Consider the following 57,671-nt stretch of genomic DNA (forward strand, 5'->3'; position numbering starts at 1 on the left):
CCAGACGACTTCACCAGACGCTTACGTACGCTCAAGCATGGGCTTTTGTAGGAACGAACTTGTTCGCGAAGGCGGTGTTTTGAACACCAAATCTTCTGCGGCTGTGCGGGCCCTTTCGCGAACACGTTCGCTCCTACATTTTGCCGTACGCTCAAGCATGGGCTTTTTTAGGAGCGAACTTGTTCGCGAAGGCGGTGTTTTGAACACCAAATCTTCTGCGGCTGTAAGGGCCCTTTCGCGAACACGTTAGCTCCTACATTTTTGCCCTACGCTCAAGCATGGGGACTTTTGTAGGAGCGAACTTGTTCGCGAAGGCGTTGCTTTGAACGCCAAATCTTCTGCGGCTGTGCGGGCCCTTTCGCGAACAAGTTCGCTCCTACATTTTTGCCGTACGCTCAAGCATGGAGGGCTTCTGTGGTAGCGAACTTGTTCGCTAAGGCGTCGTTTTGAACGCCGAATCTTCTGCGGCTGTGCGGGCCCTTTCGCGAACACGTTAGCTCCTACATTTTTGCCCTACGCTCAAGCATGGGGGCCCCTTGTGCGAGCAAACACGTTCGCGGCTACTCCAGAGGAACCAGCCGCTCACGGCTGTTGCTCAGGTGCGTCCACATCGCTGCACGCGCGGCATCCGGGTCCTTGCGGCGAATGGCGCTGAGCAGTGCTTCGTGTTCGAGGTTGGCCAGGTAGCCCTGATGCGCAAGGTTGTTGCCTGCCCGCTCGCTCGAGGCAATGCGGCTGCGCGGAATGACCGCGCTGCCCAAGTGTTGCATGATCTCCAGAAAATACGGGTTGCCGGTGGCTTCGGCGATCAACATGTGAAAGCGTTTGTCAGCCTCGACGCAGCTGTCGTCGTTGGCCAGCAGGTCCTGATAATCATCCAGCGCCTGACGCATGGCTGCCAGTTGCTCATCGGTACGGCGCACAGCCGCCAGCGCCACGGCCTGGGTTTCCAGGCCGATACGCAGTTCGATGATATCGCGCACTCTGGAAACGGTCTCGACCTTGAGGCGCAGCCCCGTCTGGTCACTGCGCTCGAGTACGAATGTGCCGATGCCGTGATGGGTCACCACCAGCCCGGACGCCTGCAACTTGGAAATCGCTTCACGCACCACGGTGCGGCTGACGCCATGCTCGCGGACGATCTGGTTCTCGGAAGGCAACTTCTGGCCGGGAGCGATCTTGCCAAGCAGGATGCGCTGGCTCAGTTCGGTGACCAGATCGGTGGCCAGGCTGTGCTGACGGCGTTTGGGCGCTGTGCTGGCAGGCTCTTGCATGATGAACGGATCCTGACTTGTCTGTTTATGCTGCCGTATCACGGCCGTGGCAGCGCGAATACGGGGCCGGGAGCGGCCAGAAGCCGGGTTTAACAGCCCTGCGTAGTTGTCTTACTTGTATTACAAGCATTCCCACCTGTCAAAGCGCCCGCTTCCGTCCACCCTGCCTTCCGTCAGCCGTTGCGCTCAATGGCACCCGCCACCCTCAACTGATGCACACAAGCGAAATCCCAGCATTTATTGGTCAAAACCTTAATTAACCGCGACCACATACGTCCCGCACACCTGCACGAAGGCGAGTGCCTCCGGTTTAATAATCTCGCAGATCATCACTGCGAAGGGATTGCACAACGGCTTTTTACTTGTATGATGACCGACAATGCGAAGGACACACTTCGCACATACCCGCATAAAAACAACGAGTGGGAGATTCAACTGTGAGCACATCCAATTCCAGGATGGCCGACGGCACAGGTTCGGTTCTGAATTCAGCCGTATCGAAGGTCAAACGTCACGTCCTGCCGCTTTTCGTCATCATGTTCATCGTCAACTACATCGACCGGGTCAACATCGGCTTCGTGCGTTCGCACATGGAGCATGACCTGGGTATCGGCGCTGCAGCCTATGGCCTGGGTGCCGGACTGTTCTTCATCGGCTACGCCCTTTTCGAAGTCCCTTCCAACATCCTGCTGCAGAAAGTCGGCGCGCGTATCTGGCTGACGCGAATCATGCTCACCTGGGGCATCGTCGCCGCCTGCATGGCCTTCATCCAGACCGAAACCCACTTCTACATCTTGCGCTTTCTGCTCGGTGTGGCCGAGGCCGGTTTCTTTCCAGGCGTGATCTACTACTTCACCCGCTGGCTGCCCGGCGTCGAGCGTGGCAAGGCGATTGCCATCTTCCTCAGCGGCTCGGCCATTGCCTCGCTGATCTCGGGCCCGTTGTCCGGCCTGCTGCTGCAAATCACCGGTTTCGGCCTGAAAGGCTGGCAGTGGATGTACTTCATCGAAGGCATGTTCTCGGTCGGTCTGTGCTTCTTCGTCTGGTTCTGGCTGGACTCCAAACCGCACGATGCCAAGTGGCTGACCCGCGAAGAACAGGATGCACTGGTCAACGCCATCGATGCCGAACAGGCTGCCCGTGAAGCGGCGACGCCGGTCAAGGCCTCCATCGGCAAGCTGCTCAAGGACAGTCAGATCATTCTGTTCTGCCTGATCTACTTCTTCATCCAGCTGACGATTTACGCAGCAACGTTCTGGCTGCCGAGCATTATCCGCAAAATGGGCAGCCTGACTGACTTCGAAGTCGGCATGTTCAACTCGATTCCGTGGCTACTGTCGATCATCGGCATGTACGTGTTCGCCACGCTGTCCGCCAAGTGGAAACGTCAGCAGGCCTGGGTAGCCATTGCGCTGCTGATTGCTGCTGCCGGGATGTTCATGTCGACCACCGGCAGTCCGATCTTCGCCTTCGTCGCCATCTGCTTTGCAGCACTGGGTTTCAAGTCGGCTTCTTCGTTGTTCTGGCCAATCCCGCAGGCCTATCTGGACGCGCGGATCGCCGCTGCGGTCATCGCGCTGATCAATTCGGTGGGCAACCTCGGCGGCTTCGTGGCACCCACCACATTCGGCCTGCTGGAAGAACACACCGGTTCGATCCAGGGCGGACTGTACGGCCTGACAGCCACTTCGATCATCGCCGCGATCATCGTTTTCGCCGCGCGCAATAACCCCAAGCCTGGCGCGACGCCGGTCGCCGCCATTCAGACGCCGGCAACCCACTGATGCACGTGCGCAGCCGCTTTTTCATCGGTCATATTTTCAAGGCCTTACGTTTAAAGGACCCGTCATGAACATTCAGCAATCCAATATCACCAGCAAGGCCCCCGTCATTACCGAGATGCAGGTTGTGCCCGTAGCGGGCCATGACGACATGCTGCTCAACCTGAGCGGCGCACATGGCCCCTACTTCACCCGCAACGTGGTCATTCTCAAGGACAATGCCGGGCATGTCGGTGTGGGCGAAGTGCCTGGCGGCGAGCTGATTCGCCAGACGCTGGAAGACGCGCGATCGCTGGTCGTCGGCAGCAGCATTGGCACTTACCAGAAGATTCTTAACGAGGCACGCAAGGCGTTTGCCGATCGGGACTCCGGTGGCCGTGGCTTGCAGACGTTCGACCTGCGCATTGCCATTCATGCGGTCACCGCGCTGGAAGCGGCGCTCCTCGACCTGCTCGGCCAGCATCTGGAAGTACCGGTTGCGGCGCTGTTGGGCGAAGGTCAGCAGCGCGATCAGGTCGAAATGCTCGGTTACCTGTTTTATGTTGGCGACCAGCGCAAGACCGATCTGGCCTACCGCAGCGAACCGGAGGCCGACAACGACTGGTTCCGTATCCGCCATGAAGAAGCACTGACTCCAGAGGCCGTGGTGCGCCTGGCCGAAGCCGCGCATCAGCGTTACGGCTTTCAGGACTTCAAGCTCAAGGGCGGCGTGTTGAGCGGCGACCAGGAAATCGAAGCAGTGACGGCGCTCGCCGAACGCTTCCCTGAGGCGCGCATTACGCTGGACCCCAATGGTGCCTGGTCGCTCAAGGAAGCGATCCGCCTGTGCCGCGATCAGCATCATGTGCTGGCCTACGCCGAAGATCCGTGCGGCGCAGAAAACGGTTATTCCGGTCGCGAAGTGATGGCCGAATTCCGCCGCGCTACCGGACTCAAGACAGCCACCAACATGATCGCCACCGACTGGCGGGAAATGGGTCACGCCATTCAGCTGCAGTCAGTGGACATTCCACTGGCCGACCCGCACTTCTGGACCATGCAGGGCTCGGTACGGGTGGCGCAGATGTGCAACGAGTGGGGCCTGACCTGGGGCTCGCACTCCAACAACCATTTTGATATTTCCCTGGCGATGTTCACCCACGTGGCCGCTGCAGCGCCGGGCACTATCACCGCGATCGATACGCACTGGATCTGGCAGGACGGCCAGCGTCTGACCAAGGCGCCGCTGCAAATCGTCGGTGGCAAGGTCGAGGTTCCGAAGAAACCAGGGCTCGGTGTCGAACTGGACATGGACCAGCTGGCCAAGGCTCACGAACTCTATAAAGGCATGGGCCTGGGCGCGCGTAACGACGCCGTGGCCATGCAGTTTCTGATCCCGGACTGGAAATTCAACAACAAGCAGCCTTGCCTGGTGCGTTGAATCGGTCTGACATTCGCAGTTGACTCGCCGCCTGTTCACTCTCTGGCTGGCACACGGCGCGCAACCCCCTTGCGCGCCGTTTTTTTAATCGAATTTGGCTGGCCGAAGCGGCATGCTACTGTCTGGTAATGTCCAGTAACGATTAGACCGCATGCGCCATCTCGCCCGCACCCGCCCTCGCCTCACCCTTGCCGCTCTGGTCGGCCTGACCGCAGGCATCGCCTGGTCCTGGCTCATCCCCCACTCGACACTGACCCAGAGCCTGCTGACTGGCTGGGACACGGGGGTATGGCTTTATCTGATCATGATTTTCATCCGCACGCTGCGCAGCGACGCCGACGATGTGCGGCGAGTCGCGATGAGGGAAGACGAAAACGCAGGCGTCATTCTGGTCACGGTCTGCGTCGCGGCGCTGGCCAGCCTGGCCGCGATCATTTTTGAAATCGCCAACAGCAAAGGCCTTTCCAACGACGCCAAGATGCTTCACCACGCCTTCACCGGCCTGACGGTCATCGGCTCCTGGCTGATGATCGGCGTGATCTTCAGCCTGCATTACGCACGCATGTTCTACACCTGGAAAGGCAAAGAGCCCGCACTGGCATTTGTGGGCGGTGAAAAGAACCCCGATTACTGGGACTTTCTGTACTTTTCGTTCACCCTCAGCGTCGCAGTGCAAACCTCCGATGTGGGCGTAGCGACGCGTGAAATGCGCAGGGTCGTGCTCGGCCAGTCATTGATCTGTTTTGTGTTCAACACCGCGATTCTGGGTTTTTCGATCAACATCGCCGCCAGCCTGTTCAATTAGCGCTGGCCTTGAAAAACAATCCCATCAAGAGGCCTTCAGACGATGACCCCATTGAAAATAGCGGTACTCGATGACTGGCAAAACGTCGCCAGCACTGTAGTGGACTGGTCCGTGCTCCATCCAGTGGGCAAGGTCAGTTTTCTGCATGACTACCCTGCCGATACATCGACCATGGCGCAGCGCCTGCGAGACTTCGACATCATTTGCGTGATGCGCGAGCGAACCCTATTCGATGCGGCGCTGCTCAGCCAGCTGCCGGCGCTGAAACTGCTGGTCACCGGCGGCATGCGCAATGCGGCGATCGATACGGCTGCGGCCAAGCGTCAGGGCATTGTGGTGTGCGGAACCGAAAGCTATAAGCATGCGGCACCGGAGCTGACCTGGGCGCTGATCATGGGCATCACTCGCAACCTGGTGGCCGAAGCCAACTCGCTGCGTGCCGGCAATTGGCAGGTCGGACTGGGCAGCGATCTGTATGGCAAAACCCTGGGCATTCTCGGTCTGGGCAGTATCGGTAAGTGGATCGCCCGCTACGGGCAGGCATTCGGCATGAAAGTCATTGCCTGGAGCCAGAACCTGACGCCAGAGGCTGCTGCCGAGTCCGGCGTCACCTATGTCAGCAAACAGCAACTGTTCGAACAGGCCGATGTGCTGTCGGTGCATCTGGTGCTCAGCGATCGCAGCCGCGGCCTGGTGGACGCAGAAGCACTGAACTGGATGAAGCCCGGCGCTTATCTGATCAACTCGTCACGCGGCCCGATCATCGATCAGGCCGCGCTGATCGAAACACTGCAACAGCGCAGAATCGCCGGCGCAGCGCTGGACGTCTTCGACATCGAACCACTGCCGGCCGATCACCCGTTCCGCACGCTGGACAACGTGCTGGCGACCCCGCACATCGGTTACGTCACCGAGAACAACTACCGGACTTTCTACGGGCAGATGATCGAAGATATCCAGGCGTGGCATGCAGGGTCGCCGATCCGGGTATTTGGCTGAAGAGTCATGCAGCATCACGCTGTAACCTATGGGTGCCACGCTGCGTCCGGGCGTTGCGTGTCGCCCCCTGTAAAGCCTCACCACCAGTCTCGCGGTCGGCCCCCATTTCCAGGCCAGTAAACGACCAGTACTTCGGACAAAAAAGACCAGAACCACATTAACCGTGAAGACTTTGCTGCACGGAAAATAAGTTCTATGCGAACCTGCTCGCCCGATGGACAATGCTCGGAATATAATTGCACCCTGATGAGCCCGAGTATCGATAAACAACAGAAACATGGAAACAGCTGCACAATCGTTATATTAAGTTTTCGACGTGCTCATATGAACATTGTCATTCCATACATTATCGCCTGCCTCGATATTCATTCTCCTGCTTTATCAGGCGCAGTCACTTTTCGCACAGACCACTGAGACATCCGATGAATATCCGCTCAGCCAGGCCACATGACAGCCTCATGGCAGCTAATGAGAAACCTGTCGTGGCAGACAGGCCCCCGGAACCGGCGAGCGCTGGCACGACGGGTGCAACTTCGGATACGCAGACGAAACTCGATACCTACACCCCTTCCGACAGGCGCTCCGCTGAAGCGGCGCAAACCTCTCCGGTCTATACCAGAGCAATGTTCAAGCGAAATGCTCAATCGCTGGAGAATGGAGCATCCTCGTCGGACACGGCGTTACTTGCCAGTCAAAAAACGCGCGTCAGTCAGGACGATACCAAGGCCGTGCTCAATGACGTGGCCACTGTCAAAGACAACACGACCTCTGCCGAGCCAGATACAAAAGTCAAAGACAAAGACAAGGTTTCCGCTTCCGAGCCCGTCAAAACCGCCGAGCCCGTCTTGCGCGGGGGAGCCAACGTCAATCCTGATGATATCGCCACACCTGCCGCTGCTACGAAGATGATTCAGGACCTGAAAGCGATTGGAGGCGGAACCTTGCGCTTTCAGATGACGCACGATCAGATCAAGGACAGCAGGCAGTTGGATAAGCTCAGGGCATTGCTCAGTGAAGGGGGCAAACAGGGTGTAAAAGTTCAGTTCACGTTCCGCGACGATGCGAACCAGGGTAGCGGAAACGTGCTGACGGGAGACAAATTGAAGCAGGCCTCGGCCGACATCAGTACCATTGTCAAAAGGTTTGGCAGTCGTACAGGCTTTGTACTGGATACCTTCCATCAGGGCGGTAAAAGCGCAAGTCAGGAATGGGCCGACATGCAGACCACGTTAATTAAATCCGCGCGCGATGCCGGTTATAAAGGAAGTATTGTTGTCGAGGACAGCAATTGGGGGGGTGGCCTGACCGCAGGTCCGCAAAGCGGCCTGGTCAAGTTTGCCGTTCAATTAAAGGCTGCCAATGGCGACGACAACCCAGCCTTGATTGGAAGTTTTCATGTGTATGCCAGAGAAAGCGAAGCCTCTTCGCGACTCGCCAGCCAGATCAAGGCATTGAAAGAGGCTGGCTATAAATTCCAGATTGGCGAAGTGGGTAATGCCAACCTGACAGCAGCCAATACCTTCCAGCAAAAGGACGCCGCCACTAATGCCTTGCGGGATAATATGAGCGCTCTCAAAGCAGCCGGAGCGGACATTTTACCCGGCAAGGAACAGTTCCAAGGGGGCAAACTTCGCCATCGTGCCGGTTTTTCAACGGCCGATCAGTACTGATGATGCACGGCTGCGTGTGCACAAGGGCCGGCGCCCATTACGCACGCTGCTGAACCTGCCCTTGAAAGGGTCAGGCTTTCTCCATCAGAACCCGATACCGGCACACGGCATCACAACGTATAGGCAATCCCCACCTGCACCGTCCGTGGTGCCCCCGGATAGGCATAGACATTGCCGAAAGAGCCCTCCTCATAGTCTGTGTCGAACACATTCTTCAGGTCCAGATTGAGCTTCACGTGCGGGTTGACCTTGTAATAGGCCAGCAGGTCAAACACCGTATAGCTGTCCATCGAGAAAGAAGTGTTGGCCGTACGCCCGGCGCGCTGGTCGACATAGCGACCGCCGCCGCCCAGGCCCAGGCCACGCAGGGCGCCGTCCTGAAACTCGTAGACGTTGAGCAGGCTGAACGTTTGCTCGGGGATGTTCATCAGCCGTGTACCGGACCGCAGCGTGTTGTCCTTGGTAACCTCGGCGTCCACGTAGGCGTAGCTGCCCATTACCCGCCACTCGGGCGTCAGGTTGCCGACCACGTTCAGGTCCAGGCCGCGACTGCGCACCTCGCCCGCCGCCACACTGAACGTTGAATCGACCGGGTCGGTGGTCAGCACGTTACGCTTTTCGATCTGATAGATCGCCGTGTCGACACTCAGTTGCCCGTCCAGCGCCTCCCACTTGGTTCCGATTTCATAGGATTTTCCCTCCTCCGGCTTGAACCCGCCGCCCAGTCGGCTGGCGCCGCTGTTGGGCTTGAACGAGCGAGCGGTGGTGGCGTAGACGGCAAGGTCGTCGGTCAGGTCGTAGCTCAGGCCAAGGCGCGGTGTGACGGCGTTATCGCTGGCAGTCCAGCTGCTGGTGCCGGGCAGGAAAGAATCGTAATCGTGTTCGAAACGCTCCAGACGCACACCGCCCAGCAGCTTCAGGCGCTCGGTCAGGGCCACCTGATCCTGCACGAAGGCAGCCCAGGTCTTGAGGTTCTCCTTGTCGTGGGTTGTCGTTCGGGTCAGTGCCGGACGAGCCTGGCCGTAAACCGGATTGAAGATGTCGATCGGGTAGGCACTGACTGCACCGCTGGAGCGTTGAATGATCGACTTGTAGTCATAATCTTCATACTCGACACCGGTCAGCAGCGTGTGCTCGAAACCGCCCGCAGAAAAATGCCCGGTCAGGTTCAATTGCACATCGCGATCGGTCCATTCCAGCTTGCGATAGTTGAAGTTGCGCCCGAGGGTGCGGCCGTCCGCCGCCAGCCCGTTGGCCTCGATGGCATCGCCTTGCAGGGAACCATCAAGGATCTGCACGCCACCGCCCAGCGTCCAGTCCGGGTTGAGGTCATGCTCGAAGCGCAGTTGTGCCATGTTGTTGTCGTTATGCAGCTTGCCCACACTCTTCTCGCCGAAGAACGTGTCGCGGGAAGCGGTACCCGTCTGATTGGCATACCGCGTCAGGCCACGATCCAGCGGCGCGTTGTTGCGCATGAAGTCGCCTTCGAAGGTGATGCGCGTGGCGTCGTTGACCTGCCAGCTCAATACCGGCGCCACGCCATAGCGCTCGGTTTCGACGTGGTCACGGAACGTATCGCCGCCCTCACCCACCACATTCAGGCGATAGGCGAAACGCCCTTCGTCATCCAGTGGCCCGGAGGCATCCAGCGTTCCGCGCTTCATGCCCTGATCATTGAGCTGACTGCCCAGCGTTACGGAAGGCTCGGCCAGCGGCTGTTTGGAAACCACATTGAAGGTGCCGCCCGGATCGCCGCGGCCGTAAAGCGTGGTGGCCGGACCACGCAGCACCTCAAGGCGCTCTATGGTGTTGGCGTCCGGCATGTTCGGATAACCGCGATTGATCGGGAAACCGTTGCGGTAGAACTCGCCGGTGGTGAAGCCGCGCACTGTAAATGTGGTCAGCCCCTGGCCGCCGAAGTTGTTGGCTCGACCGACGCCACCCGCGTAGTCGAGAGCATCCTGCAAACGTGTGGAGCCAATGTCCTCGACCGCCTCGCGGGTCACGACGCTGACCGATTGCGGGGTTTCGTGCAGCGAGGTATCGGTACGCGTGGCGCTGGCAGACCGTGTGGCCCGATAACCATCGACCGGCCCTTGTGCCGTTTCGGCATTGGCGGCGCCCTGGATATCGATGTTCTGCAACTCCATGGCAGGCTGGACGCCAGCCACCTGATCAGCCCAGGCCGCTTGAGAGATAGCCTGGATAACGCAAAGTGAAACGAGAGTACGACGCATCGACATGCAGCCCTTGGCAAGAAACCAGGCCTCTTGGGACCCGGCAGGATTTTTTGCGAATAGTACAGATTCGTATTAACGCCTGATACAAATTCCCAAAAAATACTCTCGCACAGGCCAGACATGATGCTTAGCCAATGTGGCGATAAACAGGCAAACTGCGCTCATTGCTCCTTACCAGAGAACCCACGATGCCCCTTTCCCACAAGCCTGCCGATCCTCGTTGCGCCTTGCTGGTAATCGACATGCAATACGACTTCATGCCCGGCGGGCAACTGGCGGTGGCTGACGGCGATGCGCTGCTGCCGCTGATCAATCGCCTGGGTGCGCGCTTTTCCCAAGTGGTCATCACACAGGACTGGCACCCTGCCGGGCACATTTCCTTTGCGTCCAGCCATGCGCAGCGCCTGCCGTTCGAGAGCATTACCCTGCCCTACGGTCCGCAGACGCTGTGGCCGGATCATTGCGTGCAAGGCAGCCACGGTGCGCAGTTGCATGCCGACCTCGATCTGCCTCACGCGCAACTGGTCCTGCGCAAGGGCTGCAATGCGCATATCGACAGTTACTCGGCATTTCTGGAGGCAGACCGCACGACCCGCACCGGGCTGGCCGGGTACCTGACAGAGCGCGGCATCGATACGCTGTTCGTGGTCGGGCTGGCGCTGGACTTCTGTGTCGCCTGGTCGGCGCAGGATGCACGCAGTGCCGGTTTCAACACCTTTGTGGTCGAAGACGCCTGTCGCGCCATCGATATGAACGGCTCGCTGGATCACGCCTGGAAGACCATGCTGGGCATGGGTATCGAGCGCGTGCAGAGCGCCGATCTGCTGGGCTAGACCGACACATTCTGCCAACTGGCTCAAACATTTCTCGATACGCCCCGCTGCTGGCGAACGACAGCGCGCGGCGCCTGTCTGAACCATCGGCTCGACATTGCCCCGGTCGGTCCATTTCATCACTGGCGCTGAGGACGTTGTATGGATCACGAAGTAGATGGCAAGACCCCCGGCCTGTCAGCCGAGGAAGAGCGCGAGATCGATGAGAACCAGCCGCCCCGCGCGGCGGTGTTGCACGAAACCATTCGCATGCAGGGCGACCACGAACTGGAGCGCAGCGTAGCCGCGCTGTGGTGGTCGGCACTGGCGGCAGGGCTGACCATGGGCCTGTCGCTGATGGCGATGGGGCTGTTGAACTCGCGCCTCGAAGGCATCCCCGGCAGTCATGTGATCAGCAGCCTCGGCTATTCGGCAGGGTTTCTGGCAGTGATTCTGGCACGCCAGCAATTGTTCACGGAAAACACCATCACGGCTGTACTGCCGGTCATGAGCAAGCTGAACCTGGCCAATATCGGGCGGCTGCTGCGCTTGTGGGGTGTGGTTCTGACCGGCAACCTGGTCGGTACGCTGACGGTGGCCTATGTCATGCTCAATCTGCCGATTTTCGATACCAGCACAGACAAGGCGTTTCTGGAAATTGGCCATAAGGTCATGGAAAACGACCTGGCCCAGATGTTTTCCAAGGGCATCGTCTCGGGCTGGATGATTGCGACCATGGTCTGGATGATCGCGTCGATGGAAAACGCCAAGATAGCGATCATTGTGCTTATCACTTACCTGATGGCGCTCGGCGACTTCACGCACATCGTGGTGGGTTCGGCCGAAGTGTCCTATCTTGTGTTCGCGGGTGAGCTGGGCTGGAAGGATTTCTGGTTTGCGTTCGCAGGCCCCACGCTGGCGGGCAACATTATCGGTGGCAGTTTTATTTTCGCTTTGATCAGCCATGCGCAGATCCGCAGTGAAAAAGACACCACAGAGAAAATGGAGCGCGATCGCAAAAACAAGGAAGAAAAACGTCGCCTGGAGAAAGCGCAGAAGCTCAAGGAAGAGGATTCCGCGGCAAAGCGAGAAATATGATCCCTATCATTAAACTTTCTTTCAGGAAACGCGGCGGATTTTAAAGGCAGAATGACTCTTTGAACGCATCTATTCAGGCAGGGACCATGACCCGAATTCTGGCAATCGAAGACGATGCCATCACTGCAAAGGAAATCGTGACCGAACTCAGCAGCCACGGGCTGGAAGTGGACTGGGTCGACAACGGCCGTGACGGCCTGGCGCGTGCAGTGAGTGGCGATTATGACCTTATTACTCTGGACCGCATGTTGCCGGAGATGGATGGTCTGACCATCGTCACCCACTTGCGCGCCCAGGGCATTTCCACGCCAATCCTGATGATCAGCGCCCTCTCCGACGTGGACGAGCGCGTTCGCGGCCTGCGTGCCGGAGGGGATGACTATCTGCCAAAACCCTTCGCGTCGGATGAGATGGCCGCACGCGTCGAGGTGTTGTTGCGACGCAGCAACCCGGTCAGCGCCGCCAAGACGGTCTTGCAGGTTGCCGACCTGGAACTGAACCTGATCACTCGGGAAGCGTGTCGCGGCGGCGAGCCGCTGATCCTGCTGCCCACCGAATTCAAGCTGCTTGAGTTTCTGATGCGCAACAGCGGACAGATCATCACCCGAATGATGATTTTTCAGGAAGTCTGGGGCTATCACTTCGATCCGGGCACCAACCTGATCGACGTTCACATCGGCCGTTTGCGCAAGAAGATCGACCAACCCGGCACCGCACAGCTCATTCAGACCGTGCGAGGATCCGGCTATGTCATTGCCGAACCCGTCTGACGGCTGGCGATCATCCACAAGTCGATTACTGGCGCTGTACAGCTCGCTGTTCGTAGCCTGGAGCGTGATTCTGCTTGGCGTCCTGTACTGGGAAGTGACGTCCTATCTGGACACACTCGCCCGCCAGTCGCTTACCCATCGCCAGCAACTGTTTTCACGCTTCGAGGGCCAGGGTCTGGTGGACGCCCTGGCCACCAGCATGACCTTCGATACCCGCTCGGTGGATGCCTACGGTCTGTTCGACGAGAACTTCGGCCCGGTTGCCGGGCCTATCACCAGCGTCCCGAAAAACCTGCCTATCGACGGCCAGATTCATGTACTGAACGATTGCATCGAATCGGACGATCCAGGCATGCCGCAAGGCAGTTGCGATGCGATCGTCAACCGCACCTCGGACGGCCGCTGGCTGGTGCTGGTTCGCGAGAACGGCTCGCTGTTTGCGGTAAGCACGCTGATCCTGCATGCCTTGCTGTGGGGCATCTCGCTGACCATTATTCCCGGTGTTGCCGGCTGGCACTTGCTACGCCGTCGGCCGTTGCGACGCATCCGTGCGATCCAGGCCAGCGCCGAATCGATCATCGCCGGCGACATGGCCGGCCGTCTGCCGGTCTCCAACAGGCGCGATGAGCTAGACATGCTGGCGGTGATCGTCAACGCCATGCTGGACCGCATCGAAAAACTCATGAACGAGGTCAAGGGCGTCTGCGACAACATCGCCCATGACCTGCGCACACCGCTGACGCGCTTACGTGCGCAGCTTTACCGTATTCAACAGCAGTCAGCCCACGATTCGACCCATGCCACGCAGATTGCCCAGGTCATCAGCGAAGCTGACACGCTGATGGCACGCTTTCGTGGACTGCTGCGCATCTCCGAGCTGGAAGACCGCCAGCGGCGCTCGGCATTCGTTGAAGTGGAACTGCGTCCACTGCTGCAGGAGCTGCATGACTTCTATCTGCCACTGGCCGAAGAAGACCAGATCACCCTGATACTCGACCTGCATGAAACGTTACCCACCCTGGTAGGCGACCGCGCCCTGCTGTTCGAGGCACTGACCAATCTGCTAGGCAACGCAATCAAGTTCACCCCCGGCGGCGGAATCGTCAAAGTCAGCGCCTACCCTGCCGCAGGCGGCACCACGCCGTGCATCGAGGTACAGGATTCCGGGCCTGGCATCCCCGTCGCCGAGCGCGCCGCTGTCTTCCAGCGCTTCTATCGCAGTGAGGCTGGCACCGAGCAAAGCGGCTTCGGCCTCGGTCTCTCGGTAGTGGCCGCAATCGTCAATCTGCACGGTTTTACACTGCAAATAGGCACCAGCGAATACGGCGGCGCAAGCTTGCTGCTGGAATGCCGCACAGTGAATACGCTGGCCTGAGATTCAGGCACCTTCCAAGCCCTTGATTGCACGATCGTGCCTGCTTTTTGACGAGATTAATGCGTCTGGCTCAAGGGTTTCAGCGATTTCGATATTAATCTGGCGCGTTCTGCCAAGCGTAAATTTGTAACTAGATGTTGCAAATTTGCACGCGGCTTGACCGTTTCAGCACTGACAAGTTCTTCCCAATAAATACGCTTTTCAGGCTCGATACGGCGTTTTTCCCCGATTAAATCCTTCTCTTGTGCAAAAGATGATGGCCAAACGCCAAGGTGAATTGTGAGCGACTAGACATTTTTATGACGTCAGTGACTTGTCGCAATGCTGGCACTGCGTTATCTATGTCCGGGCAAACACAGTTTCTGCGGTAACGTTTCCGCTGCACCCAGAATAATAACTCACCGGATTTCGCCACTTATCAGGCGAGGCTTTGGCATGGCTGCCGAAGCAGAGAACGCTGCATTAATTGCTGGATAAAATTTTAGCTGGGAGGCTGTTATGGGCGCACAATCGAAGATTCTAACCATCGGTAAGTACAAGGTTTACGCCGAGACTTACTGGAAAGGCAGCGACGCCAAGACCATTCTGCTGGTCAACGGTGCACTGTCGACCACTGGCTCATTCGGGCAGACGGTCAAGTACTTGCAACCGCACTACAACCTGGTGCTGTTCGATCTGCCGTTTTCAGGACAATCCCGAGCGCATAACCCGGACGACATGATTGTCAGCAAGGAAGATGAAGTAAACATTCTCCTGCAACTGATTGATCTCTATCAGGTAAACCACCTGCTGTCAGTCTCATGGGGCGGTGTCTCGGCCCTGCTGGCCCTCTCCGAATGCCCTCCATCCGTGGAAAAGGCCATCATCAGCTCGTTCTCGCCGGTCCTCAACGAGGCCATGCTCGACTATATCGATAACGCCCAGATCTACCTCGCCGCCCGCGAAAAACGCAAGATCGGCTCACTGCTCAACGACACCGTGGGCAAGTACCTGCCGCGCCTGTTCAAACTCTATAACTACAAGCACCTGATCAGCCTTGCCGAGCATGAATATCGCCAGATCGACTTTCACATCAGCCAGATTCGCCAACTAAGCGCCAGCAATTACGTCGAGCGTTTTTCCTCGATCAACATTCCGGTGCTGTTCATCAACGGTGAAAAAGATGAATACACCACTGTTGAAGATGCCCGCATGTTTTCCAACTACATCGCCAAAAGCAGTTTCAACGTAGTTCCGGACACCGGGCACTTTCTGGACCTGGAAAGCAAGGCGGCATGGCACCATTCGCAAAGAACCGCACTGACATTTCTGGGCACTGAAGCTACCCAAGAGGTATGGCCCAGCGTCACCGCGATGGCCTGAAGCTCGCTCGCCTGGCCCGGGAAGCCCTTGCGCTTTTCCGGCCTGACGCTGTGACTCATGGATGATGTTGGCTTCTCTGATCGGGCAGTGCTATTCGTTGATGACTTTTCCCTTTGCAACGCTCCGGCGTTCGTGCTGCCGTGTTTCCGGAAATATCCGGCCGTTGCACTCCCTGTACACTCAGCCCGGCGTGGTGCTGGGGTTCATCTCGCTACTCTCGCTCAGCGCTTGCTCTGCAGGAAAACCCGCAGAAAAGGCGCTGGTGCGAGTCGTCGCGCAACCGGTTGCCCTACTGAACGTTGCCAGCAGTGTGACGCTGACGGGCGATATTCAGGCACGCAAGGTGACCGAGCAATCGTTTCGCGTCTCCGGCAAGCTGATCAAGCGCTATGTGGATGTCGGGGATCGAGTGCGGGTCGGACAGGTTCTGGCCAGACTCGACGCACGCGAGCAAAACACCGAACTGGCGTCAGCCCGTGCCGAAGTCGCCGTACGACAGTCGCGACTGTACCTCGCCGAACAGAACTACCAGCGTCAGCAAGTGCTGCTGCCCAAGGGCTATACCAACCTCAGCGAATACCAGAAGGCCCGCTCCGGGCTCGACAGTGCGCGGGGGGATCTGGCCGCGCTGCAGGCACAGCTGGCCAACGCGCGTGATCAGGTCGGTTACACCGAGCTGTTCGCCGCAGCCGATGGCGTCGTGACGGCGCGCTATGCCGAAGAAGGTCAGGTGGTTCAGGCCGCCACTGCGATTTTCAGCGTCGCTCACAATGGCGAGCGCGAAGCGGTGTTTTCCGCGTACGAATCGCTGCTGCGCGCCGATCAGACCGGTGCTGCAGTGACTGTCAGCCCCTTGGGCCAGCCGGAGATGCAGCTGACCGGCATCATCAGGGAAATCACCCCTATCGTCTCCGCCGCGAACGGCACGTTGCGAGTGCGCGTTGCTCTGCAGGGTGCCGCTGCGTCGCTCGCACTGGGCTCCGTGGTCAGCGCTCGCTTGCAGACGCAGTCGCAATCGGCGTTCGCCCTGCCCTGGTCCGCCTTGAGCCGTACACAAGGAGAACCGGCAGTCTGGCGGGTGGACGCTCAGGCCAAGGTCAGGCTGACGCCTGTGAAAGTGCTGCGTTACGAACAGGGCCAGGTCATCGTTTCAGAGGGCTTGTCCGAAGGTGATCGGGTGGTTTCCCGGGGGCTGCAGTTTCTCTACCCGGGACAACGGGTAGAGGTCGCAGGGCAAGCGCAAGCCGAACAAAGCGTCTCGCTGGCGTCATCGGGAGCTGCGCAATGAGCACCTCGTGCGTAGAACCACGAACGAGATCCCGCTGCTGGCTGATCTGCATTCTGATCGTGGCACTGCCGGGCTGCCGCGACAAACCGCTTCGCGAGGTTGTCGAACGCCCGGTGCTGTTCACCGAAATAGTCGATCAGCGCAGCGCCTCTTATGGCCGCTTCGCCGGCGTCATCCAGCCGCAGTATGAAGTGGCATTGGGGTTTCGTGTCGCCGGGCGACTGGCAACCCGGCACGCGGAGATCGGCGATCAAGTGCGCAAGGGCGATCTGCTCGCCACCCTGGAACCCGGCGACCAGCAACACCGTTTGCACTCCCGCCAGGCCGAACTCGGCAAAGCCCAATCCGCCTGGCAACAGGCACGCGATGAGTTGACGCGCTACCAGCAACTCTATGAGCGCGGTATCGGCTCGCGGGCGCGAATGGATCAACTGGACAGCGACCTGCGCACTCAGGACGCGCTGCGCAATCAGGCACGCGTCGCCGTGCAGCAGGCCACTGATCACGTGTCCTACACACGCTTGTCAGCCGAGTTCGATGGCCTGATTACTGGATGGCAAGCCGAGGTCGGCCAGGTCATGGCGACCGGTCAGGCAGTGGTCAACCTTGCGCGCCCGGACAGCCGTGAAGCGCTCGTCGACTTGCCACTCGGTTCGCTGAATGAGAGGCACCGCATCAGAGTGATTTCGCAACTGAACGAACAGCTTTCAGTGGCCGCGAATGTCCGCCAGCTTGCACCGCAAATCAATGCCGAGACCCGCACTCAGCGCGTCCGCCTGGCCTTGCAGAATCCTCCGGACAGCTTTCGCCTGGGCTCGACCGTCACCGTAGAGATCAGTGGCGACGCACCGGCGTTTCATGACCTGCCCGGCAGCGCAGTGCTGCAGCGTGACGGCACGTCTCAGGTGTGGGTGATCGACCCGACGACATCGACACTGGTCCCGCGCGCGGTGCAGGTACTGGCGCGATCGGGGTCAACGGTAAGGGTCAGCGGCGCGCTGCACAAGGGCGAAAAAGTAGTGACTGCCGGCGTCAACGGCATGCAGTCCGGTCAGAAGGTCCGTGTGCAGCGAGAGGTCAGTTTGTGAAGGAGCGCTTCAATCTGTCGGCCTGGGGGCTCAGGCATCGCACACTGGTCTGGTACATGATGTTCGTTTCATTGTTGATGGGCAGTTGGTCATTCCTGAATCTGGGGCGTGAAGAAGACCCTTCATTCGCCATCAAGACCATGGTCATTCAGGCGCGTTGGCCGGGTGCAACGCTGCCCGACACCCTGCAGCAGGTGACTGATCGGCTGGAAAAGAAGCTCGAAGAAATCGACGCGCTGGATTACGTAAAAAGCTACACGCTGGCTGGCGAATCGACGCTTTTCGTCTTCCTCAAGAGTGAAACCCGAAGCGCCGACATCCCTGCGGCCTGGTATCAGGTGCGCAAGAAGATCAGCGATGTGCGCAGTGAGTTGCCCAGTGGCATCCAGGGCCCTGCGTTCAACGACGAGTTTGGCGATGTGTTCGGCAGCATCTATGCGTTCACCGCCGACGGCCTGTCTTTCCGCCAACTGCGTGATTACGTCGAGCAAGTGCGCGCCGACATCCGCAGCGTGCCTAATCTGGGCAAGATCGAGTTGCTCGGCGCCCAGCGCGAAGTCATTTATCTGAATTTCTCGATCCGCAAGCTCGCAGCGCTGGGCATTGATCAGCGCCAGGTGCTGCAAAGCCTGCAAGCGCAAAACTCGGTCACGCCTGCCGGGGTGATGGAGGCCGGTCCCGAACGCATTGCGGTGCGGGCCAGCGGGCAGTTCAGCAATGAACAAGACCTCGAGGCGGTCAATCTGCGCTTCGGCGACCGGTTCTTTCGCCTCAGCGATCTGGCGACCATCGAGCGCCGTTATGCCGATCCGCCCTCCTCACTGTTCCGCTTCAATGGGCAGCCAGCCATTGGCCTTGCGGTGGCCATGAAGCAAGGTGGCAACATCCAGGCATTCGGCAACCAGTTGCAGCAACGCATCGACGATCTGACCACTGAATTGCCGTTGGGCATCGACGTGCACCTGGTTTCCAGTCAGGCCGATGTGGTCGAAAAAGCCATCGGCGGCTTCACCCATGCACTCTTTGAAGCGATCCTGATTGTGCTGGTCGTCAGCTTCATCAGCCTCGGCATTCGTGCCGGTCTGGTGGTGGCCTGTTCGATCCCGCTGGTGCTGGCGCTGGTCTTCGTGTTCATGGAGTACAGCGGCATCACCATGCAACGTATCTCGCTGGGCGCATTGATTATCGCTCTGGGGCTGTTGGTGGATGACGCAATGATCACCGTCGAGATGATGGTCACCCGCCTTGAAAGCGGCGATTCGTTACCGCAGGCCGCCACTTTCGCGTACACCTCGACCGCGTTCCCGATGCTGACCGGCACATTGGTGACGGTCGCCGGTTTCGTGCCCATCGGCCTGAACTCCAGTTCCGCAGGCGAATACGTGTTCACCATGTTCGCCGTCATTGCCGTGGCGTTGCTGCTGTCCTGGCTGGTGGCGGTACTGTTCGCGCCACTGATTGGCGTGCACATCCTCAAGGCGTCGGCGCAACACGCCGCGCCGGGGCGCTGGATGCGTGGTTTCAGCCGCCTGCTGGTCAAGGCACTCGAGCACCGCGGGTGGGTCATAGGCATCACGTTGCTGATGTTCATCGGGTCGCTGTTTGCAGGCACGTTGCTGCAGAACCAGTTCTTCCCGGACTCCGACCGGCCGGAAATTCTGGTGGATATCTACATGCCGCAAAACGGCTCCATCGAAGGTACCCGCCAAACCATGGACCGCTTTGAAGCAGCGCTCAAAGGGGATGCCGATGTGCTGCGCTGGAGCTCTTACGTGGGCAAGGGCGCGGTGCGTTTTTACCTGCCGCTGGATCAGCAATTGAGCAATCCGTTCTACGGACAGCTGGTGATCGTCAGCCAGGGTGGCGAAGCGCGTGACCGGCTGATCGAACGCTTGCGTCAGCGCTTTCGCGACGATTACGTCGGCGTGGGTGGCTACGTTCAGCCGCTGAACATGGGGCCGCCGGTGGGCTGGCCGGTGCAATACCGGGTCAGCGGGCCGGACATCGAACAGGTGCGCAGCCAGGCCATGGCGCTGGCGGCGATTCTCGATGCCAACCCCAATATCGGTCAGGTCATCTATGACTGGAACGAACCGGGCAAGGTGCTGAAGATCGACATCGCGCAGGACAAGGTGCGCCAGTTCGGTCTGTCCTCCGAGGACGTGGCGCAAATCCTCAACAGCCTGGTCAGCGGCACCACCATCACTCAGGTGCGTGACAGCACCTATCTGATCGACCTGGTCGGACGCGCCGACAGCGACGAACGCAGCTCGGTGCAGACCCTCGCCAACCTGCAGATCCCGACACCAGGCGGTGCGAGCGTACCGCTGCTGGCGTTCGCCACACTCAGTTACGAGCAGGAACAGCCACTGGTCTGGCGCCGCGACAGGCTGCCGACCATCACCCTGAAAGCCAATGTGCTCGGCACCTTGCAGCCGGCAGCGCTGGTCAGGCAATTGAAGCCCGACGTCGATGCCTTCAGCGCCCGCCTGCCGTTACGCTACTCGGTCGCCACCGGCGGCGCAGTCGAGGCCAGCGCGCGCTCACAGGGTCCGATCCTGAAGGTTGTGCCGTTGATGCTGCTGTTGGTGGTCAGCTTTTTGATGATCCAGTTGCACAGCGTGAAAAAACTGCTGCTGGTGGTCAGCGTGGTGCCGCTGGGCCTGATCGGCGTGGTCGCAGCCTTGTTGATTTCCGGCTATCCGCTGGGGTTCGTGGCGATTCTGGGCGTGCTGGCGCTGATCGGCATCATCATCCGCAACTCGGTGATTCTGGTCACGCAGATCGATGAATTCATTGCCGCCGGGGAAAGCGCCTGGACATCAGTGGTCAAGGCCACCGAACATCGCTGCCGACCGATTATGCTCACCGCAGCGGCCGCAAGCCTGGGCATGATCCCGATTGCCCGCGAGGTGTTCTGGGGGCCGATGGCCATTGCGATGATCGGCGGCATCGCCATCGCCACCCTGCTGACCCTGTTTTTCCTGCCGGCGCTGTATATGGTCAGCTATCGGATCAGGCCACCTGCTGTTTAGCAGGTCAGATTTCCACCGGCAGGAAATCGAACAGCGCCTGCGGGGCTTCGACCAACATAATGCGCTTGAGCGGGTCCGGGCATTCGAGCGCGACGAACTGCTCGATCACATGGGTATAGCTGACCACGTGCTCATGCTGGGTGTGCGGCCAGTCGCTGCCCCATACCAGTCGTCGCGGGCCAAAGCTTTGCAGCAGCAACGGCCATGCGGCGCGAGCAAACGTCGCGTTCTGCTCGACACTGCCGCCCAGACGATAGATCGCCGAAATCTTCATCCACATCTGCCCGCTCAGGCCCAACTCCAGCAGGGCCTGGAGCGCCGGATCATCAACACCAAGGCGCGCATCGGGCCGCCCGAAATGGTCAATCACCAGCTTGCAACCGAACGGCAGCAACTGCCGGATCAGCCCCGGCAGGTCAGCGATCTCGCGGTGCAGTTCGACATGCCAGCCGAGCGTCCAGACGTGTTTGAACAGTGTCTTCCATTCCGGCGCAGCGAAGTCCGGCAGCGGCTTGCCGATCAGGTTCAGGCGGATGCCGACGATGCCCAGCCCGGCCATGCGCTGCAACGCACCGCGACTTATGTCCGTGTCGACCACCGCCACGCCACGCAAGCGGTCCGGAGCCTGCGCCAGGGCATTGAGCAGAAACCGGTTATCAGTGCCTAGAAAACTGGGCTGGATCAAAACACCGTGGCTCAGGCCATGTTCGCTCAGGTTGGCCAGATAGGCCTGCACCGTTGCGTCGTAGTCCGGGCTGTAACGCCGTCCTGACGCCAGGCTCAAATCCTTGCTGAAGACATGTGCGTGGGCATCGATGCCCAGTATTGGCGTGGTACAGGAATCAGTCATGGGTTCGTCTATAAGAAGTCAGCGCGGCGCCGCAACACCGCGAATGAAAGGTTTTCAAGCCCGCTGCGCTGCGCCCTTGTCCAGTGGTTTGGCAACCGGCAGCGTAGCCTCGAGGTTGCGTCCACGGGTTTCCGGCAGACAGAAAGCGGCGATCATTGCCACGCCGTAGGCGATGCCGGCGTCGATTCCGATGGCGCTGCCGAGCGACATTGACTGGCTCATATGCCCCACCAGAAACGGGAACACCGCCGACAGCACGCGCCCGAAGTTGTAGCAGAAGCCCACCCCGGCACCCCGCACCTCTGCCGGATAAAGCTCGTTGAAAAACGAGCCGAGGCTGGCCGGAATGCCGGCAGCGAAGAAGCCCAGCGGAAAGCCGAGAAACAGCATCTGTGTGTTGCTCAACGGCAGCATCAGGTAACACTGCACGGTGACCACGCAGCACAAGGCGAACAGCATGATGTTCTTGCGTCGACCAATGCGGTCGATCAACAGACCGCTGCACACGCAACCGCACCAGAACGCAACGATAATGACCGCCAGATAGCCGCCGGAACTGAGCACGGACAGGTTGCGCTCGGTTTTGAGAAAGGTCGGCAACCAGGTCATGACTGCGTGATAACCGCCGTGCGCACCGAGCCCCAGCAAGCCACCGAGCAAGGTAACGCGCAGCAGCTCGGGGCGAAAAATCCCGGCCATCGACTTGAAGAAGTTGACCTTCGGCGCGGCGCTTTTCTGCCTGCGCAGGAAGCTCTCCGGTTCTTCGACATTGCGTCGCACCCAGATGATCATCAGGGCAGGCAGCAGGCCGACAAAGAACATCACCCGCCAGGCAATATCCTCCGGCACAAACGAATAAATCAGAGTAAACAGCACCACTGCCAGGCCCCAGCCGACGGCCCACGCACCTTGCACGGTAGCCATGACCTTGCCGCGGTAGCGGGACTGAATCGTCTCGGCCATCAGCACCGCGCCTGCTGCCCACTCACCACCGATGCCAAAGCCCTGCAGCGCCTTGACGATCAGCAACTGGTTGAAACCGGTCACGAACGCAGACAAAAAGGTAAAGAAGGAAAACCACAGAATCATCCACTGCAGCGTGCGCACCCGGCCATAGCGGTCGGACAGCGTTCCGCCCACCCAGCCACCCAACGCCGACGTTACCAGCGTCACCGCGCTGATCAGCCCGGCATCGCCCTTGGTCAGGGCAAACGCAGCAATCAGGGCCGGAATGGCCAGACCGAACATCTGCACTTCCAGAGCGTCCAGCGACCAGCCGCCAAAACAGGCCCAGAAGGTCTTGCGCTCTTTGGGAGTGACATCGCGATACCAGTTGAACATGGCGTTTATCCTGATGGGCGTTGCACGGCTCGGGCAGACTGCAGCGCTGTCAGCGAATGTCCACGCTGTAGCGGAAATGGCTGGCATGCCCTCGCGAACGACGCCATTCCAGTGGTTCACCTGCGTAATTACGCGCCACACGCTCGATGACCACCACCGCACTGCCGACCGGAATCTGCAGCAACCGGCCGTACACGTCGTTGACCGTCTCGGCCGTCAGGCTTTCTTGCGCACAGGCGACCACCTGACCGCAGACGTCTTCGTAGATCGGATAAAGCAGTGGCCCCTGCGTATCGAGGTCAAGCTCCAGCAATGCCTGAAACCGCGCACGTGGCAGCCAGATTTCTTCGGCCAGCACCGGCTGGCCATCCAGCAACCGCAAGCGGACCATACGAATCACCGGCGCACCTGAGCCCATCCCCAGCGCCTGAGCGACCGACGACGGCGCATCCACAGGCTCGACGGACAAGATCCGGCTTTCCGGCACCCGGCGTTCACCCGCTTCGGTTTGAAAACGGAAAAAACGAAACAGCGAGGACTGAAACTGCGCGCGACGAATGAACGTGCCACGCCCCTGCTGGCGCTCCAGAATGTTGTCGCTGACCAGCAGATCAATGGCCTTGCGCACCGTACCGGTGGACAGGCCATACTCTGCAGACAACGCCGCTTCGGTAGGAATCGCCTCACCCGGACGCCAGCGATTATTGGCAATCTGCTCCGCCAGGCTGTCGCGCAGGCGTTGATAAAGCGGTAGGCGTTCGTCGCTGGAAAGCTTGTTCATTGTTTTATTCATCCAGTCATCTATATGAATTTCTGAAAAGAGTATTCATCCGTGGCAAGCGAAGGTCAATAGTTCGCGAGCGTGCGTGACTATACCGACACATCGCTGCGCTTCGCTGATCATCATTCCCGGAAATATCCTGTATCAACTCGCCGCACCTACTTAATGACCGATAAAACCGTTAGCCTGCGCTGCATCGATCAAAAACCGTCTGACAGACACGCGTCCAGCGTCTGACAGTCCATGCTCAAGCGAGACTTTCATGCCCCACTCGTCCCAATCCGCGCATAACGCTGTGACCATGACCCCGGCCATGGTCATGCTGTTTGCCTTCTGCTGTGGCGCGATCGTCGCCAACATCTACTACGCCCAGCCGATCATCGAGCTGATTGCGCCGGACATCGGGCTGTCGAGCACGGCGGCCAGTCTGATCGTTTCATTGACGCAGATCGGTTATGCGCTGGGGCTGTTTTTTCTGGTGCCACTGGGCGATTTGCTGGAGAACCGCAGGCTGATGCTGGTGACGACTGTCGTCGCGATTCTCAGCCTGCTGGGTGCCGCCTTCTCCGAGCAGCCGAATGTGTTTTTGCTGGTCTCGTTGCTGGTGGGCTTCAGTTCAGTATCGGTGCAGATGCTCATTCCGTTGGCGGCGCATCTGGCTCCGGAGGAGTCGCGTGGGCGGGTCGTTGGCGGGATCATGGGCGGACTGCTGCTGGGGATTCTGCTGGCGCGGCCGATTGCCAGTCTGGTGGCCGACCATTTCGGCTGGCGGGCGGTGTTCGGCTCGGCGGCTGTGGTCATGATCGGCATCAGCGTGGTACTGGCGACTACCATGCCAAAACGCCTCCCGGATCATCGTGCGTCCTACGGCCAGTTGCTGTTCTCGCTATGGACTCTCCTTCGTACCCAGCCGGTGCTGCGCCAGCGTGCCTTTTATCAGGCCTGCATGTTCGCGACCTTCAGCCTGTTCTGGACCGCCGTGCCGCTGGAGCTGTCGCGCAACCACGGGCTGTCGCAAAGCCAGATCGCGATCTTCGCCCTGATCGGCGCGATCGGTGCCATTGCGGCGCCCATCAGCGGCCGCCTGGCAGACGCTGGCTACACCCGCATCGCATCACTGGGCGCACTGCTGTTCGGCGCACTCAGCTTTCTTCCAGGCCTGGTTCATCCAGCGTACAGCGTGATTGGCCTGGCCATAACCGGCGTGGTGCTGGATTTCTGTGTGCAGACCAGCATGGTCCTGGGCCAGCGCACGGTCTACGCGCTGGATGCCGCCAGCCGCAGCCGGCTCAACGCGCTGTACATGACCAGTATTTTCATCGGTGGCGCCATTGGCTCGGCAGTCGCCAGCCCGCTGTTTGATCACGGTGGCTGGACCTGGGTGCTGATCGCTGGCACGGCACTCCCACTGATTGCATTGCTGGCGCTGCTCAGGGACCGATCCAGGCAGAATGCGTAAACCCTGCACTTTGTAACTGAATTGCAGGATAATGCCGCGGCGATGGCATAGCCCATCGCCCTTCTGGCTCTCTCTCGCACCTAAAGGCTCGCGTATCCGGCACCTCTGGATCTGCGCGATTGAACACGGATTGTACAGACGCCTCATCCCAAGGCCCCGAATCCGTCGATACTGCTTTTCAAGCGCATCGGCACGCACTTGCGCAACCCGAACAAGGCATAACAGCAATGGACGCAGCACCACGAACAAGCAAGATTTCCGCGATTTTCGCCAAGATATCGCTCGGCATCAGCGGTATGATCGGGGCTATCTGGAGCATCTTCACCTACCTTTTCCCGGACCCGGCCGTTCTTGGCCTCAGTATTGACTTCATAAACTGGAAGACACTGGTCATTATCGTCGGCACCGGCATGGTGATAAGCGGGCTGTACATCGCAATCATGGCCAGAAAGCTTCCATCGCCGCTCAAGCTCGGCGTCTGGCTGGCACTGTCACTGTTTCTCTGCGCGGTGTTCTTCAAACTGGGCGGCGAATACGCTAAACCTTCGGTCGATTTCGCCCGCGCTCAGACACTGTTCACCGAGAACGAAAGCGCCAACCTGTTCGGCAAGCGCTCCGAGACCGTCGACAACGTAAGTATGGAGTTGCTGGGTTGTGACCAGAACGGCCAGTCGCCTACCTGCATGCTGGAGCTGATCAATAAAAGTGCCGATCGCGACTTCAGGTTTCTCAACCCGATCAGCCTGTTCGAAGAAACCGGCGGCGCGCTGGGGCTTTCGCAACTGCGTGTCGGCGATGCAAAGTTCGATCGCTGGGACAGCTTCCAGTTGATCCGCAACGTGCCTACCCGCGTGACACTGATCTTTGAAGCGACCAAGGGCCGTGTGAAGCAGTCACCTGCCTTGAAGCTGACCTTCCGCGATCGCGAGAACAAGGACAACGTGCTCAAGTTCAACGAGGTCAAGGTCAACTAGTTGACCGAAGATTGTGCGTCGCCCCTCGGACGACGCACGTATTCACTGGCGGTTTGACTGTTTCAACCAGGCCGCCAGATCCATCACTTCAGCCTCGTTGATGCTGTGCCCCATGCCTTCATACGCATGCAACTGCGGCGTCAGACCGAGCGATTTCAGCGTCGCTTCGGCTTGCGGAGCGCTGGCATAGGCCACCTGGCGATCCTGCGTGCCGTGACCGATGAATACGCTCAGTGCCTTGAGGTCTTCGGAGGCCTTGACCTCGGACTTCAAGACCGGCAACAGCCGTCCGCTCAATGCCGCAAAACCGCCGACCAGTTTTGGCTGTCGCAGGGCGACTTCGTAACTCATCATGGCGCCCTGGCTGAAACCGATCAGGAAGACCTTGCCTGGCTGGGTATGAAACTTCTCAGTGGCTTTGCCGATGAACGCAGCCAACCGGGTACCGCTGCTTTTCAGGTCTTCAGTCACACCGTCGTAATCCGCGACGCCGGGCTTCTGGGTGAACCATTTGTAGCTGTCAGCGCGCAACTCCATCGGCGCCTGTACCGACACGTAGTTGTAGTCGGCCGGAAGCTCTTCCTTGAGCCCGAACAGGTCGGCCGCATTGCTGCCGTAACCGTGGATGAAAATCACCAGCGGCTGGTCAGGCTTGTCGACATTGGTCTGCGCCAGGTAATCAAGTGGCAGATCGGTGTGCAAGGTGTCCTGGGCCTGTGCCATTGCGGTGAAGGCAAACAGCAAGGCAGCTAAGAATTTCAGCATGTTCATCACCTCTGTTTGACGCTGCCAACGGGCAGCGTCGTGAGTGGGCGTGGTAGCAGAAACCAGCACAGTGTCAGTTCTGCATGCTGGTCCGCGAAACTTCCGGCTTGATCAGCTGCATCTGCTGACGGTAATCATCCGTCACCTGACGCGCCTGGCTGCTGCTGGTAATGACCCGCGGCGTGATCAGCACGATCAGTTCGGTACGGTTCTTGGACTTGCTGGTATTGCCGAACAGCCATCTCAAGCCAGGGATGCGTCCCAGATAAGGTACGGCACTGACCGACTCGGCGTTATCCTGCTTGATCAAACCGCCCAGCAGTACGGTCTGACCACTCTGCGCAGCCACCTGCGTGGCAACCGAGCGGGTGGAGATACGCGGATTGCCGTTGGCGTCGTTGCCAGTGGTATCGGTGTCAGCACTGCTGACCTGCTGCTGAATGTCCATATACACCAGCCCGCCCGGGTTGATGCGCGGCACGACGTCGAGAATCACGCCGGTCTGCACATATTCGACGCTGCTTAATGTAGTGTCGGTGGAAGAGTTGGTGTTGATCGAGGTCTGGCTGATCGGGATATTGTCGCCAACCTGAATCTGCGCCTGCTGGTTGTTCATCACCACCAGCGACGGTGCCGACAGGACCTGGGTGCGGCCGTTGGTTTCCAGCGCCCGCAAGGCGACTTGCAGGTTGTTGCTGACGAAGGAGTAGAAGAACGCGTCAGTAGAGGCCAGCGCCGCCCCGCCAGTACCAATCGCGCCCTGACTGCCTGAGGTGTTGGTGACGTTGCCGGTCGTACCCGAGTTGCCCGCCAGACGCCCGAGGTACCACTGCACGCCCATATCCAGCTCGCCCGTGAGCTGGACTTCCAGAATGCGCGTCTCGATCTGCACTTGCAGCGGCGGATTATCGAGGCGCTTGATGGCCGACTCGATCTCCTTCCACTGCGCCGGGCGGGTGCGCACCAGTAACTGGTTGCTGCTCTTCTGCGCAGTGATGCGCGTGCTGGCGTCCAGAGACTTGTTGTTGCCGCCAGACCCGCTGCCGTCCTGGCTGGCCGAATCCGAATCGCCGCTGCTCTGATCGTCACCTTCCGATTCGCTGTCGCCATTGGTCTGGCTGTTGTTCATGCCCTGACTGTTGCCAAAACCTCCGCCATTGCTCAGGCCGCTGCCGGTACCGCCCAGCCCGTTGGAGCTGCTCATGCCGCCCACACCGCTGCCGCCACTGGAGTTGAGCGATGACAAGGTGGTGGTGCGCAGGCCCGGTGCAACCTTGGCCGCAGCGTCTTCCTTGATGGCGCCGGTGCCGTAAATCTGCCGCAGGTATTTGGCCAGATCGGTGGCCTTCATGTTGCGCACGTCATACACGTACATCTGCGGCTCGTTACCACCACCTTCATCGATGGTGTGAATCCACTCGCCGACCTCGTGCAGGTATTCAGGCTGCGAGGAAATCGCCACCACCGAGTTGGTCCGCTCGATCGGCAGGAAACGCACCATGCCCGCCAGCGGCATACCGCTTTCCGGGCCGAACATTTTCTGCAGCTCGGGCATCAGTTCGCCGACCGAAGCGCGCTGCAGGCCGAAGACTCCGACCGACATACCTTTGAGCCAGTCCACATCGAAGGTGTCGATGGTGTCCTGATAGTTGGCCAGCTCTTCGGGCGTACCCGCCAGGCTGAGCACGTTGCGCGCCGGGTCGACCAGCAGGAAAGCGTTTTCGCGAGCGAACGGCTTGAGCAGCTTCTGCATCTCGGTCGCCGAGATGTAGCGCAGCGGGAACAGCCGCGCCGACATGCCCGCCGAAGGTTGCGCAACGCGCATTTCCGGGACCAGCTTGCCCGCCACCGCCTGGTTCGACGGCAGGATCACGTAGCGGTTGCCCTGCTTGATCATCGCGTTGTCGGTCCAGGACAGCAGCGTCTCGAGAATCGACAGCGCCTGTTGCTTGTTGACCGGCTTGGACGTCGAGAAGCTCACATCGCCCTTCACACCCTGGGCAATGCTGTAATTCTCGTGCAGCAGATCGCCCATGATGCTGTTGATCACCGCCTGAATCGGCTGATTGGTGAAGTTGAAGACGATGTCACCGGTCTCGGCCTGACGCGCTGCGGGAGCAGCGGCGGGCTGACGGATGAAACGCTGGTTGCCTTTGATGATCTGCCGCTGCGGCGAGCTGGTCGTCTGTTGGGAAGGTGGCTCGACGGGCGGTCTTTCGCTGCGCGGGTCTACCGGCGGGCGTTGTGAACCGGTTCCCTGGAGCGCTTCCTGCAGCATGCCATTGTCGGGATCGAGTGTGTCTGACTGTGACGCGCAGCCGCCAAGGGCGACGGCGGTGGCCAGGCAAAGCAAGGGTGTGCGCAAGGTAGCGATGGCAGGAACTCCAGAAAAGGTACCCATCACAGGGTGGAATCGTTGGTTAAGGTAATCGGCGGTGTATTCGACGGCGGCGGCAGACGCAGCGCGGGCAGGCGCAGGACTTGCGTGCGGTCATCGAGTTTGAACGTGGCCTGAGTGGGCTCCAGACGGTCCAGCGTCCAGCCGTTGGGCAAGCGATCGCCCTGACGGACTTTCAATGCCGGACCGCTGGCCTGCTTGAGCAATGCCACACGCAGCGAGCCGTCCATGATCACCCCGGTCAGGGTCAGGCCAGCCAGATTGGTGGCTTGCGCATCGGCTTTGCGAACGGCCACGTCAGGGCTGCGATCAGGACTGAACAGCGGGGTTTTCCAGGTATTGGCGAGGCTGTCGAGTGTCGCCGACGGCGCGCTGTGGACCTGCGCCCTCTGATCGACCGGGTTGCGCGGCGCCTGCTCGGGCAGCCAGTCCGGTGAATGCGCAGCGCCGCTGAAGACCAGTGCGATCAAGGCTGCCAGCACTGCGGCGAAAGCCAGCAGTGCCCACTCCAGCGGACGCAGTGAACCGATCATTGCTCGCCCTCCCCGGCACTGGCCGGTTGCAGGTAGCCGCGCACCAGCAGGTGCACCACCAGTTTGCCGGCAGCACCGCTGGCCGGAGCGTTGGCGTCGCGACGCATACTCATCTCGTCAATGAACAGAAACGGGCGCTGATACTCCAGCGCATGCAGGATGGCAGTCAGTGGTTCGATGGCGCAGTTCAGGGTCAGGCTGACCTTGACCTGCCGATACGGCTCGGCACTGTCCTGCTCCGGGGTGATCGGCATGCGCTGGGTCAACTCGCAGCCGCCGCCGGTGCTGGCCTGACTGCTGATCAGGTCGGCAATGCGCTGCATCAGATCAGCAGCCACGGCACTGGGATCTTCGCCCGGCAGCAGGCTGGTGCTGCTGGCCGGATCACGGCGGGCCTGCTCCAGTTGCTCGCGCAACGAATCACCCTGCTGCAAAAGGCCAGCGTAGCGCTGCTGCTGTTCGCGCAACTGGTCGGTCTGCTCGTTGATGTCGCGCAGCGGCCCGGCGAACCAGCTGTCGATCAACAACCAGTAAGCCAGGCACAGCACCAGGGCCAGAATCATCAGGGCAGCGCCCCGCCGCTCACGGCTTGTCAGTGGACGGCGCATCGGCGTTCTCCTGCTGCTGGTTCTGGTGCAAATGCGCGCGCAGGGAATACTGATCCTTGCCGGTTTTGGTGTCGGGCTGGATCACCCCCTGAAACTGCGCATTATCCAGACTTCGGCAGTCCTTGACGCGGCCGATCAGCGCACTGGCCTTGGCGCTCTGCCCGGAAAAGGCCACCTCGGCACTGTCGCTGATTTCCAGATGCTCGATCCAGGTGTCCGAAGGCAGGCAGGCGGTCAGTTCGCTGAGCAGCGCCGAGAGCGGCGGCTGCGCAGCCTTACGGCGCAGCAGGTAATTGGCGGCGCCCAAGGTGTTGGTCAATTGCTGGCGCAGTTGTTGGACCTCGCCAACCTGAGCCTTCTGCGCCTTGACGCTGGCCTGCATGTCCTCGAGCAGGCTCTGCCGATCGTTCAGCCACAGCAACATGGCGCTCAGCAGCAGACCGGCACACAGCCAGATCAGCCCGCGCTGCAAGCGATGGCCGGAGCGCGATTGCTGCGGACGCAGTGGCATCGGCAGCAGATCAATCCCCATGCGCTGCCCTGCAGCCAGATTGTCAGCACCCACGTGAGTGCCCACATCGACAGCATCGGGACGCAAGCCACGCTCGGCGCACTCACTGAGTATCGCGTCCAGCCGCTCGCGCAGGATTGCCACCAGCGTGACCTGCACAAAGCTGGCGCTACGACTGTCCTGACGGGCGACGAAGTACAACTGGCCCGCGTCAAATGGCGTGAAACGATCCAGCTCGTAGCCGACCACGGTCGACAGATTGCGTGCCGCAGCCGCAGGAAGCTGCAAGGTCTGCAACAGCACAGCCGAGGGCGGCAGCAGCAACACCCGCCGCACCTGAGGCGATGCATCGGGCAGCGGCTCGACCAACGGCCAGACAAGCGTCTGCTCCACGGTCTCGCGGCCCAGCCATCGACGCACACGCGGCGGCAGGCAGGCGCGAAGCTCCGTCACCCACCACTGCCAGGCGTGTTGCGCCGGACTGCCACGCCACTGCCGGGCGACCTGTTCGCGTAACGCGTAAACAGGCGCCAGACGTGCAGAAACTGATGAATTCATTCTTGCCAACGCAACACCCTGTAGGGTTGTGCGCCTCCCTCCGATGGGCTCAATAAAACCGTGGTCTGTAACAGGGCGGTCACGCCACCCGGTCGTTCTGCGCGCGTGTCGATGGCCAGGACCTCACCGGGGTCGGCCCCGACCGCGCTCTGGTTCGGCAGGTTCAAGGCCCGACGCAGCAACGCCGAAGCGAACGCCGGGTCGGGCCGATCCAGACCGCTCCACAATGTTATTTCCGGCAACAACCGGGCATACAGCGCCTGGCTCATGCCCGCCAGCTGACGAACTTCCTCTACCACCCGCAGCGGTGACTGACCGCCATTGCGCTGCGACTCCAGCACCTGAGCAATACCGCTGGCCTGATTTTTAGCCGCGCCACAGGCCTGCAGCAGGCGCGATATATCAGCAACCGGCGCGCTGTTGAGGTCCAGCTTGCCGCGCTCGCTTCTGATGCTCACCAGCAGTTGCGTGTCATCCATACGCAACGAGACCACACGCCCGTCAGCAATCCAGCGTTTGCGCTGTGCAGGATCGAGCAAGCCCTGTACAGCCATATTCATGCCAGCTTCGGCCGCCATCAGCGCCTGGGTATTTTGCCGTAACCAGAGCGACTGCCGGCTCTCCAGTTGCACCCACCCGGCCAGCCCGCCGAGCAACAGGCTCAACAGTGCCAGCACCCAGAGCACCACCAGCAGCGCAACACCGCGCTGCGATCGGCCTGTCACGTTCATTCGCCGCCCGCCCCGCCGGACAGGTCCAGACGCAAGGCCACCACTTCAGAAACCCATTTCACCGCGCCATGGGTCTGCATATCGATGCGCACTGCACCCGGCAAGCGATTCGGCCAGGGCCATTCGGCCATCCAGCCGGTCGGCTTGCCCTTGGGCGTCAGCCCGCGATAACTGAACGTCAGCGACTCGACGTTTTGCAGCAATACCTGAGGCTCACCCCAGGGTTTCAGGGCAATGCCATTCGCACTGGACTGAACCTGAGCGAACGACACCTGCAAAGACCGATGCTCTTGCGGCCCCTTGAGCTCCAGGCTGTGAACCTGGATACCGCCGCCCAACTCGCCGGGCAGCGTTGCGACAAACCGCAACTGCTGCGCCGAGCCTTCAAAAAAACCACTGTTGACGTCATCTTCGCCAGACGTGTCCAGCGGCAGCGCCTGAGCGATCGAGCTGCGCAGAAACGCTTGCGCGGCGCGGATCTCGTCCAGGTTCACGGTGTAGCGCTCAGCCTTGAGCACCGCACGATTGGCGCCCAGCAACGCCCCGGCAACCAGCACCAGCAGCACGCCAAGCAGGCTGATCACCAGCAGCACTTCCAGCAGCGTGAAGCCACGCTGAGTGCCCCTCATGACCCCGCACCGCTGACAGCGCCGCGCAATTTAAACGTGCTGAACTGCGCCTTGCGCTGATGCTCACTGAGCATCAGGTCGAGGCGAAACATCCTCGCCTGACCATTGGCACCGGGCAGCTGACGGATATCCAGTGTCCAGTCGATGCCTGCGAGCTCTCCCTTTCGCGTACCGTTTTCCAGCGGACCGGCGCTTTCCTGATCCATTATCGTGCGTGCCGCATGGCTCAGCCGGTCACTGCGCGACACCTGCTGCAAGGAGCGCGCACTTTGCCCGAACGCCACCAGCAGAACACCGCTGCACACCGCCATGACGGTCAATGCAGCAAGCATTTCCAGCAGGGTGAACCCCGACTGCGATGTTTTCATTAAAGCGTCCGGACCTGGACGCTGCCGGTCAGCCAGCCAATATCAATACGCCAGCGTCGGTCGCCGTCAGCGACCACCACGTTGCCACCACTGGAGCCGCCGTCCGGGTAGAACTCCACAGCGGAACCAAGATCGGACGCCGTCTGCATGGTCACGCGCAGACTTTCCGGCCAGTGCATCTCGCGCTTGCCGGGCGCCTTGAAGGTCGCCTTGCGCAGGTTGAACTCGGTGCGCGCCGGCTGACCGGTGACAATCGCGCGCACTCTGGTGGCCCTTAGCGCTTCGACCATGTCGCCGACCGCGCGCCGTTCACTGGCGGTGCTCAAACCCTGTTGCAGACCGAAACCCACCAGACCGACGGCGATGCTCATCAACACCAGCACCACCAGCATTTCCATGAGGGTAAAACCCCGGCTTGCGACAGGCGTTCTCATGCCGAGCTTTACTCCCAGTTGCCCAGGTCGGCACTGTAGCCTTCGCCGCCCGGCTGACCGTCCTGGCCGTAGAAGATCAGGTCGAAGCTGCCGTGCTGACCAGGGAAGCGGTAGCCGAATGCATGGCCGAACGGATCCTTGAGGTCCGAAGGCTTGGCATAAGGGCCGTTCCAGTTCGACGCATTGCCCGGTTTCTCGGTCAATTGCTGCAAGGTCTTGGGTGGCGAACCAACGTCCAGCGCGTAGCTTTCAATCTTCATGCCCAGGCTGGCCAGTTGAGCCTTGCCTGCGCCGTACTTGCCCTTGTCGACGTTGCCGCCCACCTGACGCACGACGATGGTCGCAACGATGCCCAGCAGAACGATAACGGCGAGCATTTCCAGCAACGTGAAACCGCCCTGTCGACGAGCGGGTTTGAAACGTGTACGGCTAAAAGTCATCGGAATGGTTTCCTGTTTCATGAATTCAGATATTGCTGGTCAGGCTCATCAGCGGCAGCATGATGGCCAGCATGATCACCGCGACCATGCCCGCCATCACCACCGTCAGCGCCGGTACGAGCGCGGCCAGCATGCGGTCGATACCGCGCTTGGCCTCGACGTCGAACACATCGGCGACCTTCATCAGCATGGTATCCAGTTCGCCAGCCTGTTCGCCGACCTCGATCATTTGCAGCGCCAGATCCGGCAACAACGGCTGCGCGCCGAATGCGCTGGCCAGCGTACCGCCACCCTTGACCGACTCGGCCGCCTGCTCGACCTGCGCTTGCAGGGCACGATTGGTACAGACCTGGCGAGCGATCACCAGCGCCTGCAACAACGCCACTCCATTGGTCAAAAGCGTCCCGAGGGTTCGAGTCAGACGTGCTGCCTCGATGCGTTGCAATAAAGGACCGATCACCCGAATGCCCAGCAAGCGGCGATCACGGCGCTCGCGACGCTGCGGGTCGCGCATGCGAATGGCCATGCCCCAGATCAATGCGATCAGGCCCGCCAGCACCGCCAGCCCGTAGTCGCTCAAAAACTCTCCGAGGTTGAGAATGACCTCGGTGATCAACGGAATCGGCACGCCGAGATCCTTGAAGATCGGTACGAACTGCGGCACGACGTAGGCCAGCAACAGCGCCAGGGAACCCAACACGCCTACCACCAGGAAGGCCGGATAGATCAGCGCGTTGATCACCTCGCCACGCAGCAACTGGCTGCGCTCCAGGTAATCGCTCAGCTGGCGCAGCGTACTTTCCAGTGCACCACCGGCTTCACCGGCGCGGACCATGCTTATATAGAGGGGCGAAAACTGGCTGCCCTCTTCTTCAAGCGCCACGGACAGCGGCTTGCCAGCTTTTACCTGTTCGCGGATGCGCTCGATCAACGCCTTGGTCTGCGGTTGCCCAGGCTGTTTGAGCAGAATTCCAAGCGATCGTTCCAACGGTTGCCCTGCACCGAGCAACGTCGCAAGCTGCTGGGTAAAGCTGACCAGCGCCGCGCCATTGAGCAAGCCACTGCCCAGCGCACGGCGCAAACCGCCCAGACCGGCAGCATCGACCTGCAGGACCATCAGGCCACGCTTCTGCAACGCGGCAATGGCGGCGTCCTGATCTCGGGCCTCCAGCGTGCCATTCTGCGGCGCACCCTGAGCATCCAGCGCGCGGTACTTGAACAGACTCATGTGCCTTCACCACGGGTGACGCGCAGCACTTCTTCCAGCGAAGTCACCCCGGCCACGGCCTGACGCAGGCCTTCTTCATGCAGCGTGCGCAAACCGCCACGTCGGGCAGCCTCTTCCAGCGTCGAGGCGTCGGCGTGGCGCATCAAAAGGCTGCGCAGTTCTTCGTTCATCACCAGCAGTTCGGTGATCGCACTGCGCCCGCGATAGCCGCCGCCGGGTGCATCGGCACGCGGGCGATAGAGACGGATGGGCCGCTCGTCAGTGAAACGCTCCAGCCCGTGTTCAGCGATCAGCTCCGGTGGCGCATCGAAGGCTTCACGGGTTGCCGGGTCCAGGCGACGGACAAGGCGCTGAGCCAGAATCCCGTTGACCGTCGACGCGATCAGGTAGCTTTCGACGCCCATGTCCAGCAAGCGGGTAATACTCGCCGCCGCGCTGTTGGTGTGCAGCGTCGAGAGCACCAGGTGACCGGTCAACGAGGACTGGATGGCAATACGGCAGGTTTCCAGGTCACGCATCTCACCGATCATGATGACGTCCGGGTCCTGACGCACGATGGAGCGCAGCGCTCCGGCGAAATCCAGGCCGATGGATGGCTTGACCTGAATCTGGTTGATACCTTCGAGCTGATACTCGACCGGGTCTTCAACGGTGATGATCTTGCGCTCGGCCGTATTGAGCCGTGACAGCGCGGTATACAGCGTGGTGGTCTTGCCGGAACCGGTCGGCCCGGTGACCAGCAGAATGCCGTGCGGACGCTCCAGCACGTCGAGAAATTCGTCCAGCCGTTCGCCATCGAAACCCAGGCTCGGGAAATCGAAGTTGATGGTCTGTCGATCCAGCAGACGCATGACCACCGATTCGCCAAAGCTGGTGGGCACTGTCGATACCCGCAGGTCCAGCTCCTTGCCCTGGATGCGCAGCATGATCCGGCCATCCTGCGGCAGACGACGCTCGGCGATGTCCAGCCGCGCCATGATCTTCACCCGGGAAATCACCGCCGCCGAAGAGCTGGACGGCGGTGCTTCGGCTTCGTGCAACACCCCGTCGATGCGATAGCGCACCTTCAACTGGCTCTCGAAGGGCTCGATATGGATGTCGGACGCACGCTGTTCGACCGCGCGTTGCAGGATCAGGTTGACCAGACGAATGACCGGCGCTTCGGAGGCCAGGTCCTTGAGGTGCTCGATGTCTTCCAGCGAGCCGCCCTCCTCATCCAGGTTCTCGATCAGGGTGCCCATCGCCGAGCGGCCCTGCCCGTAGTAGCGCTCGATAAGGGTTTCGACCTCGTTGCGCGGGCCAATGGACAGTCGCACCGGCACCTCGCAGGCGTAGGCGATGGCCTGAAACGGGTACAGCGTGCCGGGGTTGGCGCTGAGCACTTGCAGGCCTTGATCGCTCCAGCCTACCGGCACGACTTGATAGTGGCGCATGAAGCGTTCGGTCAGCGGCGGCAAAGGATCCAGCAGTGGTGGTACGGCGTCGGCGAGCAACAACGGTGCCTGCAGCAATGCCGCCCATGCGCGGGCCAGTTCGAATTCGGAAACCAGGCCCAGACGCGTCAGCAGCCCGAGCAGCTCAGTGCCTTCCGACTCCTGCTGCAAGCGCTGCGCGCGCTCCAGATCGGCCGTTTTCAGACCGGCATTTTCGATCAGCCAGGCGCAAACCTGCTGGGCATCCGGAATGAGCAGACGGGAAACTTCGACGGGAGCTGACGGCATGAATGAGGGCATTTTGCTACTTCGGAGGGACATATTACAGCACTCTCCGACCGGAGAGTGCTGCGCTCAAAGGCTTCAAACGATCAGTTTGACTGCTTTTGAGGGGTTGCGTTCTGCGGGCGGCCGCCTTTTGTCGTTTCGGTCTTCTGGTTTTGCGCCTTCTGCGCTGCCTTGGCGTCCTGAGTCTGGGTCATCACGGTCTCGTCGCTGGCGCCGGAAGTTGCATCTGCATCCGTCGCGTCATCGGCAAAGGCTGCACCACTCAGGGCAAGACCTAACACCACACCGGCACTCATCATGGAAAATTTCATCGTAGTAACTCCTCAAAAAACAAAAAGAGCCCCGCAAAAAAGCGGGGCAGTTGTAGAAACCGGTCAAGCACTAGCGCACAGCATATGTCGCAACTTGCGAGCCGTCTTTCTTCATCCTGAAAAATCTTAAACCCATCGACCAGTAGGTTTAACAAGAGTTCCTCAGATGTAAAGAAAAATTACCAAATCAAAGAAAAATACGCTTTTATTTGACATTTATGCCTTGTTTTATACTTAATTGTATCGTTTTGTAGATTCAAAACGCCATCACATGATGCCAAGGTGATGGCTCTAGGCAAGTAAAAAAAGAAACGCCAAACAAAACTAATACGGCAACTAAGGAGTCCTACCTCGCGCCCTTGAAACAGGGAATAAACGCGACGACGGGAAACTGTTGCCCACAGAAAAGTTGGCCGAAAGCAGTAAATAAGAACGTATTTATCCTGCGCACGTGCGCAGGCAGACAGTTATTTGAAACGCAGTTGGAGAGCAATATGAACAAGCGAAAGATGATAGGCGCGCACTCGGCGCTGGCCTTGCTGGCATTGGCAGTATCCCAGGTGCACGCCGCTGACCCTACCGTACAACAAGGGCGTGAAGATCGCGCCGAAAAAGCCGCACAGAAAACCCTGGCCAAGATGACCATGGAAGAAAAGCTGGCCTACATTGGCGGCACCGGCGGCTGGGACGTCAAGCCGCTGACCAACTACGGCGTCCCGCAGATCCACGGCGCTGACGGCGGTGTGGGCGTGCGCTACACCAGCGAAGGCAACGATCAGGGTGTTGTCTACCCGTCCGGCCCTAACCTGGCCGCCACCTTCAACCCGCGTCGTGCCATCGACCTCGGCCGCGCGCTGGGTTATGACACTGCCGTCGGCGGCTACCAGTTCATCACTGGCCCCGGCGTCAACCTGTACCGCATGCCGTACGGCGGCCGTGCGTTCGAATACCTCTCCGGTGAAGACCCGTTCCTCGGCGCCAGCCTGGCACCAGGTGTCATCAACGGTATCCAGTCTCGTGGTGTATGGGCCAACGCCAAGCACTACGCGGCTAACGATCAGGAAAGCAACCGCTTCAATCTGAACCAGACAATGCCAGAGCGCGTGCTGCGCGAAATGTCGCTGCCTGCGTTCGAATCGTCGTCGAAAAACGGCAACGTGGCGATGATGATGTGCGCTTTCCAGAAAGTGAACGGTGAGTTCGCCTGCGAAAGCGAGCACCTGATCGCCCAGATCCTGAAGAAGGAATGGGGCTTCAAAGGCTTCGTACAGAGCGACTACAACGCTGTCGTTCACGGTTTCAACGCTGCCCGCGCCGGTACCGATCTGGACATGATGGGCTACCAGATGAACAGCTCCGTGCTGAAGCCGCATCTGGACGCCGGCGACCTGAGCGCTGCGACCATCGACGACAAGGTCCGTCGCATTCTCAAGCAGATCTACCTGTACAAGTTCGACAGCAAGACGCCGCTGACCACGCACAACATGAACAGCTCGACCAGCAACAAGGTTGCTCTGAACGCTGCGCGTGAAGGTATCGTACTGCTGAAAAACCAGGACAACCTGCTGCCGCTGGACAAGCAGAAAGTCAAGAAAATCGCCGTTGTCGGCACCCTGGCCAGGTACTCGCCACCGACCGGTTTCGGCAGCGCCAACGTCATGGCCAGCCATTACGTCAGCGAATTGAGCGGCCTGCAGCAAATCGCGCCTAACGCCAAGGTCGACTTCATCGAAGGCCTGTCGCTGGACCCAAGCACCAGTGCCTGGACCACCACCGACGCAACTGGCAATGAAGTCCAGGGCATGAAGGTCGAGTACTTCAGCAACACCAACTGGTCTGGTGATGCAGCGGTCACCCGTACCGAGAAGCACGTTGACCTGGACTGGGCCAACGACAAGAACCTGCCGTTCGAAAGCAACACGTCGACGTCCGATCCGTACGCCACCAAAGGTTCGACCGCTGGCCAGCTGAATGGCGATACATCGTCGACTTCGATTCGCTACACCGGCAAGGTCACCCCGACCCAGAGCGGCGAGCAGGTCTTCAAGGTACGTGCCGACGGCGCCGTACGTCTGTGGGTCAACGGCAAGAAAATCATCGACAACGGTGACGGCAAGCCGCTTCCGGGCAACAGCATTCCGCCAACCATTCCAGAGTTCGCCAAGATCAATCTGGAAGCGGGCCAGTCTTACGACGTGAAGCTCGAGTACTCGCGCCGTGCAGGCTACCTGTCGACCATGGGCGGCCTGGTAGGTGTGCAGTTGAGCTCCGCCTCGCTGAACGCTCCTCAGGACCTGTCCGGCTATGACGCCGTTGTGGTTGCCGTGGGTAACAGCAACGAATACGAAGGTGAAGGTTTCGACCACAGCTTCGATCTGCCTGAGTTTCAGAACGAGCTGATCCAGAACATCGCCAAGGTCAACCCCAATACCGTGGTGACCATGTATGGCGGTACGGGTCTGAAGATGAGCGACTGGATCGAACAGGTTCCAGCAGCGCTGCACGCCTTCTACCCGGGTCAGAACGGTGGTCAGGCCCTGGCCGAGATCCTGTTCGGCAAGGTCAACCCGTCGGGCAAGCTGCCGATCAGTATCGAACGCAACATCGAAGACAACCCGGCTTACGCTTCCTTCCCGAAATTCGACAATCAGAACACTCTGACCGACATGGATTACAAGGATGACCTGCTGCTGGGTTATCGCGGATACGAGAAGAAAGGCATCAAGCCGCTCTACCCGTTCGGTTACGGTATGTCGTACACCACGTTCGGCTACAGCAACATCAAGGTCACGCCGGGCGTCGCGGTCGGCAACACGCCGATCAAGGTGTCCTTCGACCTGAGCAACACCGGCAAGGTCGGTGGTTCGGAAGTCGCTCAGTTGTACGTGGGCCAGCAGAACCCGAAAGTCGAGCGTCCGATCAAGGAACTCAAAGGCTACAAGAAGGTGTTCCTCAAGCCGGGTGAAAGCAAGCGTGTGACCATCGAGCTGAATGACCGCTCGCTGGCCTACTTCGACGAGAAGAGCAAGCAGTGGGTGGTCGATGCCGACACCTTCAACATCTCGCTCGGTTCGTCGTCGCAGGACATCCGCCTGAACGCCAAGCTGGTCAACTCGTTCCGTCAGGAACTGTCGACCACCACCAGCAACCCGCTGCCACGCTCCGCTCTGAACTCGGTTCTGGTCGAGAAACCACCGGTCAAGACCGGCGGTGTATTCAAGCAGACCGTTGAGTAAGCATTAGCTGACTGAAGGGTAAACGGACAAATAAAGGCTCAGGGACGAGCCCTTACCGCTGCATCGACCTGCGCAATGTAGGTATCGAAACACTCGACCAGATCCACCTGATCGGGAAAGCGTAACCACTGAATCTGCAAGCCATCCATCATCGCCAGAATCTGCCGGATGATCTTGTCCAGATCCACATCCGCACGTACCTCCCCGCGCGCCACCAAGGCCGAAAACTGTCCCAGCAAGTGCGCATGAATACGCTCGTAGCGCGTCTGGAACCATTCAAAGGCAGGCTGGTTTTCCAGCAGACTTTCCGCATTGAGGATCGAAAACGCACGTACCACGCCGGGCGCCGTAGCGTTGGAGCGGTTGATCGCGCGCAAGCCGCCGAGCAGACCGGTCAGGGTGTTATCGGTGCGGACTTCGGCAGCGATTCGGCCGTTGACCTCGTCGCGTCGCTCCAGCACGCCCATCAGCAGCGAGATCTTGCTCGGAAAATGGTGCAGCAATCCGGCGACGGAAATACCGACGATGGCTGCCACTTTGGCCACTGAAGCGCCGGTATAGCCTTCAAGGGAAAACACTTGCAGGGCCGCATCGAGCAGTTCTTCGCGGCGCTTTTCGCCCTTTGGCGCGCGTCGCTGTCGGGTGACTGCCGTGCCCGTTTCCGTGGGGTCATGCCGAGTCATATCAGGCTCCTTCTTGAACAGCCGCGTACCCTAACGATTCAGGCAAGCGCTGGCAACGCTATTGAGCCAGATTGTTCGACAATTTCATCTTGTACAGCAGAGCCATGGCAGGGTCAGGTGCGCTCCACCGGAACACTGCCCCAGCCTTCGCCCAGCATGCGCTGCATCAGCACCGTATCTACCCAGCGGCCATGCTTGAAACCGACCGATTCGAACACGCCGACCCTGCGAAAGCCAAGTCGCTCATGCAGGCGCAACGACGCGATATTCTGGCTATTGCCGATAACCGCAATCATCTGCCGCCAGCCGCCCGCTTCGCAGTGCTGCACCAGGGCGCTCAACAACGCCTGGCCGATCCCCTGACCGCCGAGTCCATCACGCACGTACACGGAGTCCTCAACGGTAAAGCGGTAGCCTGGACGTGGCCGATACGGCGTGACATAGCCATAGCCGACAATTTCTCCATCGCGCTCGGCGACCATATACGGCAAGCCTTTGGCGAGGACCATGCGACGACGCTGCAGCAATTCGGCCAGGTCAGGCGGCTCCAGCTCGAAGCTGGAAATCCCGTGCAGCACGTGATCAGCGTAGATCGCCTGTACAGCGGGCATGTCATCGTCGCGGGCTTCACGCAGGTCAAAGGTTGAAGTCATGTCCGAGCTCTGTACGAATGTCTGTGAATGGCCGCAATGATGCCGCTCGCCACGACATTAAAAAAGCTATGATTTGTCATCCACAGCATAAGAAATACTTTGTCATGCGTCGGCTGAACCTAAACCATCTGCACACGTTTTCGCTGGTCATCGCCCATGGCAGTTTTTCTGCGGCGGCAGAGCGTCTGCACCTGACTCAGCCGGCGGTCAGCCTGCACGTGCGACAACTGGAAGATCAACTGAAGCTGCAACTGATAGAAAGGGTTGGCAAACGCCTCAAACCGACCTCCGCAGGCAATGTACTGCTTGAGCATATCGCGCGCATTGATGGGGTGGTCGAAGACGCCCTGCAGGCGCTGTCCAGCCATGCCAGCGGCATTGCCGGGAAAGTCGCCATCGGCACCGGCGCAACAGCCTGCATCCATCTGCTGCCGCCCATGTTGCAGGCGCTGCGTCGGCGCTTCCCCGAACTGGATGTGCGCGTCAGCACCGGCAACACCGACGGCATCCTCAAGGCGGTCGAAGAAAACCTTCTGGACCTGGCACTGGTCACCCTGCCCGCCTCCGGCCGCAGCCTGCACATCACACCGCTGCTCGAAGATGAGTTCGTGGCGATTTTCGCCAGCAGCCAGCGACCGATGCCGGCACACATGACCCCGGAGCGCCTCAGCGCACAGCCACTGGTGGTATTTGAAGCAGGCAGCAGCACGCGCCTGCTGATCGACGAATGGTTCCTGCACGCCGGGATCCGGGTAAAACCGGTCATGGAACTGGGCAGCATCGAAGCGATCAAGGAAATGGTCGCTGCAGGCCTGGGCTACAGCATCGTGCCGCGAATGGCCGTTGCTGCGCTGCACCATCGCCGCGGCTTGCAGATGCTACCCCTGGCAACAGCGCTGAGTCGCACGTTGGGAATCGCCTTGCGCCAGGACAAACCGGTCAGCAAGGCGCTGCGTCAGGTGCTGGACGCGCTGCAAGACCTCAAAAGGTCATGAAGGCGCGCCACGATAGAGGCTTGATTGCGCCCATGCACTATAAAGAGCAAAGGCACTCGGCCTGGCAAATAAGGTCGACAGTTGCACAGGCAGCGAATCAGGTTGTACGATGACTGCCCACTGTTAACTGAAAACATGATGGCTGGCCTGCTTTTAGACGCCCCATCAATGACAATCTGTAAAGCAACTCGGCAACCCATAAGGAGCGCCGGTCCGGATACTTTCCCTGCCGACCTCCAACCTCAAAACAACAGGAGATACCGATGCCTAACATTCTCGGCCAGAACTTCATCGCTGGCGGCCGCAGCGCTTTGGGCCAGAGCCTGCAAAAAAGCCTGGATGCCACCACCGGCGCAGAACTGCCTTACAGCTTTCATCAGGCCACCGACGGCGAAATCGACGCTGCGGCACTGGCTGCCAAGGCTGCATTCCCGGAATTTCGTCAGTTGAGCCCGGCCCGTCGCGCCGATTTTCTCGACGCCATTGCTGACGAGCTCGACGGGCTGGGCGATGACTTCGTCGCCATCGTCTGCCAGGAAACCGCCTTGCCCCAGGCGCGTATTCAGGGTGAGCGCGGTCGCACCAGTGGTCAGATGCGTCTGTTTTCCAAGGTTCTGCGTCGCGGTGATTTCGTCGGCGCACGGATCGACCTGACACTGCCGGATCGCAAGCCGCTGCCACGCGTCGACCTGCGCCAGTACCGCATCGGTGTGGGCCCGGTTGCCGTGTTCGGGGCAAGCAACTTCCCGCTGGCGTTTTCCACTGCGGGCGGTGATACCGCAGCAGCACTGGCCGCCGGTTGCCCGGTGGTGTTCAAGGCGCACAGCGGTCACATGGCGACTGCCGATCTGGTGGCCAGCGCCATTATTCGCGCTGCCGAGCGTACGCAGATGCCCAAAGGCGTGTTCAACATGATCTTCGGCAACGGCGTTGGCGAAGGCCTGGTCAAGCACCCGGCCATCCAGGCGGTCGGTTTCACCGGCTCGCTGAACGGTGGCAACGCGTTGTGCAAAATGGCTGCCGAGCGTCCACAACCCATTCCGGTGTTTGCCGAGATGTCCAGCATCAACCCGGTCGTGCTGCTGCCAGGCGCCTTGCAGGCACGTGGTGAAACCGTGGCCAAGGAGCTTGCCGGCTCGGTGGTCATGGGTGCCGGTCAGTTCTGCACCAACCCCGGCGTGGTCATCGGCCTGCGCTCCCCGGCGTTCTCGACATTCATCGAGCAACTGACCGAACAGATGGGCAGTCAGGCTCCGCAGACCATGCTTAACGCGGGTGGCCTGCGCAGTTACAGCAAGGGTGTGGAACACTTGCTTTCGCATCCTGGCGTGACGCATCTGGCCGGCAAGCCACAGGAAGGCAAGCAGGCTCAGGCGCAGTTGTTCAAGGCTGACGTCAGCCTGTTACTGAACGGTGATCAGTTGCTGCAAGAGGAAGTCTTCGGCCCGACCACGCTGCTGATCGAAGTCGCTGACGATGCGCAGTTGAAGGACGCGCTGCAAGCCTTGCGTGGTCAGCTGACTGCAACGGTGATCGGCGAGCCTGCGGACTTGAGCCAGTACAGCTGGCTGCAACCGATTCTCGAAGAGAAAGTCGGGCGCATTCTGTTCAACGGCTACCCGACCGGTGTCGAGGTCTGCGAGGCCATGGTTCACGGCGGCCCGTACCCGGCCACCTCGGACGCACGCGGTACTTCGGTGGGCACCCTGGCCATCGACCGCTTCCTGCGCCCGGTCTGCTATCAGAACCTGGCGGACAGCCAGTTGCCACCTGCGTTGCAGAACGCCAACCCGTTGGGCCTGCGTCGCCTGGTCAATGGCGAATGGAGTGATCAGCCTGTCGCGTAATCGCCATCGGCTGGATCCGTAACACAGCATCCGCAACACAGCAGCGCGACCTGATGAGGGTCGCGCTTTTTTTTGGAAAATATTTCTTTTTTGTGCCCGAAGTCGCTTATAGCGGACCGCTTTTGTACCCTGACGGCAGCACCATAGAAGTGCAAGACAGGGGCTGTTCATAAAATAACCACACAGCTGTAAGCCACGTGTAACAAGGGTTTCAAAAAGTTACCCACAGACATACCCACGATTTCCGTGGACAACTTTTCATCGATTTCGGACCTTAAAAACCCTGAGCAGTGCAAGCGTAAATTTTTGACGGGCGCCTGCAATCCCGGTGTGATGGCATCTGTAATGGCCCACGAGGCCGCCTGACATAACCTTATGCACGTTTGGCGGTTGATTCGACAGGCTGTCCATAGTGAGATAGACGATTTATCGAGGCTCCCCTATGCAACAGCGTTGTAAAGTGGCCGTACTCGGCCTGGGTGCCATGGGTGCAGCCACTGCCTATCAACTGGCAAAGGCTGGAGTCGATGTGATTGGCATCGACCGCTACGACCCTCCGCACACACAAGGCTCCAGTCACGGCGATACCCGCATCACGCGGCTGTCGGCCGGTGAAGGGCCGCAATACCTGCCACTGGTGCGCAGCTCACAGCGCATCTGGCGCGAACTTGAAGCATTGAGCGGCGAGTCGCTGTTCGAGCAGTGCGGTGTGCTGGTGATGACTTCAAGCGCCGCTTACGATCCAGAGGACGTCAACGACTTCACCCATCAGACCATCGCGCTGGCCCGCACGTATGGGGTGAAGCACGAGGTATTGGCGGCTGCAGCGATTCGCGAGCGCTTTCCTCAGTTCGCTCCTGTGCTGGATAGCGCCATCGGCTATTTTGAACCTGAAGGCGGATTCGTTCGGCCCGAGCGCTGCATCGCCGTACAGCTCAAGCTGGCAAGGCAACACGGCGCGCGTTTGCTGACCCACGAAACGGTCACGCAACTGCAGGCGCATGGCGATCAGGTACGAATCACCACTGACAAGGGCTCGATCATCGCCGACAAGGTCGTGGTCAGCGCGGGCATGTGGTCGGCCGATTTGCTCGGTGCACCGTTCAGCGACCTGCTGCGGGTGTGCCGGCAAAAGCTGTTCTGGTTCGAGTTGCAGCACGAGGCTGCCTTTGCTGCGCGGTCGCCAAGCTTCATCCTGATTCACGGGCCGGGCGACGCCGATGTCAATTACGGCTTCCCGCCGCTGCCCGGTGAAAACAGCATGAAGGTCGCCACTGAGCAATACCTCGAGACGTCAGCGGCTGACCGGTTGGACCGCACCATTACCGCGCGGGAAGAACAGGAAATGTTTCGCACCCAGGTGCAGGGCAGGATTGCGGGACTGACGCCAAAGGTGGTCAAGTCTTCGGTGTGCGCTTACACGGTCACTCCGGACTGCCACTTCATCATCGATGAACACCCGCACCTGAAAAACGTGACGGTAGTCTCGGCCTGTTCCGGCCACGGTTTCAAGCATTCGGCCGGGCTCGGACTGGCGCTGGCGCAACGCTGTATCGAAGGCGAGAGCGATGTGGATCTCTCGGCCTTTTCACTGCAACGCTTCGCCAGGCAGGCTTGATCAGCGCGCCACCACGAACGCCTCGTCGATGCGCGCCAGATCGGTATCACGCAAGGTGCCGGCGTAGTAATGCAGCTTGATCCAGGCCATCAAATAGTCGTAACGGGCTTTCGCCAGATCGCGACGGGTACTGTAAAGCTGCTGCTCGGCGTTGAGGGCATCCAGGCTGATGCGCTCGCCACCCAGAATGCTCTGGCGGGTCGATTCGACAAGTGCCTGCGCCGAGATCAGCGCCTTCTGATAGGCGCGCAACTTGCTCACCCCTGACGCACAGGCGTTGAACTGGCGACGCAGCTCGATCAGGGTTTCGCGGGTCTTGCCCTCCAGCTCGTATTCAGCCTGCTCGCGCTTGCTGTTGGCCTGGCGCACCGAGGCGCTGGTGCCCCCTCCGGCGTACAGCGGAAGACTGAGCTCGATGCCTATCGTGTTGGTGTCGTAACGCTGATTGTAGGTGTTGCCGCTGTCCGATTCGTTCTGACGAATACTTGCGTAGGCATTCACCGTCGGCAGATGCCCCGCGCGATTGCGCTCCACCTCGTATCGCGCCACTTCCAGGGACTGACGCTGCGAGGCCAGGATCGGGCTGTTGGCCATGGCCAGCGCATGCCACTCAGTAAAGCTGGACGGTGCGAGAACCAACGCCTGAAAGCTGTCCCTCAAGGGCTCCAGCTGCGCGACATCGATACTCGGCTCGCCCAGCAACGCCGCCAGTTCGCGCAAGGCCGCGTCCTGCTCATCGCTGGCTTCGATCTGCTCGGCAATCGCCAGTTCGTTGCGCGACTCCGCTTCGAGAATATCGGTGCGCGTGCCCTCTCCCCGCTCGAACATCTGCCGGTTCTGCGCGAACTGGCGTTCGAACGCCTGCTGCTTGGCACGCGCGATATTGATCTGGTCCTGGGCGAAGAGCGCCTGGGTGTACAGGGTCAACACCCGCACCAGTAACTCCTGGCTCTTGCTGCGAAAGGTCTCGTCGGCAAACAGCGCCTGGGCCAGTCCCTTGCGGTAATTAGCGTACGCCTCGTAATCGATCAATGGCTGCTGAACCGTCAGGCTCGAACCAAAGCTGTTGTAGTGGCGATGGTCAGTGGTGTCTTGAGCGCTGCCTTTGAGGGTCGCCTTGGAATCGTTGCGCCCCTTGTTGTAGCTGTATGACACGCGGGGCAACAAGCCGGCACGACCGATCACCCGGTTTTCCAGGCCCGCGTCGCGCTCCTTCAGCGCGCCCAGATAAACCGGGTCATTGCGAAGCGCCAGTTCATAGACTTGAAACGGCCCCATGGCCTGGCTCAAGGGTGCAGTGCCCAGCAGAATGGCCGTCAGCAAAGCGGCTTTAAGGGGATGGCGAAACATCCTATTCCTCCGTCAACGCGGAGCCGGCACGGTCCAGCAAAGGTTTGAACAGATAATTGAGCAGCGAGCGCTCACCCGTGCGCACGAACATTTCAGCGGGCATGCCGGGTTTGATCACCAGCCCGTTGAGTTTTTCCAGCGCCGCATCGCCCACCGAGGTGCGCAGCACGTAATACGGCTGGCCGGTTTTTTCATCCTGCATCTGGTCGGCGGAAATCAGGCTCACCTCACCGGAAACCCGCGGCGTGCGGCTTTGATTGAAGGCGGTAAAGAGGATGTCGACCGGTAGATGGCTGGCGACCTTGTCGATCAGTTGCACTGGCAGCCGCCCTTCAACTTCAAGCCGTGTGCCTTGTGGGACGATTTCCAGCAGGGTTTCGCCGGCACGCACCACCGCACCTTCGGTGTGCACGCCCAGATTGACGGCGATGCCATCCGCCGGCGCCAGGATGGCGCTGTGTTGCAGACTGAAACCGGCCGAGGCCAGTTGCTGCTCAAGGGTAAGCGCCTTGACCTGGGCATCGGCCCATTGGCTGCGCACTTCTTTCTGGTACTCCTCGCGCTGCTGCTGAAGGCGCAAGCGCGACTCGACGATACCTTGCTCTATACGTCCGGTTTCGCCTGCGTTTTGCGCCAGGCTCTGCTGCACCTGAGAAAGCTGACGCTGGAACTCCAGCAGGCGATTGCCGGGAATGAACCCGTTCTGCGCCAGCGGCTCCAGGTTACTCAGTTGCTTGCGTAGCGAGTCAGCCTGAGCCAGCAGGTCCGAACGGGCCCGGCGCATACCGGCGAGTTGCAGTCCAGCCCCCTCGATGCTCGCCTGCAAGCCGGACTGCTCGCGCGCCAGGGCCTGGCGTCGGCTGCTGAACAACTGCCGCTGACCTTCAAGCACCAGGGCCAGCCGAGGGTCGGGATCTTGCCCCTGCCCGGCGGCAATCAGCTCTGCGGGAAAGCGCACCTCGTCAAGGTTGTCGCGCTCGCTCTGCCAGCGCGCCAGGCTGGCCCAGGCCATTCGATACTGGGCTCGCAACGATTGCACGTCAGCTTCGACCTGAGTCTGATCAAGGCGAAACAGCGGTTCGCCCTCTTTCACCAATTGGCCTTCACTGACCAGAATTTTGCTGACCACGCCGCCATCCAGCGACTGCACGGCCTTGCGTTTGCCAGACACCACCACCGTCCCCTGCACGGCAATGCCCTGATCCAGAGGGGCAAGACTGGCCCACAGAAAGAAGCTGCCCGCCCCCGCCAGCATGAGAATCCAGCCGGCGCGAACGAAGAACTGCACGCCGCGCTCCTTGCCCGGCACGGCGTAATGAGTGTCGATAGGGCTGTTCATACGTCGGACTGCCTGTTCTGCGTGCCGTACTGACGGCTCATGGAAAGCCCGGCAGGTGCAGGGCGAGATTGCGATTGAGGCTGCGCTTGCGCTGCTTGCGCGGACGATGGCTGCCCGGACAAGGCCTGCAACACCTGAGCCGTGGCACCGAATGCCTGCATGCGACCTTCGCTCAGCACCAGCAGACGATCGGTCTGGTTCAACGACTGCGTGCGGTGGGTGACGAGCACAACGGTACAGCCGCGGGTCTTGAGTTCAGCAATCGCCTGAGTCAGCGCCGCTTCACCCGCGGCATCCAGATTGGAATTGGGCTCATCGAGCACCACCAGTCGCGGATCGCCATACAGCGCACGGGCCAGCGCGACGCGCTGTTTCTGACCGCCGGACAAGCCAGCGCCATCATCGCCCAGCCGCGTGTCGTAGCCTTGCGGCAGGCGTAGAATCAATTCGTGCACGCCCGCCAGTTGTGCGGCAGCGACCACGGCGCTCGCGTCGCCCTCGCGAAAGCGCGCGATGTTTTCTGCCACGCTGCCACCGAACAGCTCGATGTCCTGCGGCAGATAACCAATATAGGGACCCAGCGCCTCTCGGTCCCAGCGATGCATGTCGGCCCCGTCCAGACGTACCGTCCCGCCCAGCGCCGGCCAGACACCAACCAGCACGCGTGCCAGGGTCGACTTGCCGGAACCGGATGCACCCAGCACGCCAAGCACTTCACCGGCCTGCAACTGGAAGCTGACTTGCTGAATCGTCGGCGACGTTTTGCCTGGAGGCGCCGCGCTGACCTGTTCGGCGCTGATCTGACCGCGCGGTGCCGGCAGCGGCATGCGCGGCGCGGGCTCGGCGTAGGTCTTGAGTAACTGGTCAAGGCGCCCGTAGGCCAGGCGTGCAGAGCTCCATTGTTTCCAGACGGCGATCAACTGGTCGATGGGGCTGAGAACCCGACCCATGAGGATCGAGCCGGCGATCATCATGCCTGCGGTCATGTCTCCATTTATCACCAGCAGTGCGCCCAGGCCCAGCACCAGCGACTGCAGGCACAGACGCAGGGCCTTGCTGATCGAACTGATCACCGCTCCCGTATCACTGGCCCGGTTTTGCAGGGCCAGAAAGCGCCCGTGCACATGGAACCAGCGGCGCCGCAAGACCTCGAGCATGCCCATTGCCTGGATCGCCTCGGCCTGTTGCAGGTGCCGGGTCGCCAATTGCGCAGACTGCTGCGAGTAGCCGCTGGCTTCGGCCAGCGGTTTGCGGGTCAGCCATTCGTTGAGACAGGCCAGTCCGACCAGCAATACCGTCCCCACACTGGCCAGCACGCCTAGCCAGGGGTCGAAAAGAAAGATTACCGCCAGGTAGATGGGAAACCACGGGGCGTCAAAGAACGCGAACAGCGCCGGCCCGGTGAGGAACTGGCGGATGAAGGTCAGGTCACCCAGCGCCTGTCCAGCCTGACGCTGTCCGGCGTGCAGGTTGCTCTCGAACGCAGCCTGATAGACGCGCAGATTGAAACGCTTCTCCAGCTCGCTGCCGATGCGGATCACCACAAAGCTGCGGATCATCTCCAGCAAGCCGATAAACGCGAAGAACCCGACCACCATCAGCGTCAGCATGGCCAGAGTAGTCTGGTTCTGTGAGGTCAGTACGCGGTCATAGACTTGCAGCATGTAAATCGATGGGGCGAGCATCAGCACGTTGATCAGCGCGGTAAAGCAACCGACACCAATCAACGCGCTCTTGTAGTCAGCCAGCGCTTTATAAAGCGGCGGCCGGGCGCTTTGGGGCAACGCACTCATGGTTGTTCCTTGATGGTCTTGCCTATGACGGAGTGACATCCCTGAGTTTTGACAAACAACTCGCGTAGGTCCGTGAAACGCTTAATCGGCGAGCCGTCCAAGGACCAGCACTTCACCGCCGGGCAGACGCGCCTGATAGATCTGCTCCCCCATGTTATTGAGGTGAATCAGGCGATTGCCTTCCTTGTCGGTGAACGCCAGGCCATCCGGAGTCGGAAACCAGCCAGTGGGTGCTTCGTGCAACCACTTCACTGCGCAGGCGAGATCGCCCGTCAGTTGCGGTACATCGGTATTGAGGTGCAGTTCACAGACTTCGCTCGTCTTTCCCTGAAGAGAAAGTCGCCACTTGCCGCTGAGCTCAGCAGGATCGGGCAGTTTCAAACTCATGGCCATGCTTACTCCAGAAATACCCACCAGCAACGCAACGGCCGCTGGCACGATTCGAAAAACGTGATTGATCTTCATAACGGGGTACTTTCCAGATCATGGACGACCGCAGGGTCGTCCATGATTGTTACAGATTAAACCACGATATCAGTAGCCAACGCTTGACCAACGGTCCCCACGAGGAAGTCCCCCAAACCCTGTCCGGTGAAGTCGATCGCCAGACTGCCCAGATTGCTGCTCTGGTTATAGTTGAGGATCGCCTCGCCAGCGTGGCCGCTGAATGCGTTGACGAACTGCAGCGCGCTCAGCGTGGAAATGGCCGATACGTCGATTTTGTCCTGACCGCTGACGAAATCACGAATCGTATCCTGGCCTGCACGGTTGGAGTCGGAGCTGGCGCCAAACACGAAGATGTCGGCACCCGCACCACCGGTCAGGCTGTCGGCGCCGCCACCCCCGTAGATGATGTCGTTGCCGGCACCACCCTTGAGGTCGTTGGCGGCAGCATTGCCGATCAACAGGTCATTGCCCGAACCGCCCACCGCGTTTTCAACCACCACACCCTTGGCGATCGAAACGTTGCCCACCATGCCACCGACATCCGAGAACGACGCGGCATTGAGGTTGATCTTCTGGTTCTGGGTGAAGCCGGAGAAGTCGAGGGTATCCTTGCCCCCGCCATCCCACACCGAGAACACCACCTTGGAGGAGGCGGACGTGGCGCTGTAGAAATCGCGCCCGGCAGTGGAGTTGAACCCATAGACCGTATCACCGGCACGGGTGCTCATGTTCGCGCCATAGAGCTGCTGAACGGCAGTGATGTCATCCAGCAACGGCGCCGAAGAGTACGACGGAGCGCCGCCCTTGACGAAGTTCTGGTCAGTGTTGGACTCACTCCAGTAACTCATGACGCTATAGCCACGGGTGTCTTCTGCGTAGGTGGCGTCCTTGTAGCTCGGATTGCCCTCGCCCGCGTTGTAGTCACCCGGGTGAGACAGGCCCAGGGTATGGCCGATTTCATGGGTCAGGGTCTGACGACCGTAATTGCCATTGTCCGGGGTGGTGTTGACCTTGTAGCTGTTATCGACAAGGTACCAGGACTGGCCGTCAGTACGGCTGTTGCCGCTAGGCAGGTAGGCAAAAGCTGCCCCGCCTGCGCTGCCGTTGCTGTAGTTGCCGAAGGTCATATGCCCGTCGCCGCCGGAAGCAGCCTGGGTAAAGCTGACCTTGGCAACGTCTGCCCAGGATTGCATCGACAATACCGCCTGTGCTTTCTGCTGCGCGTTGAACGCACTGAAAGTCCCCAGCGAATTGTCGAACCCGGCAGGCTTGGCCGTTAGGAAGGTGTAAGTGAGGTTGATGGTGCCGTTGCCATCGCGATCCGTCCAGGCGGCGTCGTCGCGAAGAATATAATCAGCGGCCTGATCGACCGAATACGAGGGCTTGCCATTGATCGTGAGGTTGCCGCCACGGTCATACTGGTGCGCGAACGCATTGATCTGGTCGAAAGAGGTGCTGGTAGCAGCGGAAAGTTGGATTGCAGCATTTTCTTTGACTTTCGTCATGACACTTCCTTGTTTGCTGATTGATTGACAGGTTAGGTACGACAAGACTCTCCCCTGTAGCGAGAGAGTCCAGTCACTCGCCTTGTGAAGCGTGAAATCGTGTTGCGTAACAAAACTGACACATCTTGAAATCTTGTGTCCAGCGCTGTTCGATGATGTCAAGTGGCCCTAAATGGGCAAGCGCCTACAGGCATTGGAGAATCGCCTGATATTATTTTTTGTGATGATGAGATAGTCGATAAACGCTTGAACAGGCTGTAACAAGCTTGATAAATATGACTGATAGGTCAGGAATTTTATGGGTTCGACGGAGCACGAATGCGTTGGGTAATGACCCGGCTTACTCACCTGCGATAAATAGCACTTCGCAAGCCTTGCCACAGGTCAAGGTGATACTTTTCCCCGCCACACAAACGCAAAAAGCCCCGACGAGTCGGGGCTTTTGTTGAAGCGCAGCAGCCTGAATATTCAGGCTTGGTAAATCAGTCGTCGCGGCTCATGATGCCGAAGATCTGCAGCAGGCTGATGAACAGGTTGTAGATCGACACATACAGGCTGACCGTCGCCATGATGTAGTTACGCTCGCCACCCTGAATGATCGCGCTGGTCTGGAACAGAATGCACACCGACGAGAACAGCACGAAGCCCGCGCTGATAGCCAGTTGCAGACCGCTGATCTGGAAGAACATACCGGCCACTACCGCACCCAGCAGTACGAAGAAACCTGCGGTGATGAAACCACCCAGGAAGCTCATGTCCTTGCGGGTAATCAGTACGTAGGCTGACAGGCCGCCGAATACCAGAGCCGTCATCGCGAAGGCGGAGCTGACCACTTCAGCACCACCGGCCATGCCCAGGTAACGGTTGAGGATCGGGCCCAGCAGGAAACCCATGAAACCTGTCAGGGCGAAGGTCGACACCAGACCCCAGACCGAATCACGCAGCTTGTTGGTCAGGAAGAACAGACCGTAGAAGCCGATCAGCACCACGAAAATGTTCGGGTAGCCGACGCGCATCTGCTGAGCGACGAAGGCCATGACACCGCTGAAAGCCAGTGTCAGGGCGAGAAGACCGTAAGTATTGCGCAGGACACGACTAACCTCGAGCTGGTCGGCCTGCATGCCGGTTTTAAGGCTGTAATCCTGTTCGCGCATGGCGAAACTCCTTGCTGTTGAAATGTTGAGTTGCAAAGATCATAACAGAGGCGCTGCAACTGGCTAGTCACAGAGTTTGACAGCTTGTTTCATTCCGGTATTATGGCGCCCGCAACGAAGTGGAGGTATGGCCGAGTGGTTTAAGGCAGCAGTCTTGAAAACTGCCGACTGTAACAGGTCCTAGAGTTCGAATCTCTATGCCTCCGCCATATTTGGCAGCGCAAAGCCCTGATTATTCAGGGCTTTGTCGTTTCTGGGGTCTGGCCAATGCCTCCGCAAGCTCATCAGCCCATACTTGGCCCACGCTGACAAAATGTGGATACTGCCAGTTTGCCAGCCGATGAACCATGGAAGACCCCAATGGCCCCCAGCAGAACGTTTGTCCATCCTGTTGGAGGCACGCAACCCCATGCGGATGAGATTCGGCGCGCTATCAAGGCTGATGGTCACGATTCAGCGCCAGCCACCTTTGGAATAGACCGTATCGATGAAGGGCTCGAACGCCTTGCGATCGGCCGATATGCCCGCTTCAGTAGAGCGTCAGACAATCTCGCGGGCGGCACTCAGCCGTTAGCCGACCCTATCCATACCACGGTTTCCGATGGGCACCACGCCGACCTGGCCATAGGGCGCTATGCGCGCTTCAGCAGACCGTCTCCCAACCTGGTTGGCGGTACGCAACCCCGGGCGGAAACGCCGTCGGAACAGGCACCCTCGCCCTTCACCCCGCAGATGCGCCATCCAGAGCGTGAATCCGAGTTCTTTACCATCCGGCAGGACTCACCCGGCGCCAACTCGTTCAGCATCCCCAAGGCACCTGATCGCCCGGCGAAAGCCAGATGGCTGCGTTCAGGGGAGCCGCTCACCGTGGCCGATATCACCTTGCCCGGCGGCATGATCTACACAGGCACGCAAAACCCCGAATTCAGACTATCCGAACCCTCTTTCATAGACGCAGCTTTGCCGGTGGCCGGTTCCGACACGCCTCCCGTTGCGGGAGCGGCCTACTATTGGTCGACCTACAAAGATCTTGAACCTGCCGCGCGCAGGGGCTATCTGCAGTGGCTGGCGGGGGGACGTTGTGATCCTGAGGCAAGCAGTGGTTACCTGTTCATGTTTTTCCACGGCCTTGAACGGCGTTTACTGATCGACAGCCTTTCTGATCCCGATGCACGAAAAGAGATTCCCGCGATAAAAGAGGAAATCGAGCGTTTGCGGACTGTTTATCATCGGGATCTTTCGTTTTATAACCAGGCTTCGCGGCTTCTCGAATACCTGAACATGCCTGTCATTTCAGGGCAGATGTATTTGCGCGAGCCACCAATGGAGTCGGCCGACCGCTATGAAATGCCCATCGTGCTGCGAGTGGCGCTGGGCCAGATGGCCATCGACAAATACCCGTTGAACGCATCCTGGGCCTTATCCTGGGCGCTGACGGATCCGAATATCTCGCGTGGCAAACCTGTTGGCAGATGCGCAGATCTGTTTCAGCGCCTGTTCAGAGCCGAATATGAAGAGCAGTTTCCCGATGGCCTGAAGCTGCTGAGGAACAAGACCCGACTATGGGTCGCCTATCGCCCATCGTCCGCCTACCTCGATGTACCGGAAATACCGGTGGGTGATCTGCCAGACGTCAGCATTACGTCCGCCACCCGCAAGAAAATCCAGGTCCTCGTGCAGGGCTGTGCTTCAGTGCTCGCACCATTCAGTCGGTACATGGGCCGCAATGCCGATGATCTCGATAAGCATGAGTCGTTGGAGGCGCTGCTATTGCTGCCGGTGCCGCTATGGCCCGAATACGCCAGACACGAACTGCGACAGCTTCAATCGGAAGTCAGGACGGGTACGAAGCTGATGACGCTTGATCAACTGGCCATACGTTTCAAGTCTGACGGCGCCCAGGTACGCAACCAGATCATCGCGCTGATAAAAGTGCTTGAAGACATGCACGTAGGAATGGAACCGGATGTGCTGGCAGGCAATCGTGCGCCCAAGCCTGAGGACAGCATCGTTTTGTTCGCGACCGAGCCCGATCCAGGCATGTCGCGGGTGACAGTGGACTACAACGTGGCTGTCGTCACTCTGGATCTCGCCAGCAGCGTGGCAACGGTTGATGGCGGCACGAGCCAGCATGCCGTTGCACTGCTCGAACGGCATATCGACTCATGGGGGCATCTGCGTGTCGCGCATCGAACACGTCTCAAGGCGTATCTGTTGATGCAACTGCAGCAGCCGCCCAACCTGGCAAGCCTGAAAAAGAAGCTGGGTTCGCTGAATCAGGAGGAAAAGCAGACCATCGTCGGTTGCCTGACTCACCTTGCCCACGCTGACGGAGCGGTTACGCCTGAGAAAGTCAGGTTACTTGAGCGGATCTACAGGACACTTCAACTCGATCCACACGCCCTTTACAGCAACCTCCATGGTGCTGCGACCGGTTTGCAGACAGGACAAGCCTCGACAGCGCTGTCAGCCACTACAGCAACAGGCCCCGACAAGAAGCCAGGCTCCGGAATCGTGCTGGACATGGGCAGGGTTGCCCAGTTGCGACGCGAAACGGCAGAGGTGTCGGCGCTGCTGGCTGATGTTTTTCGCAACGATCAGGAAGACGAACAGCAGGACGACACGCAGATAGCCGAAAACGATGCTTCACAAGACACCCCAGACACTGGCGCCCATCTCCATGGACTGGATGCGGGGCACTCTGAGTTTCTGCGCCTGCTGGTCTCGCGCAACCAATGGAGTCGACGAGAGCTGGAAATCGCGACGGCAGGTATGGTGTTGATGCTCGACGGTGCACTGGAGCAAATCAACGATATGGCATTCGAATTGTTCGACATGCCGGTTTCCGAGGGCGATGACCCTATCGAAATCAACCCGGATATTTTAAGCGAGCTTGCCCTATGAACAAGATACGAGCCAAGGATCGCGATGCGGTCATTCAATCACTGCGCGCAGGTGTCGTTCCTCGTGTCGGGCAGCACTTGATCCAGGTCGGACGGGCGGGTGAGCTGGCAGCTCTTATCAAGGATGTCGACCGGCTGGCCGAAGGCGGTTCTGCCTTTCGTATCGTGGTCGGCGAGTATGGCGCGGGCAAGACCTTCTTCCTCAATCTGGTCAGAGGCATTGCGATGGAACGCAAGCTGGTGACGATGCACGCTGATCTGAACCCCGATCGGCGCCTGCATGCCTCAGGCGGTCAGGCGCGCTCCCTGTACGCGGAGCTTGCCAAGAACATGTCTACACGCACCAAGCCGGACGGCGGCGCGCTTCAGGGTATCGTCGAAAAGTTTATTTCCCAGGCCAGAACCCACGCGAGCAGCAAAGGCGTAGACAGCGAGACCGTCATACGCCAGAACCTCGCCGAGCTTACCGAAATGGTCAACGGCTATGACTT

At 59.8% G+C, this 57,671-nt stretch carries 47 protein-coding genes and 1 tRNA gene (1 of these 48 running past the window's edge); 22 read left to right on the forward strand and 26 right to left on the reverse strand.

Going from position 1 to position 57,671, the window contains the following annotated elements; translation table 11 throughout:
- Positions 1 to 560: 560 nt before the first annotated feature.
- A complete protein-coding gene (locus LIX91_RS20320) occupies positions 561 to 1,274 on the reverse strand; it encodes a FadR/GntR family transcriptional regulator (protein ID WP_003411521.1) in 714 nt (237 codons plus the stop codon).
- A 458-nt stretch (positions 1,275 to 1,732) separates the two neighbouring features.
- On the opposite strand from LIX91_RS20320, the gene LIX91_RS20325 reads away from it, so the two are divergent.
- The 5 genes from LIX91_RS20325 to LIX91_RS20345 all read left to right on the forward strand — a co-directional run bounded on the left by LIX91_RS20325 (position 1,733) and on the right by LIX91_RS20345 (position 7,949).
- Positions 1,733 to 3,058: an MFS transporter gene (locus LIX91_RS20325; protein WP_003417534.1), complete on the forward strand. Its 1,326-nt coding sequence runs from the start codon at positions 1,733 to 1,735 to the stop codon at positions 3,056 to 3,058.
- A 64-nt stretch (positions 3,059 to 3,122) separates the two neighbouring features.
- The gene (gudD, locus tag LIX91_RS20330) at positions 3,123 to 4,475 is read left to right on the forward strand and encodes a glucarate dehydratase (protein ID WP_046235362.1); all 1,353 of its coding nucleotides are present in this window, start codon (positions 3,123 to 3,125) and stop codon (positions 4,473 to 4,475) included.
- Between the two features lie 151 nt (positions 4,476 to 4,626).
- Positions 4,627 to 5,280 (forward strand): DUF1345 domain-containing protein, encoded by a 654-nt coding sequence (locus LIX91_RS20335; protein ID WP_003417538.1) that lies wholly within the window; start codon positions 4,627 to 4,629, stop codon positions 5,278 to 5,280.
- A gap of 42 nt (positions 5,281 to 5,322) precedes the next feature.
- The gene (locus LIX91_RS20340) at positions 5,323 to 6,279 is read left to right on the forward strand and encodes a D-2-hydroxyacid dehydrogenase family protein (protein ID WP_226489045.1); all 957 of its coding nucleotides are present in this window, start codon (positions 5,323 to 5,325) and stop codon (positions 6,277 to 6,279) included.
- Positions 6,280 to 6,701: 422 nt separating this feature from the next.
- Positions 6,702 to 7,949, forward strand: coding sequence for a cellulase family glycosylhydrolase (locus LIX91_RS20345; protein WP_032702963.1), 1,248 nt, complete (start codon positions 6,702 to 6,704; stop codon positions 7,947 to 7,949).
- A 110-nt stretch (positions 7,950 to 8,059) separates the two neighbouring features.
- On the opposite strand, the gene LIX91_RS20350 is transcribed toward LIX91_RS20345, so the two are convergent.
- Positions 8,060 to 10,186, reverse strand: a complete 2,127-nt coding sequence (locus LIX91_RS20350) for a TonB-dependent siderophore receptor (RefSeq protein WP_003411528.1) — start codon at positions 10,184 to 10,186, stop codon at positions 8,060 to 8,062.
- A gap of 191 nt (positions 10,187 to 10,377) precedes the next feature.
- On the opposite strand from LIX91_RS20350, the gene pncA reads away from it, so the two are divergent.
- The 8 genes from pncA (at position 10,378) to LIX91_RS20390 (ending at position 21,017) form a co-directional block, all read left to right on the forward strand.
- Positions 10,378 to 11,022 (forward strand): bifunctional nicotinamidase/pyrazinamidase, encoded by a 645-nt coding sequence (gene pncA, locus LIX91_RS20355; RefSeq protein WP_032702964.1) that lies wholly within the window; start codon positions 10,378 to 10,380, stop codon positions 11,020 to 11,022.
- Between the two features lie 141 nt (positions 11,023 to 11,163).
- Positions 11,164 to 12,099, forward strand: coding sequence for a formate/nitrite transporter family protein (locus LIX91_RS20360; RefSeq protein ID WP_003411532.1), 936 nt, complete (start codon positions 11,164 to 11,166; stop codon positions 12,097 to 12,099).
- Positions 12,100 to 12,185: 86 nt separating this feature from the next.
- Positions 12,186 to 12,869 carry a response regulator transcription factor gene (locus tag LIX91_RS20365; RefSeq protein WP_003343378.1) on the forward strand — a complete coding sequence of 228 codons (684 nt, stop codon included), beginning with the start codon at positions 12,186 to 12,188 and terminating at the stop codon, positions 12,867 to 12,869.
- The gene (locus LIX91_RS20370; protein WP_003411536.1) at positions 12,847 to 14,244 is read left to right on the forward strand and encodes a sensor histidine kinase; all 1,398 of its coding nucleotides are present in this window, start codon (positions 12,847 to 12,849) and stop codon (positions 14,242 to 14,244) included. Before LIX91_RS20365 ends, LIX91_RS20370 begins: the two co-directional genes overlap by 23 nt.
- A gap of 498 nt (positions 14,245 to 14,742) precedes the next feature.
- Positions 14,743 to 15,606 carry an alpha/beta fold hydrolase gene (locus tag LIX91_RS20375; protein ID WP_003417546.1) on the forward strand — a complete coding sequence of 288 codons (864 nt, stop codon included), beginning with the start codon at positions 14,743 to 14,745 and terminating at the stop codon, positions 15,604 to 15,606.
- Positions 15,607 to 15,670: 64 nt separating this feature from the next.
- On the forward strand, positions 15,671 to 16,894 hold the full coding sequence (locus tag LIX91_RS20380) for an efflux RND transporter periplasmic adaptor subunit (protein ID WP_226489063.1): 1,224 nt from the start codon (positions 15,671 to 15,673) through the stop codon (positions 16,892 to 16,894).
- Positions 16,891 to 17,982: an efflux RND transporter periplasmic adaptor subunit gene (locus LIX91_RS20385; RefSeq protein WP_032702965.1), complete on the forward strand. Its 1,092-nt coding sequence runs from the start codon at positions 16,891 to 16,893 to the stop codon at positions 17,980 to 17,982. Before LIX91_RS20380 ends, LIX91_RS20385 begins: the two co-directional genes overlap by 4 nt.
- Positions 17,979 to 21,017, forward strand: coding sequence for an efflux RND transporter permease subunit (locus LIX91_RS20390; RefSeq protein WP_003417552.1), 3,039 nt, complete (start codon positions 17,979 to 17,981; stop codon positions 21,015 to 21,017). Before LIX91_RS20385 ends, LIX91_RS20390 begins: the two co-directional genes overlap by 4 nt.
- A 4-nt stretch (positions 21,018 to 21,021) precedes the next feature.
- Here the strand turns inward: LIX91_RS20390 and LIX91_RS20395 are convergent, their stop codons facing one another.
- From LIX91_RS20395 to LIX91_RS20405, 3 genes are read right to left on the reverse strand one after another with little or no spacing between them, the layout of a single operon-like run.
- On the reverse strand, positions 21,022 to 21,867 hold the full coding sequence (locus LIX91_RS20395; protein ID WP_226489046.1) for an amidohydrolase family protein: 846 nt from the start codon (positions 21,865 to 21,867) through the stop codon (positions 21,022 to 21,024).
- Between the two features lie 54 nt (positions 21,868 to 21,921).
- Positions 21,922 to 23,208 (reverse strand): MFS transporter, encoded by a 1,287-nt coding sequence (locus LIX91_RS20400; protein WP_003417556.1) that lies wholly within the window; start codon positions 23,206 to 23,208, stop codon positions 21,922 to 21,924.
- Between the two features lie 49 nt (positions 23,209 to 23,257).
- The gene (locus LIX91_RS20405; protein WP_003411553.1) at positions 23,258 to 23,989 is read right to left on the reverse strand and encodes a GntR family transcriptional regulator; all 732 of its coding nucleotides are present in this window, start codon (positions 23,987 to 23,989) and stop codon (positions 23,258 to 23,260) included.
- Positions 23,990 to 24,251: 262 nt separating this feature from the next.
- On the opposite strand from LIX91_RS20405, the gene LIX91_RS20410 reads away from it, so the two are divergent.
- Positions 24,252 to 25,448 carry an MFS transporter gene (locus LIX91_RS20410; protein ID WP_226489047.1) on the forward strand — a complete coding sequence of 399 codons (1,197 nt, stop codon included), beginning with the start codon at positions 24,252 to 24,254 and terminating at the stop codon, positions 25,446 to 25,448.
- Positions 25,449 to 25,675: 227 nt separating this feature from the next.
- A complete protein-coding gene (locus LIX91_RS20415) occupies positions 25,676 to 26,422 on the forward strand; it encodes a hypothetical protein (protein WP_003405003.1) in 747 nt (248 codons plus the stop codon).
- A 42-nt stretch (positions 26,423 to 26,464) separates the two neighbouring features.
- Here the strand turns inward: LIX91_RS20415 and LIX91_RS20420 are convergent, their stop codons facing one another.
- From LIX91_RS20420 to LIX91_RS20480, 13 genes are all read right to left on the reverse strand, one after another.
- Positions 26,465 to 27,187, reverse strand: coding sequence for an alpha/beta hydrolase (locus LIX91_RS20420; protein WP_226489048.1), 723 nt, complete (start codon positions 27,185 to 27,187; stop codon positions 26,465 to 26,467).
- 73 nt (positions 27,188 to 27,260) lie between these two features.
- A complete protein-coding gene (gene gspD, locus LIX91_RS20425) occupies positions 27,261 to 29,588 on the reverse strand; it encodes a type II secretion system secretin GspD (RefSeq protein ID WP_003405006.1) in 2,328 nt (775 codons plus the stop codon).
- Positions 29,588 to 30,118, reverse strand: coding sequence for a general secretion pathway protein GspN (locus LIX91_RS20430; protein ID WP_003417561.1), 531 nt, complete (start codon positions 30,116 to 30,118; stop codon positions 29,588 to 29,590). The genes gspD and LIX91_RS20430 overlap by 1 nt, the downstream gene beginning before the upstream one ends.
- Positions 30,115 to 30,726, reverse strand: coding sequence for a type II secretion system protein GspM (gene gspM / locus LIX91_RS20435; RefSeq protein ID WP_003343405.1), 612 nt, complete (start codon positions 30,724 to 30,726; stop codon positions 30,115 to 30,117). The genes LIX91_RS20430 and gspM overlap by 4 nt, the downstream gene beginning before the upstream one ends.
- Positions 30,701 to 31,795 (reverse strand): type II secretion system protein GspL, encoded by a 1,095-nt coding sequence (locus tag LIX91_RS20440; protein WP_099314496.1) that lies wholly within the window; start codon positions 31,793 to 31,795, stop codon positions 30,701 to 30,703. The genes gspM and LIX91_RS20440 overlap by 26 nt, the downstream gene beginning before the upstream one ends.
- The gene (locus LIX91_RS20445; RefSeq protein ID WP_003411568.1) at positions 31,792 to 32,526 is read right to left on the reverse strand and encodes a general secretion pathway protein GspK; all 735 of its coding nucleotides are present in this window, start codon (positions 32,524 to 32,526) and stop codon (positions 31,792 to 31,794) included. The genes LIX91_RS20440 and LIX91_RS20445 overlap by 4 nt, the downstream gene beginning before the upstream one ends.
- Positions 32,523 to 33,155: a prepilin-type N-terminal cleavage/methylation domain-containing protein gene (locus LIX91_RS20450; RefSeq protein ID WP_003411570.1), complete on the reverse strand. Its 633-nt coding sequence runs from the start codon at positions 33,153 to 33,155 to the stop codon at positions 32,523 to 32,525. Before LIX91_RS20450 ends, LIX91_RS20445 begins: the two co-directional genes overlap by 4 nt.
- Complete coding sequence (locus tag LIX91_RS20455; protein ID WP_003343408.1) at positions 33,152 to 33,523, reverse strand: type II secretion system protein; 372 nt, start codon at positions 33,521 to 33,523, stop codon at positions 33,152 to 33,154. Before LIX91_RS20455 ends, LIX91_RS20450 begins: the two co-directional genes overlap by 4 nt.
- On the reverse strand, positions 33,523 to 33,957 hold the full coding sequence (locus tag LIX91_RS20460; RefSeq protein WP_003411575.1) for a prepilin-type N-terminal cleavage/methylation domain-containing protein: 435 nt from the start codon (positions 33,955 to 33,957) through the stop codon (positions 33,523 to 33,525). Before LIX91_RS20460 ends, LIX91_RS20455 begins: the two co-directional genes overlap by 1 nt.
- An 8-nt stretch (positions 33,958 to 33,965) precedes the next feature.
- The gene (gene gspG / locus LIX91_RS20465; protein ID WP_003317918.1) at positions 33,966 to 34,397 is read right to left on the reverse strand and encodes a type II secretion system major pseudopilin GspG; all 432 of its coding nucleotides are present in this window, start codon (positions 34,395 to 34,397) and stop codon (positions 33,966 to 33,968) included.
- A 25-nt stretch (positions 34,398 to 34,422) separates the two neighbouring features.
- Entirely contained in the window at positions 34,423 to 35,625 is a 1,203-nt protein-coding gene (gene gspF / locus LIX91_RS20470; protein WP_003417566.1) for a type II secretion system inner membrane protein GspF, read from the reverse strand.
- Positions 35,622 to 37,346, reverse strand: coding sequence for a type II secretion system ATPase GspE (gspE, locus tag LIX91_RS20475; protein WP_003411582.1), 1,725 nt, complete (start codon positions 37,344 to 37,346; stop codon positions 35,622 to 35,624). The genes gspF and gspE overlap by 4 nt, the downstream gene beginning before the upstream one ends.
- Before the next feature lie 83 nt (positions 37,347 to 37,429).
- Positions 37,430 to 37,657 (reverse strand): hypothetical protein, encoded by a 228-nt coding sequence (locus LIX91_RS20480; RefSeq protein ID WP_017278752.1) that lies wholly within the window; start codon positions 37,655 to 37,657, stop codon positions 37,430 to 37,432.
- Positions 37,658 to 38,151: 494 nt separating this feature from the next.
- Between LIX91_RS20480 and LIX91_RS20485 the strand changes: the two genes are divergently transcribed.
- Positions 38,152 to 40,893: a beta-glucosidase gene (locus LIX91_RS20485; protein WP_226489049.1), complete on the forward strand. Its 2,742-nt coding sequence runs from the start codon at positions 38,152 to 38,154 to the stop codon at positions 40,891 to 40,893.
- Positions 40,894 to 40,931: 38 nt separating this feature from the next.
- On the opposite strand, the gene LIX91_RS20490 is transcribed toward LIX91_RS20485, so the two are convergent.
- Both LIX91_RS20490 and LIX91_RS20495 read right to left on the reverse strand, forming a co-directional pair.
- Positions 40,932 to 41,576, reverse strand: coding sequence for a TetR/AcrR family transcriptional regulator (locus LIX91_RS20490; protein WP_003417568.1), 645 nt, complete (start codon positions 41,574 to 41,576; stop codon positions 40,932 to 40,934).
- A gap of 113 nt (positions 41,577 to 41,689) precedes the next feature.
- The gene (locus LIX91_RS20495) at positions 41,690 to 42,229 is read right to left on the reverse strand and encodes a GNAT family N-acetyltransferase (RefSeq protein WP_100072903.1); all 540 of its coding nucleotides are present in this window, start codon (positions 42,227 to 42,229) and stop codon (positions 41,690 to 41,692) included.
- 104 nt (positions 42,230 to 42,333) lie between these two features.
- On the opposite strand from LIX91_RS20495, the gene LIX91_RS20500 reads away from it, so the two are divergent.
- The 3 genes from LIX91_RS20500 (at position 42,334) to solA (ending at position 46,689) form a co-directional block, all read left to right on the forward strand.
- Positions 42,334 to 43,224: a LysR family transcriptional regulator gene (locus LIX91_RS20500; RefSeq protein WP_032702967.1), complete on the forward strand. Its 891-nt coding sequence runs from the start codon at positions 42,334 to 42,336 to the stop codon at positions 43,222 to 43,224.
- Between the two features lie 263 nt (positions 43,225 to 43,487).
- Positions 43,488 to 45,071, forward strand: coding sequence for an aldehyde dehydrogenase (NADP(+)) (locus LIX91_RS20505; RefSeq protein WP_226489050.1), 1,584 nt, complete (start codon positions 43,488 to 43,490; stop codon positions 45,069 to 45,071).
- Between the two features lie 442 nt (positions 45,072 to 45,513).
- The gene (solA, locus tag LIX91_RS20510; RefSeq protein ID WP_100072900.1) at positions 45,514 to 46,689 is read left to right on the forward strand and encodes an N-methyl-L-tryptophan oxidase; all 1,176 of its coding nucleotides are present in this window, start codon (positions 45,514 to 45,516) and stop codon (positions 46,687 to 46,689) included.
- Here solA and LIX91_RS20515 read toward each other — a convergent pair whose 3' ends face one another.
- The 6 genes from LIX91_RS20515 to LIX91_RS20540 all read right to left on the reverse strand — a co-directional run bounded on the left by LIX91_RS20515 (position 46,690) and on the right by LIX91_RS20540 (position 54,277).
- The gene (locus LIX91_RS20515) at positions 46,690 to 48,039 is read right to left on the reverse strand and encodes a TolC family outer membrane protein (protein ID WP_003417572.1); all 1,350 of its coding nucleotides are present in this window, start codon (positions 48,037 to 48,039) and stop codon (positions 46,690 to 46,692) included. It abuts the gene before it with no gap.
- Position 48,040: 1 nt separating this feature from the next.
- On the reverse strand, positions 48,041 to 49,378 hold the full coding sequence (locus LIX91_RS20520) for an HlyD family type I secretion periplasmic adaptor subunit (protein WP_003371807.1): 1,338 nt from the start codon (positions 49,376 to 49,378) through the stop codon (positions 48,041 to 48,043).
- On the reverse strand, positions 49,375 to 51,171 hold the full coding sequence (locus tag LIX91_RS20525; RefSeq protein WP_103695547.1) for a type I secretion system permease/ATPase: 1,797 nt from the start codon (positions 51,169 to 51,171) through the stop codon (positions 49,375 to 49,377). Before LIX91_RS20525 ends, LIX91_RS20520 begins: the two co-directional genes overlap by 4 nt.
- Positions 51,172 to 51,252: 81 nt before the next feature.
- Positions 51,253 to 51,636 carry a protease inhibitor Inh/omp19 family protein gene (locus LIX91_RS20530; RefSeq protein WP_103695546.1) on the reverse strand — a complete coding sequence of 128 codons (384 nt, stop codon included), beginning with the start codon at positions 51,634 to 51,636 and terminating at the stop codon, positions 51,253 to 51,255.
- A 56-nt stretch (positions 51,637 to 51,692) separates the two neighbouring features.
- Positions 51,693 to 53,123 (reverse strand): serralysin family metalloprotease, encoded by a 1,431-nt coding sequence (locus tag LIX91_RS20535; RefSeq protein ID WP_024961195.1) that lies wholly within the window; start codon positions 53,121 to 53,123, stop codon positions 51,693 to 51,695.
- A gap of 482 nt (positions 53,124 to 53,605) precedes the next feature.
- Positions 53,606 to 54,277: a Bax inhibitor-1/YccA family protein gene (locus tag LIX91_RS20540; protein WP_003317937.1), complete on the reverse strand. Its 672-nt coding sequence runs from the start codon at positions 54,275 to 54,277 to the stop codon at positions 53,606 to 53,608.
- 121 nt (positions 54,278 to 54,398) lie between these two features.
- Here LIX91_RS20540 and LIX91_RS20545 point away from each other — a divergent pair.
- From LIX91_RS20545 to LIX91_RS20555, 3 genes are all read left to right on the forward strand, one after another.
- Positions 54,399 to 54,486, forward strand: a tRNA-Ser gene (locus tag LIX91_RS20545).
- Between the two features lie 151 nt (positions 54,487 to 54,637).
- Positions 54,638 to 57,181 carry a TerB N-terminal domain-containing protein gene (locus tag LIX91_RS20550; RefSeq protein ID WP_226489064.1) on the forward strand — a complete coding sequence of 848 codons (2,544 nt, stop codon included), beginning with the start codon at positions 54,638 to 54,640 and terminating at the stop codon, positions 57,179 to 57,181.
- Positions 57,178 to 57,671, forward strand: the 5' end (the start) of a protein-coding gene (locus LIX91_RS20555; protein ID WP_046235384.1) for an ATP-binding protein. Its footprint extends 802 nt past the window's final position; the window shows 494 of its 1,296 coding nt (coding positions 1-494); its start codon is at positions 57,178 to 57,180; the stop codon falls past the right edge of the window. Before LIX91_RS20550 ends, LIX91_RS20555 begins: the two co-directional genes overlap by 4 nt.

The sequence above is a fragment of the Pseudomonas sp. B20 genome, from assembly GCF_020515755.1.
In the GTDB taxonomy this organism is placed as follows: domain Bacteria; phylum Pseudomonadota; class Gammaproteobacteria; order Pseudomonadales; family Pseudomonadaceae; genus Aquipseudomonas; species Aquipseudomonas syringae.

Excerpts from the sequence above, each read along its gene's own strand:
- LIX91_RS20345 (WP_032702963.1), top strand. The coding sequence starts at position 6,702 with ATGAATATCCGCTCAGCCAGGCCACATGACAGCCTCATGGCAGCTAAT.
- LIX91_RS20515 (WP_003417572.1), bottom strand. The coding sequence starts at position 48,039 with ATGTTTCGCCATCCCCTTAAAGCCGCTTTGCTGACGGCCATTCTGCTG.
- LIX91_RS20525 (WP_103695547.1), bottom strand. The coding sequence starts at position 51,171 with ATGAGTGCGTTGCCCCAAAGCGCCCGGCCGCCGCTTTATAAAGCGCTG.
- LIX91_RS20375 (WP_003417546.1), top strand. The coding sequence starts at position 14,743 with ATGGGCGCACAATCGAAGATTCTAACCATCGGTAAGTACAAGGTTTAC.
- LIX91_RS20380 (WP_226489063.1), top strand. The coding sequence starts at position 15,671 with ATGTTGGCTTCTCTGATCGGGCAGTGCTATTCGTTGATGACTTTTCCC.
- LIX91_RS20485 (WP_226489049.1), top strand. The coding sequence starts at position 38,152 with ATGAACAAGCGAAAGATGATAGGCGCGCACTCGGCGCTGGCCTTGCTG.
- LIX91_RS20540 (WP_003317937.1), bottom strand. The coding sequence starts at position 54,277 with ATGCGCGAACAGGATTACAGCCTTAAAACCGGCATGCAGGCCGACCAG.
- LIX91_RS20535 (WP_024961195.1), bottom strand. The coding sequence starts at position 53,123 with ATGACGAAAGTCAAAGAAAATGCTGCAATCCAACTTTCCGCTGCTACC.
- LIX91_RS20450 (WP_003411570.1), bottom strand. The coding sequence starts at position 33,155 with ATGAGGGGCACTCAGCGTGGCTTCACGCTGCTGGAAGTGCTGCTGGTG.
- gspG (WP_003317918.1), bottom strand. The coding sequence starts at position 34,397 with ATGACTTTTAGCCGTACACGTTTCAAACCCGCTCGTCGACAGGGCGGT.
- LIX91_RS20430 (WP_003417561.1), bottom strand. The coding sequence starts at position 30,118 with ATGATCGGTTCACTGCGTCCGCTGGAGTGGGCACTGCTGGCTTTCGCC.
- LIX91_RS20495 (WP_100072903.1), bottom strand. The coding sequence starts at position 42,229 with ATGACTTCAACCTTTGACCTGCGTGAAGCCCGCGACGATGACATGCCC.
- LIX91_RS20325 (WP_003417534.1), top strand. The coding sequence starts at position 1,733 with ATGGCCGACGGCACAGGTTCGGTTCTGAATTCAGCCGTATCGAAGGTC.
- pncA (WP_032702964.1), top strand. The coding sequence starts at position 10,378 with ATGCCCCTTTCCCACAAGCCTGCCGATCCTCGTTGCGCCTTGCTGGTA.
- LIX91_RS20420 (WP_226489048.1), bottom strand. The coding sequence starts at position 27,187 with ATGCTGAAATTCTTAGCTGCCTTGCTGTTTGCCTTCACCGCAATGGCA.
- LIX91_RS20405 (WP_003411553.1), bottom strand. The coding sequence starts at position 23,989 with ATGAACAAGCTTTCCAGCGACGAACGCCTACCGCTTTATCAACGCCTG.
- LIX91_RS20340 (WP_226489045.1), top strand. The coding sequence starts at position 5,323 with ATGACCCCATTGAAAATAGCGGTACTCGATGACTGGCAAAACGTCGCC.
- gspD (WP_003405006.1), bottom strand. The coding sequence starts at position 29,588 with ATGGGTACCTTTTCTGGAGTTCCTGCCATCGCTACCTTGCGCACACCC.
- LIX91_RS20395 (WP_226489046.1), bottom strand. The coding sequence starts at position 21,867 with ATGACTGATTCCTGTACCACGCCAATACTGGGCATCGATGCCCACGCA.
- LIX91_RS20480 (WP_017278752.1), bottom strand. The coding sequence starts at position 37,657 with ATGAAATTTTCCATGATGAGTGCCGGTGTGGTGTTAGGTCTTGCCCTG.
- solA (WP_100072900.1), top strand. The coding sequence starts at position 45,514 with ATGCAACAGCGTTGTAAAGTGGCCGTACTCGGCCTGGGTGCCATGGGT.
- gspM (WP_003343405.1), bottom strand. The coding sequence starts at position 30,726 with ATGCGCCGTCCACTGACAAGCCGTGAGCGGCGGGGCGCTGCCCTGATG.
- LIX91_RS20385 (WP_032702965.1), top strand. The coding sequence starts at position 16,891 with ATGAGCACCTCGTGCGTAGAACCACGAACGAGATCCCGCTGCTGGCTG.
- LIX91_RS20550 (WP_226489064.1), top strand. The coding sequence starts at position 54,638 with ATGGCCCCCAGCAGAACGTTTGTCCATCCTGTTGGAGGCACGCAACCC.
- LIX91_RS20365 (WP_003343378.1), top strand. The coding sequence starts at position 12,186 with ATGACCCGAATTCTGGCAATCGAAGACGATGCCATCACTGCAAAGGAA.
- LIX91_RS20440 (WP_099314496.1), bottom strand. The coding sequence starts at position 31,795 with ATGAATTCATCAGTTTCTGCACGTCTGGCGCCTGTTTACGCGTTACGC.
- LIX91_RS20350 (WP_003411528.1), bottom strand. The coding sequence starts at position 10,186 with ATGCGTCGTACTCTCGTTTCACTTTGCGTTATCCAGGCTATCTCTCAA.
- LIX91_RS20520 (WP_003371807.1), bottom strand. The coding sequence starts at position 49,378 with ATGAACAGCCCTATCGACACTCATTACGCCGTGCCGGGCAAGGAGCGC.
- LIX91_RS20530 (WP_103695546.1), bottom strand. The coding sequence starts at position 51,636 with ATGAAGATCAATCACGTTTTTCGAATCGTGCCAGCGGCCGTTGCGTTG.
- LIX91_RS20445 (WP_003411568.1), bottom strand. The coding sequence starts at position 32,526 with ATGAACGTGACAGGCCGATCGCAGCGCGGTGTTGCGCTGCTGGTGGTG.
- LIX91_RS20415 (WP_003405003.1), top strand. The coding sequence starts at position 25,676 with ATGGACGCAGCACCACGAACAAGCAAGATTTCCGCGATTTTCGCCAAG.
- LIX91_RS20460 (WP_003411575.1), bottom strand. The coding sequence starts at position 33,957 with ATGAGAACGCCTGTCGCAAGCCGGGGTTTTACCCTCATGGAAATGCTG.
- gspF (WP_003417566.1), bottom strand. The coding sequence starts at position 35,625 with ATGAGTCTGTTCAAGTACCGCGCGCTGGATGCTCAGGGTGCGCCGCAG.
- LIX91_RS20500 (WP_032702967.1), top strand. The coding sequence starts at position 42,334 with ATGCGTCGGCTGAACCTAAACCATCTGCACACGTTTTCGCTGGTCATC.
- LIX91_RS20400 (WP_003417556.1), bottom strand. The coding sequence starts at position 23,208 with ATGTTCAACTGGTATCGCGATGTCACTCCCAAAGAGCGCAAGACCTTC.
- LIX91_RS20335 (WP_003417538.1), top strand. The coding sequence starts at position 4,627 with ATGCGCCATCTCGCCCGCACCCGCCCTCGCCTCACCCTTGCCGCTCTG.
- LIX91_RS20490 (WP_003417568.1), bottom strand. The coding sequence starts at position 41,576 with ATGACTCGGCATGACCCCACGGAAACGGGCACGGCAGTCACCCGACAG.
- LIX91_RS20410 (WP_226489047.1), top strand. The coding sequence starts at position 24,252 with ATGCCCCACTCGTCCCAATCCGCGCATAACGCTGTGACCATGACCCCG.
- LIX91_RS20455 (WP_003343408.1), bottom strand. The coding sequence starts at position 33,523 with ATGAAAACATCGCAGTCGGGGTTCACCCTGCTGGAAATGCTTGCTGCA.
- LIX91_RS20505 (WP_226489050.1), top strand. The coding sequence starts at position 43,488 with ATGCCTAACATTCTCGGCCAGAACTTCATCGCTGGCGGCCGCAGCGCT.
- LIX91_RS20320 (WP_003411521.1), bottom strand. The coding sequence starts at position 1,274 with ATGCAAGAGCCTGCCAGCACAGCGCCCAAACGCCGTCAGCACAGCCTG.
- LIX91_RS20360 (WP_003411532.1), top strand. The coding sequence starts at position 11,164 with ATGGATCACGAAGTAGATGGCAAGACCCCCGGCCTGTCAGCCGAGGAA.
- gspE (WP_003411582.1), bottom strand. The coding sequence starts at position 37,346 with ATGCCGTCAGCTCCCGTCGAAGTTTCCCGTCTGCTCATTCCGGATGCC.
- LIX91_RS20370 (WP_003411536.1), top strand. The coding sequence starts at position 12,847 with ATGTCATTGCCGAACCCGTCTGACGGCTGGCGATCATCCACAAGTCGA.
- gudD (WP_046235362.1), top strand. The coding sequence starts at position 3,123 with ATGAACATTCAGCAATCCAATATCACCAGCAAGGCCCCCGTCATTACC.